This is a genomic window from Pseudomonas matsuisoli, assembly GCF_014647635.1.
GTDB classification, from domain to species: Bacteria; Pseudomonadota; Gammaproteobacteria; order Pseudomonadales; family Pseudomonadaceae; genus Pseudomonas_P; species Pseudomonas_P matsuisoli.
Genome location: NZ_BMPO01000003.1, coordinates 114,477 through 172,147, shown reverse-complemented (window position 1 = coordinate 172,147; position 57,671 = coordinate 114,477). Strand labels below are relative to the sequence as shown.

The window sequence follows — 57,671 nt, the reverse complement described above, 5'->3', positions numbered from 1 at the left end:
CCTCGCAGATCGTTCCATCGCAATGCAAATGTGGGTCGCAGGTTGCCGCTGAGGCGCCTAGATAATGGCCCAGCGTATTGACCGTTTAGCAGGTTAGCGGCAAAACCTCATGTAATGCTCGAACTTTTGGCTAACGTGTTCTTTCATAGGATGAACGATTCACAACGCGAGGATTTCGGCATGACGACTTTGCCGCTGGTCTATCACCGCAACGGGTATGAGCTGACTCGGGATGAGCATGGCTGGCTCGTACGCCAACACGAGCAGGCTGTAGCGGGACCATTCAGTCAATTTCATGAAGCGGAGCGTGAGGCCAAGGCGTTGCCTTTGACGTCTTGGTTGGGTTTCGGGACTTGCCCCTCCCTGATTGAATCGCCTCCTTCGGATGTCTGATGCGGGTCAACGGAACGGGCGGTGACGCAACGTGACGGTCGCCGGGATATTCCCCGGCCAGTGAGTGTCCGATAGGTAGGCATTGACTACCGTTGCAATGATATTAGCGTTCGGATCGTCATGAGCGCGGGCCGAGTGCTTAGCGTGTCGGTCGTCCACGGCTTAAACAGCGTGGTACTGTGGCGGAGTGTCACGGTTACCGGACCAGTTAGACTAAACCCCCCACGTTGTTTGCCAGTACCAGGCTTGAGAATGAGCTCTTTCGAAGAAATAGTCCTCGTTGTTGAAGATGAACCGCAGATTCTCGCGCTGCTTGTCGACTATCTGCAGGCGCAGGGCTACAGAGTGCTCCCCGCGACCTGCGCCGCTGAGGCCTTCGATGTATTGGCCACCAAGCCCCATCTCGATCTGCTGCTAACCGATTATCGTCTGCCCGACGATGTTTCAGGTGTGCGAATCGCGGAAGCCGCCCTGAAGCTGCGGCCTGACTTGAAAGTCATCTTCATCAGCGGGTATCCGAAGGAAATCCTTGATACCGGTAGCGATTTGGCCAAGCAGGCGCCCGTGCTCGCCAAACCTTTCTCGTTCGAAACCCTGCACGAACAGATCGAACGCCTGTTGAGTTGATGCTGTTGCACATGCCAGCTCTAGGCCTGGCATGTTGGAAAGTTATCAATCAATGGCCGAATCAAACGCCCAGTTTGTCTCGAAGGCTGTAATACCAAGCGCCTAATGCAGACAGTGGTGCCTGGAACCGCTGGCCGCCGGGGAACGGATAATGTGGCAGCTTGGCAAACGCGTCGAAGCGGTCTGTTTGACCGTGTAGAGCCTCAGCCAGAATTCTGCCCGCCAGATGGGTGAACGTGACGCCGTGACCGCTGCATCCCTGTGAGTAATAAATGTTGTCGCCGATTCGCCCTACCTGGGGGAGGCGGGAAAGTGTCATCAGAAAATTCCCCGTCCAAGCGAAATCGATCTTGATGTCTTTCAATTGAGGGAACGTCTTGAGCATTTTGGGGCGAATGATCGCTTCGATGTCGGCGGGATCGCGAGCGCCGTATACGACACCGCCGCCATATATAAGCCGGCGGTCACCCGAAAGGCGGTAGTAGTCCAATAGATAGTTACAGTCCTCGACGCAGTAGTCTTGCGGAAGAAGACTGCGGGCCAGCGCCTCGTCCAGTGGCTCGGTAGCGATGACTTGAGTGCCGCAGGGCATGGATTTGGCTGCGAGCTCGGGCACAAGATTGCCCAGATAGGCGTTTCCGGCCACGACCATGAAGCGGGCTTTCACCGAGCCTTTTGCGGTACGTGCAATTGGGCTCGGGCCACGCTGGATGTCGAGCACGGCAGAGTCCTCGAAGATCTGCCCACCGAGACGCTCAACTACTGCCGCTTCGCCAAGCGCCAAATTCAAGGGGTGGATATGGCCGCCGCTCATGTCCAACAGCCCACCTACGTAGGCATCGGTATCGACGACATTGCGGATCGCGGTCCGATCGAGCAGTTCGAGCTGCGTGTTACCGTAGCGTTCCCAAAGCGCTTTCTGAGCTTTCAAGTGTTCCAGCTGGCGATGGGTCAGCGCGGCAAAAACACCGCCGTCCTTCAGGTCGCATTGGATGTCATAACGCTTGACGCGCTCGCGAATGATACGACCGCCTTCGAATGCCATGTGTCCAAGGAGTGCTGCCTGCGCGGGAGGGACCGAACGCTCGATGACGTCGATGTCACGGCTATAACTGTTGACGATCTGCCCGCCATTGCGTCCCGACGCGCCGAATCCGACCTTTGCCGCCTCTAGCACGACTACGCGGAAACCTTTTTCCAGCAGTGAGAGTGCGGTCGATAAACCGGTGTATCCCGCGCCGACGATACAGATGTCAGTTTCAATATCTGCGGTCAGTTCTTCACGTCGAGGCGCGGGGTTCGTTGACGCGGCGTAATAGGACGAAGGATAGCGGTTCGACATTTCATGGCCTGGCGTTGGGTCTTTAATAGCGCTCGATGCTAACCGGTTCATATCACGTGAGCTACAGGCCATGGCGAAGGCCAATTTCAAAAATTCCTTCTTTTCAGTCAGTTACTTGGAAAAAGAGTGTTGACAGTCAATCGATTCTCCGTAAAATGCGCGGCCACGACAGGCACATAGCTCAGTTGGTTAGAGCACCACCTTGACATGGTGGGGGTCGTTGGTTCGAATCCAATTGTGCCTACCAAATAAAGTCTGCTGCTGCAGGCTTGAGAGGCGATCCGAAAGGGTCGCCTTTTTTTGTGCTCGTGTTTCCTGAAACGTTCTGAACGTCGCGTTGGTTAGCGCGTTAGAGATCGCAGTGCAAACGATCCAGTCGGAGGCGGTCATTGCCCAGCTGGATAGCGAAATCCGCTGGCAAGCACTCGAGTCCACCGTTAACGTAGCTGCCGTGGCGGGCTATGGGGAGGTAGCAACGCTGTGTGAGGCGAAAACAACGGATTTGTCAACCGCTCGTCAGCTTCACTTTGCAATCCCTTGCATATTAATGAGTTGCGGCCAGAATCTTATGCAGCATCTTCAAAGCTACTAACCATCCATATCTACAACTGTATTTTTTATAACGGAGCTTGTCTTATGACGCTGTTCAGGACCACAACCGCGCTCTGCTTTTGCGCCTTCGTCACTGGCTGCAGCACGACTGGAGAGGGCGGTTCCTGGTGGCCTTTCAGCAAGAAAGACGAGCCGGTTGCGGAAGTGCCGAAGATTGACGTCAAAGCGACGCAGGCCTGGATGGATACCTATGAGCCGGTCTTGCGCGAAGCGGTCAAGGGCAGCGAGTTGCAACTCGATCGCAAAGAGAACGTTCTGATCGTTACCGCACCCGTCGACAGCTCTTTCAACCCGGATCGTCCTGGCATGCTCATGCCACGGACGCTTGGCCCATTCACTCGTGTCGCCAAGGCCGTGGAAGGCGATACCAAGACCGGCGTTTTGGTCCTGGGCCATGCTGACACCAGCGGCGCCATGGAAACCAATCGTAAGTTGAGCCAGGAGCGCGCTCAGGCCGTTGGTGCGATCTTCCGCCTGAGTGGTCTTCAGCGGGATCGCCTGATGCTCAAGGGGGTCGGTTCGGACAGTCCTCGCGCAGCGAATGACAGTGCGCAAGGCCGCTCGTTGAACCGTCGTGTGGAGATTATCCTGACGCCTCAGGACACGCTTCTTGCCTTGCTGGCGCAATATAGCCAACCGCCAGTGGCCGTAACTCAGGTCGCTGCGGCTGCTCCCGCCGAACAGGTGAAATAACGCCTCACGGCTTACGTCCGACGCCTCGCGGTGGCTCATAGGGCCTCGCGGGGCGTTTTCGTTTTTGGGCATTGGTTTTTGTCGCCGCCGGGTGCGTGGGGTAGCCTATATCGGATTCAGCGTTCCGACAGGTGCTCACGGCTATGCTCGGAACAGCGCTCGCTCATTTCCAGGAGTATCTGCCATGACTACCTCATTGGCCGACATGCGTCGCGACTACACGCGTGAAGGGTTGGACGAATCGCAAGCCCCAGCGGAGCCGCTGGCCCTGTTCCGGCAATGGTTCGCTGATGCGGTGGAGACGGAACAACTTCCCGTCGAGCCGAACGCGGCAACCCTGGCGACCGTGGATGCGGAAGGGCGGCCCCATTGTCGGGTGCTGCTGCTTAAAGCACTGGATGAGCGCGGCTTCACGTTCTTCACCAATTACCAGAGCGCCAAAGGCGATCAACTTTCCGCAAATCCGTTTGCCGCGTTGACGTTTTTCTGGCCGACGCTTGAGCGGCAGGTGCGCATCGAAGGATCGGTGGAAAAAGTCACACCAGCCGAGTCAAACGCCTATTTCCAAGTGCGCCCTTTGGGCAGTCGACTTGGCGCATGGGCGTCACCGCAAAGCCGTGAAATCAACGACCGCCACGTACTCGAGCAGTTGCTTGAGGAAACGCGGCAGCGCTTTGAGGACACGCAGCCCACGTGCCCGCCGCATTGGGGCGGATATCGCCTAGTGCCCGATCTCATCGAGTTTTGGCAGGGTCGTCCGAGCCGGCTGCACGATCGTCTTCAGTATCGCGCTATCCGAGATGCGTGGACGCGTCGTCGTCTAGCGCCTTGATATTCATCTCACAAGACAAACGAGCCAAGACACGGTCACATGTAAAGTGACTCGTTCGACAAGCTCCAAACGTTTCAATGTCTGAACGCAAGGTCACGTTTTTCACTGCCAGAGAGGACATCAGCATGCGTAGTAAATTTTTCGTCGCCGCCTTTGCCGCTTTCGCCGTTACCTTGGGCGGTTGCGTATCGAGCCAATCTGGCGACGTGTACTCACGTGACGAAGCCCGTCAGGTGCAAACCGTTCGGACCGGAACGATTCAGGCACTACGTCCGGTGAAGATCGAAGGAACCAAAACGCCTATCGGTACCGGTGCCGGTGCGGCGATTGGCGGCATCGCCGGTAGCGGTGTAGGGGGCGGTCGTGGCAGCTATGTTGCGGCAATTGTCGGGGCGCTTGCGGGTGGTCTTGCGGGTGCTGCAGCCGAAGAAGGCTACACCCGTTCGGACGGTGTCGAGATCACCGTTCGCGAAGACGACGGCAGCACTCGCGCCTACGTGCAGGAAGTTCAGAAGAACGAGATCTTCCAGGTCGGCGACCGTGTACGTATCTTGACTGTGAACGGTACGAGTCGCGTATCACGCTAAGTCCATAGCAGGGCTCGACAGGCCCGTCCCAAAGGGGCGGGTCGGGTCGCGTAGGTAGCGCGGGAAATGGCCTCCGCTGTCGCTGCAGGATTTGGCAAGGGAATGACTCGACCAGACTGGGCGGCCAGTTTGGTCACTGTTTGCGTCCTGCGCGATTCTCCATGGGTGAAGTAAATGCCATGGCCCGTAGCGAACCGGCGCGGTCCAATCGAAGGCCATTTCTCACAGCAACGCGGCTCGCGACGAAACGCCAACAGGCCTTAGTTCGTCCCCCTCACGACGCGACGCAAGACAAACCGGTTCGGGTGGCATGCTTCCGCCACCGTGCGAGGAATCGGCAACGGTTCGTTTTCGAGCCAGGCGGCGAGCAATTCTCCGCTTAGCGGGGCGGTAATAAGCCCCCGCGAACCATGGGCGGTATTTACATAAAGGCCATCGAGCCACGGGCAAGGCGCATCGGGGACCTGACGCGCATCGCGAGCCAGCGCAGCATATCGTTCCGCGAAGGCATCGTTATCGGCCAGCGGGCCAACGATAGGCAGATAGTCAGGACTGGTGCAGCGATAGGCTACGCGTCCCTCGAGCCTGGGTAGGTCTCCTATCGATCGGCGCAACGGTGGCGAGATTTCTTCCAGCAGATGCAGGTTATGTCGATGCTCGCGCTCGCTCGGCTCAAAGCCTTCGGTATTGAATTCGAAGCTGGCGCCCAGGGTGTGCAGGCCTTCTCTGGCTGGCGCAACGTAGCCCTCTGCGCATACCACTGTTTTCAAACCGTCGGTTTCGGTCGTTCGAGGCACGTAGCTGATCTGCCCCCGAATGCGTTTCAGCGGTAATGCCGCCGTTTGGCAAAATCGGGCGCTGTCGGCAGCGCTGGCAATGATGACGACCGGCGCGCAGATGCTCGTATCCGCCATTGCTACCTGCCAATCGCCACTGTCTTTTCGTGAAAGACTCAGTGCTTCTGTACACGTCCTGACTGTGATGGACGGATGATCGAGCAGTGTTCGGCAAAGCGCGGGGGGATGGACCCAGCCCGCTTCGGGAAAGAAAAGTCCCCCAGCCGCGAGCTCCACGCCCGCGTTGGAGGACGCTGTTTGAGCATCAACCGTCTGCAACAGGCCTGACCTGAAGCGCTCCGCCAGCGCCGCATGGCGGCGCGTCTCCTTGTTGTCGAAAGCAAGTTGCAGCACGCCGCATTCGTCCCACTCTTGGCCTTTGTGCAGTCGCTCCAGCAGTCGGCGGGTGAAGCAGAAGCCGTCTACAACAAGCTTCGTCAGCGACGTGCCATGGGCGGAAAGTTTCAGATAGAGAACGCCTTGCGGATTACCGGACGCTTCCGCGGCGACCGTTGCATGGCGCTCTATCAGCGTGACGCTCCAGCCTCGGTTAGCCAGGCTCCGCGCAGTGGCGCAGCCGGCCAACCCTGCACCGATGACGACCGCTTCGCGCCGCGATGTGAGACGAGTGGGGCGGGCGTACCACGGTTTGTAGGAGTTCTTGGGTGCGCCAGTGAACTGGCCCGCCAACATCTCGCGCTTATGGCCAAAGCCTCGCACCTTGCGCATGGCGAATCCGGCATCCACCAAACCGCGACGTACGAAGCCCGCGCAGGTGAAGGTGGCGAGCGTCGCGCCGGGCGCAGACAGTCGACCTAGTTCGTTGAATAGCTGTGCAGACCACATATCTGGATTCTTCGCGGGCGCGAATCCGTCTAGGAACCAGGCATCGACACGTGCGTCTAGCGCTGGAAAGGCTTCTTGCACATCGTCGACGATCAAAGTCAGCGTCACGCGTCCGTTGTCGAACACGAAGCGCTGAAATCCGGTGTGCACGGCTTGATACTGGCTGAGAAGCTGCCCGCTGAACGCAGCGAGTTCGGGCCATAGGGCCAGCGCCCGCTCCAAATCAGGGCGGGTCAACGGAAAGCATTCCGCGCTGATGAAATGCAGGCGAGCACCGGGCTTCGCGTGCACTTCGAACGCCTGCCATGCGCAAAGAAAGTTTAGTCCCGTGCCGAATCCCGTCTCGCCAATGGTGAATATGTCGTTCGCATGCAATCGCGAAAAGCGTTCGGCCAACGTGTTATGGGAAAGAAATACGTGTCGCGTTTCATCGAGGCCACTTGCTTTGGAGAAATAAATGTCGCCAAAAGCGCGTGACCTCGGTAGGCCGTCACTGTCCCAGTCGATTTCGGCACGTTGGATGTCTGACATTTTTCCTCCTGCTCAGGAGGAGTGATTCTACAGTGCTACGTCGATCATTGCGGACAACGGCTACCTCGCTGTGGTCCAACCCGAAACGTGTACACGAAACGGAGGAAGGGTTTCAATGTTCGAAACCGCTGAAATTGGTCATCGTTTGGACAAAAGTACCTATGAAGCGAAACTGCCAGCCCTACGTTCGGCGCTACTGGAGGCCCAGTACCAACTGAAGCGCGAGGCGCGTTTTCCCGTGATCATCCTGATCAATGGGATCGAAGGCGCGGGGAAGGGCGAGACCGTCAAATTGCTCAACGAATGGATGGATCCACGGCTCATTCTGGTCGAGACGTTCGACATCAAGACGGAAGAGGAGCGGGAGAGGCCACCCGCGTGGCGGTATTGGCGGCGGTTACCTGCCAAAGGCAGGACCGGCGTTTTCTTCGGCAATTGGTATAGCCAAATGCTGCAGAACCGCGTCCATGGCGTCATCAAGAATGCCGAACTGGATCACGCCGTCGACCAGGCGCTCAAGTTCGAACAGATGTTGTGCGACGAGGGCGCACTGATCCTAAAGTTTTGGTTTCATCTCTCCCGCGAGAAGATGTTCGCGCGATTGAAGAGCCTCAAGAACGACCCGCTGCACAGCTGGCGTCTCAGCCCCTTGGATTGGCAACAGTCCAAAACCTACGGGCGTTTCGTCAAACATGGTGAGCGCGTGTTGCGTGCGACGAGCCGCGACCATGCACCATGGCATGTGATCGAGGGCGCGGATGAGCGTTATCGAAGTCTCACGTTCGGCCAATTGCTGCTCGACGGTTTGCAGCATGCATTGGATCGCACCAGCATTCAGCCTGTTCGCCAAGCAGTGCCGCCGATCCCGAGTCTCGATGGACGGAATGTGCTGGACAGCCTCGATCTCACCCAATCCGTCCCGAAGGACGATTACAAACGCCTGCTGACGCATGAACAGGCCCGGCTATCGCGCTTGATGCGCGACAAACGGATGAAGAAACATGCCCTCGTAGCGCTGTTCGAAGGTAACGACGCTGCCGGTAAGGGCAGCGCCATACGTCGTGTATCCGGCGCGCTGGACCCGCGCCAATATCGGATCGTGCCAGTGGCGGCGCCAACCGAGGAAGAGCGTGCGCAGCCCTACCTGTGGCGGTTCTGGCGGCATATTCCCGCCCGCGGGAAGTTCACGGTGTTCGATCGGTCTTGGTACGGACGTGTGCTGGTCGAGCGGGTAGAGGGGTTTTGTTCAACGGCTGAGTGGTTACGGGCGTATAGCGAAATCAACGACTTCGAGGAGCAGCTCCGGGAAGCCGGGGTCGTTGTCGTCAAATTCTGGATGGCGATTGACAAGGACACCCAGCTAGAGCGCTTTAAAGCGCGCGAAGCGACGCGGTTCAAACAGTTCAAGATTACCGAGGAGGACTGGCGCAATCGCGAAAAGTGGGACGACTACGCAACTGCTGTGAATGACATGGTCGATCGTACGAGTACTGCCATCGCGCCGTGGACATTGATTGAGGCGAACGACAAGCGCTTCGCGCGCCTTAAAGTGCTGCGTACGATCAACGATGCTTTGGAGAGGGCGTTGAAAAAGGGATGAACGCAGAAGAGCAGGGCGTGCCCGCCTGCATTGCGTCCAATGAGCGTAATTTATGGTTACCCGCTCAGCCCTGGTGGGAGCGGGACATGCCCGCGATGGATCGGTGCATTCTGCTTGGGCTAGTGCTCGGCCCATTACCAATCGCGAGCATGGCTGGTCGCAGCCCGGCTCGCTCCCACAAGAGTTACCGATAACGATCAGATGTTCCTTATGAATCAACAGGATATCGATTCGTGAATGGCCATTACTGCAGGATCACTCACCCTTGCCCGGTGCGAGCATATCCTCGGCGCGCACCCACGTATCGAACTGCTCGTTCGTCAGGTGGCCTAGCTCCACTGCAGTCTCCCGCAGTGTCTTGCCTTCGGCGTAGGCTTTCTTCGCAATTTCCGCTGCCTTGTCGTAGCCGATATGCGGGTTCAATGCGGTCACCAGCATCAGCCCCCGCTCAAGGTGCGCAGCCATTTGCGCCTCGTCCGCCTCGAGCCCCGCGATGCAGTGCTCATTGAAGTTGCGGCAGCCATCGGCGAGCAGGCGAATCGATTGCAGAACGTTGTGAATGATGACGGGCTTGAAGACGTTCAGCTGCAGGTGCCCCTGACTGGCCGCAAAGCCAACCGTCGCATCGTTCCCCATGACCTGGCACGCCAGCATCGAAAGCGCTTCGCACTGCGTCGGGTTGACCTTGCCCGGCATGATCGAGCTGCCAGGCTCGTTCGCAGGCAGCCGGACTTCCGCAAAACCGGCGCGCGGGCCTGAGCCCAGCAAACGTAGGTCGTTGGCGATTTTCATTAGCGCGACCGCGAGCGTCTTGAGCGCGCCCGAGAAGTGCGTCAGCGGTTCGTGCCCGGACAATGCCGCAAATTTGTTCGGCGCTGAGACCAGCGGCAAACCAGAGAGGGCGGCCAGTTCCGCAGCGATGGCTTCGCTGAAACCCTGTGGTGAATTCAGGCCGGTGCCCACTGCGGTGCCGCCCTGTGCAAGCTCGCAGACCATTGGCAATGAGCCCCTGATTGCACGCTCTGCATAATCGAGCTGGGCAACGAATGCGGACAGCTCCTGGCCAAACGTGACAGGCGTTGCATCCATCATGTGAGTGCGGCCGGTCTTGACCAATTCACTGTACTGCGCGGACTTTGCGGCCAACCCACCGGACAGTTCGGAGATCGCGGGCAACAGCTGCTCATGCACCGCCTTGACGGTCGCGATATGCATGGCGGTTGGGAAACAGTCGTTAGAGCTCTGTCCACGGTTCACGTGATCGTTCGGGTGGACGGGGCTCTTGCCGCCCCGATTATTGCCGGCCAATTCATTGGCCCTGCCAGCGATCACCTCGTTCACGTTCATATTGCTCTGGGTGCCGCTGCCGGTTTGCCAAACCACCAGCGGGAACTGGTCGTTATGCTTGCCGGCCAATATCTCGTCGGCGGCCTGTTCAATGAGTCGTGCGATGTCCGGGGGCAGTGCTCCGGTACGCGCATTGACGCGTGCCGCTGCCTTCTTGATCAACGCAAGTGCATGGGCGACCTGCAGCGGCATCGGCTGTTCGCCAATGGCGAAATTGATCATCGATCGCTGAGTCTGGGCGCCCCAATAGGCGTCTTCCGGTACTTCGATCGGGCCCAGGCTATCGCTTTCTGTACGGCTCATTCGGTGGCTCCCTGACGATTGAAAAATGGAGGTCGAGTCTAACTCGATGATTCGCGAATGAGAAATAGTTGCATCTAAATACTGCCATCTCTCCCGTTAGCTGACCTGCCCGAGGCTTGCGCAGTTGCATGAAAATTCGAACGGCTGACGCGTGGGATGCTTGAGCGTGTGCACGTCGCGGCGCAGAATGGCCGGCCTGTATGTCACTCGGTAAGGAGTTCTCGATGAACCATCGCCCCTTTCTTCTCGCGCTATGCCTACTCGGTGGCAGCACCGGTGCATGGGCCGACGCAAGAAGCCATCAGGCCGAGGCAGAGCGCTTCCTTCAGTTGGCCCAAGCGGACAAGCTGACCGTGCCGGTCTATGCGCAAGTCCAGCAGATGTTCGCGCAGCGCTTCGAGGAAGCCAAAGCGCCAGAATCCAAGAAAGCCACTCTGGAGCGCTATCAGGCGAAAGCCAATACCGCCCTGGACAAGGCGGTTGGTTGGAATCAGATCAAACCCGACATGGTGAAGCTGTACACGACCAATTTTTCCGAGGCCGAGCTTCAGCAATTGATCACCTTCTATCAATCGCCACTTGGCAAGAAGGTCATGCAGCAACTGCCCGCCTTGAACGCCCAGTCCGCGCAGATTGCCCAGGCTCGACTCGAAAAAGCAGTACCTGAAGTTAATGGCTTGATGGAACAGATGAGCAAGGAGCTGGGCGTGCCGGCCCAGAAGCAACCATGAGCATGCGCGAGCGTTTGTTGAATGCGCTGGCAGCGCTGGAGCCCCTGCATCTGGAAGTGCTGGATGAGAGCCATATGCACAGCCGGGGCCAGGAAACGCATTACAAAGCCGTAATCGTAAGCCCTGCATTCGATGGGCTGAACCGGGTGAAGCGCCATCAGAAGGTCTACGCCACACTTGGCGATTTGATGACCCAATTTCATGCGCTGGCGTTACACACCTATACCGCTGCTGAATGGGCCGACCAAGGCGTAGCGCCGGATTCGCCGACCTGCCGTGGCGGCAGCAAGCATGATTTGGCGGGCTGAACGGCGGCAACCCGACCGTCCAATCTGGTTTGCCGGTGTGCATTCGTAGGGTGGAATCCCGAAGGGCTTCCACCGTTCACCGCGTGACGATGTGACCCTAGCGCTCGCTGTCGTGCCAAGTGTGCCCATTACGCTGTAGCAACAGGTTCGCCTGCTCGGGTCCATTGGTGCCGGCGGAGTAGGGCCGGGGTCGCTTGTAGTGTTGCCCCCACCCTTCGATGATCGTATCGACCCAACGCCAGGCCGCTTCCACTTCGTCGCGGCGCATGAAGAGCTTCGAGTCGCCCTCTATTACGTCCAGTAGTAACCGCTCGTAGGCATCCCAGCGGCGTTTGCTTTGCTTGAACGCATTTGCCAGGTTCAGATCGAACTCGACCGGCTCCAGCGACATGCCTTTGCCGGGTCGTTTGGCCATCATCTGAGCGGTGATCCGCTCTTCGGGTTGGATACTGATGAGTAAGCGATTAGCGTGGCCTTCGGTGCCGAACAGGTGGTGAGGCACCGGCTTGAATTGGATAACGATCTCGGACGTTTTCTTCGCCATTCGCTTGCCGGTGCGCAAATAGAACGGAACGCCGGCCCAGCGCCAGTTCTGCACTTCGGCTTGGATCGCCACGAACGTCTCAGTGTCGCTGTCGTTGTCCACGTTTTCTTCGAAGTAATAGGCCGGAACATCGCGCCCGCCGACAGAGCCTTCGGCGTACTGACCGCGCACCGTTTTATCGTAGGTGTCCTGGCCGGTGATAGGTCGTAGCGCCTCCAGCACCTTGAGTTTCTCGTTGCGTACGGCGTCGGCGTTGTAGCTCACCGGTGGCTCCATGGCGACCAGGCAGAGCAGTTGCAGCAGGTGATTTTGCACCATGTCCCGCATGGCGCCTGAACCATCGTAATAACCGCCGCGGGTCTCGACGCCCAGTGTTTCGTTCACCGTGATCTGCACATGGTCAATGAACGCAGCGCGCCAGGTCGGCTCGTACAGCAGATTGGCGAAGCGCAGCGCCATGAGGTTTTGCACGGTTTCCTTACCTAGGTAATGATCGATACGGAAGATACGGGATTCGTCGAATACCTCGCCGATGGCGGCGTTGATGTCGAGCGCCGATTCCAGCGAGTGGCCGAGCGGCTTTTCGAGCACGATGCGCGACTCCGGCCCGGCCAGCCCCGCCTGCGCAAGGTTGCGTGCGATAGGAACGAATAGATTGGGCGCCGTAGCGAGGTAATGGACCATGACCCGGCCCTCGCTGTGCGCGAGCCGTTTGGCGAGGCGGTCGATATCGCTGCTGCGCGACGCATCGATGGACAAGTAGTTAAGGCGTGAAACGAAGCTGCGCCACGCCTGGGTGTCGAGATCAGCGGCCGCGATGTGCGCATGACAATGGCGCTCCACCAGCGCTTCGAACGCCGCATCATCGAGTTCTCGGCGTGCCAGGCAGAAGATCCGCGTGTCTGCCGGCAGGCGCTCGTCGTTGTGCAAGTGATAGAGCGCAGGCAGCAGTTTATGCAGGGACAAATCGCCCGTACCGCCGAAGACGAGAATGTCGCAGGTGGTTGCTATCGTAAGACGCGTCACGAAACCTCCGAGGGCTATTTCCAGTCATTTCTGGTGTCGATGAGTCGCTCCAGAGCGCGGCCTCGCTCCTGGCAGCTTCTACGAAAATGGCACTTTATCGATAGGCGTCCGAGCTGATATTCACGGCTCGTGTACCCGATCAATCGACCGCAAGTACGCCCTGCAGTGCCACGGATAGCGCTGTAACGCGTTAAGGGCGGTCTTTTTTAGGTATGAACGTCGGCATGTAGTATAACTACACGATCGCTACAGGCCCTTGGCCCCACAGGTAGCATCGCCGAGTCAGACACCGTGAATCTGCTACAGCACATCGCCCAATCCCGCCACCTACTCCGCAAGTCCGAACTCAAGGTTGCTGACCACGTGCTGGCGGATGCGCCTTCAGTCATGCACAGCTCGATGGCTGATCTGGCGCATGTCGTAGGGGTCAGCGAACCTACCATCGTCCGCTTCTGTCGTGCGATTGGTTGCGTTGGATTCCAGGATCTCAAGCTCAAATTGGCGCAGAGCCTGGCTGCCGGGGCAAGCTTTGGGCAGTTCGCCATTCACGAAGACGATGCGGTCGTGGACTTCAGCATGAAGATCATCGACACCACGCTTCACACACTGATGGCGATTCGCGAAAAGCTCGATACGACAGCGCTTGAGCGCGCTATCGATGTGTGCCGCCAGGCCGAGCGCATCGAGTTCTACGGTTTCGGCGCGTCTGGAGCGGTGGCAGCTGACGCCCAGCACAAGTTCTTCCGCCTATTGCTCAACGCCGCGGCGTATTCCGATCCGCATATGCAGGCGATGTCTGCGGTAACCCTCAAGCCTACCGATGTCGCTGTGTGTATTTCTCAATCCGGGCGCTCCAAGGACCTGCTGACAACGGCGCACTTGGTGCGGGAAGTCGGTGCAAATTTGATCACGTTATGCCCAGGACAAACGCCGTTGGCGGATTTGGCGACAGTCAACTTGGCCATCGACGTGCAGGAGGACACGGAGATCTATACGCCGTTGACCTCGCGCATTGCGCATCTCGTCGTAATCGATGTGCTGGCCATGGGCGTCGCGATGGCGCGCGGGCCAAATCTCGTCAATCACCTGAAGAGCGTCAAGCGCAGCCTCCGTGGCTTGAGGCTCTCGCCAAAGTCGATCAGGACGATCGACGAATAGCGTCCTGGTACTGCGGCCGGTTCACGTCTTCTTCACAGTCCTGGCATCGATCTGTCATACGTCTCACCGATGCTGAAGGTCCTGCTTATGTGGAGAGACGTCATGTCAGACCTATTCGCATCCAAACCCGTTGCTCGCCTGGATGATGAGCGCAAAGCGCGCCGCAAGATGGAAGACCAGCGCCGCATGGCATTCCGTCGAGCCATCGAGAGCTACGCCGAGCAGCGCCAGCTGCAACACGAGCTGGCCGATTACCCTGATCTGGTCGTTGCCAATTACCAAGCAGTATCGAACCATGGCCGTTATGCCGGTGCAGCGCAACGCTGATCTGGGCCCGCACAGGGCTTTTCCAGCGTAAGCGGGCCGCCTGCGGCACCGGAAGCGCCTCGATAGCCTGCAAGCGATGATCGCTGTAAATGCGCCCGCGGCTAAGCATCGCCGCTTTCTTGATACGCTCGCTGCGCCATGACGCAAAGTTCGTAACATTCTAAAAAGGCCGCACGTTTACATGCGGCCTTTTCCGTTCACGCAGCTGTGATACAACCTTCCTTTTTCCTTCGTCCGCTGCGACGCCACCGGACGTGGGCTACCCGTAAAGAGTGTCAGGTCAGGGGGCTGTGTCGAACTCGCCCGACAGCGCTGTGTCGATGACTTTTCCAAGGGAAATCCGGATCGCGCGGCCATTCATGGGTCGGGCGCCGTGCCGCAGCGGGATCAAACCCGCTTGATCGGGACCGGTCCTGCTGATCGTTAAAGGAATGATGAATGCCGCGTGTTCGTATGATTTTGTTTATCGTCGTGCTGACAGCTGTCATCGCCGGCGTTTATTTCTGGATAACGCGTGAGCCTCAGCCCACGAGCGCGGCGGATACGTCAGTGCCCGTAGAGGTTGCACGCGTCGAGCGACGCGACGTGCCCATGCTGATCCGCTCGCTCGGATTTGTCCGCGCATTGCGCAGTATCGACATACGTCCCCAAGTCGGCGGCATGTTAGTGGAACTGCCGGCTACCGAGGGGAAAGTGGTCAAGCGCGGTGATCTACTCGCGCGCATCGACGACCGCGCAATCCTGGCAAGTCTGCGCCAGGCGGAAGCCGAACGAAACGTTACGCGGGCAGAGCTGAACATTGCGCGTTTGGACCTGAAACGATACGAGAACCTCGTGCGCGATCGTGCTGCGCCGGCCCAGACGCTCGACCAGCAAAAAGCGTTGGTCGCACAGTTGGAGGCGACCTTGGCAACCCGCGAGGCCACAGTGGCGGCAGCGCAGGTTCAGATGAGCTATACCCGGATCGTTTCCCCTACCGATGGCCGGGTTGGTATCCGTAACGCCTATGAAGGCAGTGTGGTCAGCACCAACGACACCACCGGACTGTTCTCGGTTGTGCAGACACAGCCCATCAGCGTCGAGGCCAGCCTGCCGCAGTCGCGACTGCCCGAATTGCAACGCATGCTGGCACGGCCTGAAGGTGCACGGGTGCAGGCATTCGCACAGGATGGCGGTCAGCCCATAGCCGAAGGGCGGCTGACATTGATCGACAACCGGGTTGCGGTGGATTCCGGCACCATCCGCGTGCGCGCCCATTTCGATAACGACGACGAACGCCTGTGGCCCGACCAATCGGTCCTCGTCACCCTTGAGGCCGAGGTGCTAGAAGGCGCACTCGTGGTGCCTTCACGGGCCTTGCGACAGGGTAGCAACGGCCCATTCGTCTGGCTGGTCACGGATGGAAGGGCGGTCACTAAGGCCGTTCACGTTCGTCATCAAACGGACGATATTGCCGTGATCGATAACGTCGAAGTGGGCGATGAAGTCGTCGTCGATGGGCAGGCGCGCCTGCGTCCGGGCGTAGCCGTCTCGCGTGTCGGCGATGAGTCCGTGGCGGAGCCCGGCGCATGAGAACGCGCGGTTTCTATGCGACCTGCATCGAGCATCCGATCGGCACGATACTGTTGTGCATCGCCTTGATCTTGTGCGGTGTGATCGCGTTCACCCGACTTCCGCTCGCACCCTTGCCTGAGGTGGACGCGCCCACGATCCGTGTGTCCGCGGATCTGCCGGGCGCCAGCGCTGAAACCATGGCGTCGTCGGTCGCCACGCCATTGGAAGTTCAGTTCAGTTCCATTCCAGGATTGGCCGACATCTCCTCGACCAGCTCGCTTGGCGAAGTGGAGATCACCCTGGAATTTCAGCTCGACAAGAATATCGATGCCGCAGCGCAAGAGGTTCAGGCTGCGATCAATTCCGCGTCGTCGCGTTTGCCCTCGGATCTTCCCGAGCTGCCGACATGGCGCAAGATCAATCCAGCGGATTCGCCGATCCTGATCTTGGCCGTCAGCTCCGAGACCCTTTCGCCTCAAGAAGTGAGCGATTACGCCGAGGCTTCGTTGGCGCGGCAATTGAGCCAGATCGAAGGCGTCGGCGAGATCCGTACGAACGGTTTGCGCCGTCCGGCTATTCGGGTGCAGGCGCGACCGGAGCTGCTGGTGGCCGCTGGCGTTACGCTCGCGGATATTCGCGCGGCGGTGCAGAGCGCCAGTGGCAATCAACCGGTTGGCGCTATTGTCGGTCAGCATCGACTCGCGACATTGGAGAGCAATGGGCAGTTGTTCACCGAGGAGGATTACGCCGACCTCGTCATCGCTTACCGCAATGGTGCGGCCGTGCGATTGGGCGATGTTGCACGTGTAAGCGAGGGTGTTGAAAACGAATACAGCGAGGCCACACCGAACGGTAAACCAGGGGTAGCCCTTGTGGTGCGGCGTCAGCCAGGCGCCAATATCGTGAGCACCGCGGAAGCGGTCGTGGCGGCGCTACCGCAGCTGACGGCGGGCTTGCCAGCCGACCTCCAGGTGGAGGTGCTCAACGACCGCACCCGAACGATTCGTGCCTCGCTCCATGAAGCCGAGGTCACGCTGATCATCGCGGTCGTGCTCGTGATCGGTGTGATGGCCCTGTTCCTGCGGCAATGGTCGGCGACGGTCGTCGTCTTCTCGGTGCTGCTCACTTCCGTGGTCGGAACCTGTGCGTTGATGTACCTGCTGGGGCTATCGCTGAACAACTTGACGCTGGTGGCGATCATCATTTCCGTGGGATTCATCGTCGACGATGCGATCGTCGTGGTGGAGAACATTCACCGTCATCTCGAAGCGGGGAAAGGGCGGGTGGAAGCGGCACTGACGGGTATTCGCGAAATCGGATTCACGGTCGTGTCCATTAGCCTGTCGCTGGTTGCGGTGTTCATTCCGCTCTTCTTCATGAGCGGCTATGTCGGCTTGCTGTTTCAAGAGTTCGCATTGAGCGCGGCGTCAGCAATCTTCATTTCGGTCGTGGTCTGCCTGACCCTCGCACCGGCCCTGTGTGCGTTGATCATGGATCGCCCGGCGCATCACGCCGGTCCAGGGCCAGTCATGCGGCGAGTCCTAGGTGGCTACGAGCGCGCACTTGTCTGGGCGCTCGACCACCAGCGGACGACATTCGCCGTATTCCTTGGCTGCGTCGCGTTGAGCGTCGCCGGCTTCATCTTCATTCCCAAAGGGTTCTTCCCGCTGCAGGACACCGGTTTCGTGCTGGGCACCACGCAGGCGTCGGCAGATGTGTCCTATGCCGCCATGAAGGAGAAACACCGGCAGCTCAACGCGATACTCACGAGTGATCCGGATGTGATCGCCTTTAATAGCGATGTCGGTAACGACGGCACCTACAGTACGGGGGGCTTGGCTATCGTGTTGAGCGATCCCGATACGCGCAGCGCGACGGTCGAAGACATCATCGATCGTCTGCGCCCTCAATTCGCGAAGATCCCCGACCTTCAAGTCAGCCTTCGGGCATCGCAGGACATCAACATCGGCTCGCGTGCATCGCGTGCGCAATACCAGTACGTCCTCCGGGCGAACTCGCTGGACGATCTGGCGACATGGACGGATCGACTGACGGACGCGCTACGTGAGCATTCGCTGTTTACCGACGTGAGTAACGATCTGCTGTTCGATGCGACCACGCTGCCGCTGCATATCGACCGGGCCGCGGCGTCGCGCTACGGCTTCAACGCCTCTGACATCGACAACGCGCTCTATGACGCCTTCGGTCAGCGGCAGATCAATGAGATTCAGACCGAGTCGAATCAGTACCAAGTCATCCTCGAGCTCAGCAGGGACCAACGCCAGCAAGCGCAAAGTCTCGATTTGTTCCAGTTGCGCTCACCCACCACCGGGCAGTTGGTTCCACTCGGCAGCTTCGTGACCGTCCAGCCCGGCAAGGCAGCACCGGTCTCGATCAATCACAGCAGCATGCTGCCGTCGGCGAATCTGTCATTCAATCTCACCGGTGGTGCCGCGTTGGGCGACGCCGTGGACGCCTTGCACCAGATCCAACGTGACATCGGCATGCCGGGTGAGATTGGCGGGACGTTCCAGGGGTCGGCTCAGGCGTTCCAGCAGACGCTGGCCTCACAGCCATGGCTGATTCTGGCGGCGCTCGTGGCCGTCTACATCATTCTGGGCGTGTTGTACGAAAGCCTCGTCCATCCACTCACGATCCTGTCCACCATCCCTTCGGCGGGCATTGGCGCGCTGCTGCTGCTTTGGCTTTGGGGGCTTACGTTCTCGGTCATGGCGCTGGTCGGATTGATTCTGTTGATTGGGATCGTCAAAAAGAACGGCATCCTGCTGATCGATTTTGCGCTGGCTGCGCAACGGGAGCAGGGCCTGACGCCGCGTGAGGCGATCCACCAGGCGTGCATGACGCGTTTCCGTCCCATCTTGATGACAACGCTGGCAGCGGCGCTGGGGGCTTTCCCTCTCATGCTCGCCTTCGGTACCGGTTCCGAGTTACGTGAACCGCTCGGGGTCGCGGTGGTGGGTGGCTTGATGTTCAGCCAATTGCTAACGCTGCTTACGACGCCGGTGATTTACCTGATGATGGACCGTCATTTCGCGAAAACCCGGCCACACGCCGCAGAGCCGGCAGGGGCGGGCGCATGATCAAACGGATGCTCTCATTGATCTGCGTCGTGCTGGTGGTGACCGGTTGCGCGGGCCGCTCCGAGCCGTTACCGCCCGCGCTACCGGATGAAGCGGTCGCGCAATTGCCACAGCGGTGGTGGGAAGACTTCGAGGATGACGCGCTCGACCGGCTCGTTTCCCTGGCGCTGGCCGACAATCTCGATCTTGCCGCCGCGACCGAGCGAATCCGCGAACTGCGCGCTAACCGACGACAAGCCTCGAGTCAGCTAATGCCCTCGGTGGCGATCAGCGGCAGCCACGAAAATGGGCGGAGCGCGAGCGACGGTCACGATGAAGATTATTTCTACGGGCTCGATCTTGCCTGGGAACTGGACCTGTTCGGGCGTCTGCGCGCCCTGAGCCGTGCGGCGGAAGCCGAGGGGCAAGCTGCGGTAGCGGATTACCGGGCCTTGCGCGTCAGCCTCATCGCAGACGTTGCCGGCGCCTACTTGGACTATCGCCTGGCCCAGCGGGAGGAACGCATCGCGCGGCGTTCTGCGGACTCTCAAGCCGAGACGGCGCGCATCACGCGTATACGGTTCGAACAGGGCACTGCCAGCGGCTTCGATGTCGAGCGCTTCACTGCGCAGGTGGATATCACGCGCGCCGCCATACCTGTCGCGCGGGAGCGCGCGGCCAATGCGCGTTACACCCTCGCGTACCTGCTCAACCGCGAGCAAACCGAGATCGATGCAATTCTCGCAGGGCCCGTCGTCACGTCTGACCTACCTGGAGACGAACGACTCCTGGCGCTGCTCGACCTGCCTGCTGCAAGCCTACGTAGCCGACCGGATGTACGCGCCGCGGAATGGCGCATGTTGCTCGCCGATGAGGAATTGAATGCAGCGCGCGCCTTGCGCTTTCCGCAGCTCACGCTGGGCGGGCTGGTCGGCTTCGAACAGGGGACGAGCCCCGCCGCGTGGTCATTGACGGGGCAGATCCTGCAACCGTTGGTGGACTTCGGACAGATTCGCGCGACCATCGAAGCCAGCGACGCACGTCAGCGGCAGGCGATGCTGGCGTATCAGTCGTCATTGATCGGCGCGCTACGAGAGACCCGCAGCGCCATTGCTTCCTACGCGCAAGGTCTGGAGCGCCAAAGGCTCTTGGGCAGAGCGGTGAGTGCTTCGATGAATGCGACCGAACTCGCGCGTCGTCAATACGATTCGGGCACTGTTTCGCTGATCGAAGTGCTCGATGCCGAACGCACCCTTTTCGACGCGCAACTCAGCGAAGTACAGGCTTCGACGGATGTCATGCTGCGCTGGGTGCAGATCTATCGCACGCTCGGGCTGGCACCCACGCCAGGGCACCTCTAAAAACTACCTGCGTCGCCATCGCTGCGTTAAAAACAGGCTCGGAATGCTCGTTTACACGAGTAAACTCCGCTCCCTCGCCTGTTTTTTCGGGGGCGCCGAGCCCTTGCGCTGACTGCCTCGCCTACGTTTTTAGAGATGCCCGCCCGAGAATGATAAGGCCGACGCGCCGAATTGATCGGCGCGGTCTACCAAGCGGCGCTGGACGCTTGTTGTAATGCCTCGTCTCGCTGTCGCCGCGCATATTTGAGGCGCTGGGGAGGCTTCCGCGATAAGGAACAATGATAATGATCACCGCCTTCGCCTTATGTGTCTTTCTGTTAGCTGGCGTAGTGAAAGGCGTGGTAGGCATGGGGCTTCCCACCATTGCCATCGGCTTGCTGGTCCTGGCGATGACCCCGGTCGAGGCGTCGGCGCTCCTGCTCATCCCATCGATGGTGACCAATCTCTGGCAACTGTTCGCTGGGCCCTCGCCATGGGCCCTATGCCAACGCCTGTGGTCGATGATGGTGGCCCTGTTCATCGGCGTATTGCTGACGAGCCAATGGCTCGTAGGGTCCGGCAGCGGTTGGATACCGGCAGTGCTGGGTACCATCCTGATTCTCTACGGACTTCTGGGGCTCTCGGCGGTGCGCTTTTCCGTTGCGCCGGGCAAAGAGACCGTTCTCTCACCGGTGATGGGGTTCGTGACTGGGCTGGTCACTGGCCTAACGGGGGTTTTCGCCATCCCGGCGGTGCCGTATCTACAGGCACTCGGGTTACGCAAGGAAGACCTCATCCAAGCGCTCGGCCTTTCTTTTACGGTAGCGACGGTCGCCCTCGGCGTCGGCATCTGGCTGCACGGTGGGTTGCAGCAGCTTGACCCGCTATGGTCATGCCTGATGCTTGTTCCAGCGCTCTTGGGAATGTGGCTAGGGCAATGGGTGCGTAGTCGGCTCAGTGAAACCCTGTTCCGCCGCGTGTTCTTCTTAGGGCTGATCGCATTGGGCGCGCACTCGCTCTTTCGCGCTATCGGGTGAAATTACGTTTGCAGGCAGCAAGAGCGATCGCCAGCAAGCTGGTCGCAGCCCGGCTGGCATCCTACAGATGCGTAGAACCGAGTATTGGCTTATGTAGGAGCCAGCTTGCTGGCGATCGCTTTTATTACCCGCGTTTCCCAAAATCCGTAAGGGTGACTACCCCCTTCAGCCGCCCGCATACGGGGGGACTCGTTGCCTACCTACGCGCCGAACGATCGCGGAGATACTCGACCACCTCATCCTGCGTGCCTGCAAACTCGATGCGGTCCGCTTTGCTCTCCCGTTGATAGGCGTACATCGGATCGTAGTACTCCTCCAACAAGCCAGCGATCCAGGTGCGGTGTAGATCGGTATTCCCTGAGCGGTTCTGTTCATCCAGAGCCGTCTGCATGGCGACGTGCAGGCGGTGATGGCGTTCGCCGCCCAGGCGTTTCTGAATGTTCTTCAGGCTTTGCAGCATGCGTTCGGCAAAACGCTCGAAACCCTGTTCACCATGCAGCGCCTGGAACTCCGCATGGAGATCGACGACATAGTCCCGCAGGATGCGCTCAACGCGACCGTCCAACGAATCTTCCAGCCATACCATCGGGAATTGCTGCATACCTTGATGCAGCGACAGCGGCAATGAACAGGCACCGATCAGGCGGCTTTCATCTTCCAAGACGAAATGACCGAGCCCAGCATCCCGCCTTTTCAGCAAGTCGATCGCCAGGCGATTCTCAAAGTCGATTTGCGCAGGTTGGGGCAGGGCACGCTTGCCGAAGCTAGAGCCCCGGTGATTAGCGTGCTCTTCCAGATCCACAGCATTGGGCAATCGCGCCAGCACATCGGTCTTGCCGGTGCCGGTCATCCCACCCACGACGACGAAATCACACTCGGCGACGGCTGCGTCCAGCGTATCCACCAGGAAGGTGCGCATGGCCTTGTAGCCACCAACGACGCGGGGGTATTCGATACCCGCTTCGGTTTTCAGCCATTGCTGGGCAATCTGCGAACGCAGCCCGCCACGGAAGCAATACATGTAGCCATCCGGGTTGGCCTTTGCGAACGCCGCCCAGGCTTCGATACGGGCGGCCTTGAGCTTGCCAGCGACAAGCGAGTGCCCCAGTTCGATGGCCGCCTGCTGCCCATGAAGCTTGTAGCAGGTGCCCACCTTTTGCCGCTCCACGTCGGTCATGAGTGGCAGGTTGGTAGCTTCGGGGAATGCGCCTTTGGCGAATTCGACCGGTGCTCGGGTATCCAGCAACGGCACATCGCCCAAAAAGAGCTCACGGTAATGATCGATATCAGCGCGCATCAACGGACCTCGACGGCGTGCTGCTGTCGGTCGACGATCCGGCCAATGGGCGATAGGTCCAGACCCAGTTCACGGGCACACGCCAGAAACGCATCACGTCCCTCTGGCGCGACCGCGACGAGCAAACCGCCACTGGTTTGCGGGTCGCACAGCAACTGCCGCTGCGCCTCGTTCAGCGGGGCGATACGCTCGCCGTAGCTTTCGAAATTACGTCCGGTGCCGCCCGGCGCGCAGCCTTCGGCCAGGTAGTGATCGATACCTGGCAAGCGCGGCACGCAGGCGTAGTCAAGCTCCGCCGTGACGCCGGCGCCGTCGGCCATCTCCACCAGGTGACCAAGCAGTCCGAAACCGGTGACGTCGGTCATGGCTTTGACGCCTTCGAGCTTGCCGAAGCGGCTTCCGGGCTTGTTCAACGTGCACATCCAATCTCGAGCGACGCCAACGTCTTCCGGGCGCAATTTGGCTTTCTTCTCAGCGGTGGTCAGGATGCCGATGCCCAGCGGCTTGGTGAGGTACAGCTCGCAACCCACGGTAGCGGTGTCGTTGCGCTTGAGTGCTTGCTTGTCCACCACGCCCGTCACGGCCAAGCCGAAGATGGGTTCCGGTGCATCGATGGAATGCCCGCCAGCGAGGGGGATTCCAGCCTCATCGCAGACCGCGCGCCCGCCACGAATGACCTCGCGCGCCACTTCCGGAGGCAGTACGTTGACTGGCCAGCCGAGAATTGCGATCGCCATCAATGGGTCGCCGCCCATGGCGTAGATATCACTGATGGCATTCGTGGCAGCGATGCGGCCGAAGTCGTAGGGATCATCGACGATCGGCATGAAGAAATCGGTGGTGGACACCACCCCACGCGTCTCGTCCAGCGCATAGACAGCCGCATCGTCGCGTGACGCGTTGCCGACCCAGAGGCGCGGGTCGAGGTTCTGCGCACCGCTGCCCGCCAGGATCGTATCCAGCACCTTCGGCGATATCTTGCAGCCGCATCCCGCACCGTGGCTGTACTGGGTCAAGCGGATCGGTTCACTCATGGCAGGCACCTCGCGATTTGCAGATGGGAGCGGATTCTAGGGGTATTGGTGCTGGCGAGCGAGTCGGGCCCGATGTGTAACGAGTATGGGGTGGTGCAGTGCCTACGCCGATACAGGACGCCCGTCGTCCCGGTCGTGCACTTTTTCGCCCAGGGCATACGTGGCCTTGATGACGCGGTCGTCGCCCAGTGTGATCAGTGCAAACAGCCGTTCGGCGATGCTTCGGGCGTGTTGCAGCCGGAAGCCGAGCAAAGGCGTGGCCTGGTAGTCGAGCACGATAAAATCCGCTTCCTTGCCCGCCTCGAAGTTACCGATGCGGTCATCCAGATACAGCGCGCGGGCGCTGCCCAACGTCGCGAGGTAGAGCGCTTTGAACGGGTCCAGATTCTGACCTTTAAGCTGCATCACTTTGTAGGCTTCGCTCAGCGAACGGAGTTGTGAAAAGCTGGTGCCGCCGCCTACATCAGTGCCCAGGCCGACTCGAATGCCATGCGTTTCGGCCTGTTCAAGGTCGAAAAGTCCGCTGCCAAGGAAGAGGTTGGACGTCGGGCAGAAGGCGACCGCCGATCCTGTTTCGCCAAGACGCGCGCATTCGGCGTCGCACAAGTGAACGCCGTGCGCGAAGACGGCGCGAGGGCCGATCAGGTTGTGGTGGTCATACACGTCGAGATAGCCACTGCGTTCGGGAAAAAGCGCTTTCACCCAATCGATTTCCTGCACATTTTCCGAAAGGTGCGTGTGCATGTATAAGCCGGGGTAGTCATGGAACAAGGTGCCGGCCAAGGCAAGCTGCTCAGGCGAGCTGGTTGGCGCAAAACGTGGCGTCACGGCATAGGCCAGTCGGCCTTTACCGTGCCAGCGCTCGATCAGCGCCCGGCTTTCGGCATCACCTGATTCGGCGGTGTCGGTAAGGTAGTCCGGCGCGTTGCGATCCATCAGCACCTTACCCGCGATCATGCGCAGGCGGCGTTCCAAGGCCGCTTCGAAGAAGGCATCGACCGATTGCGGATGAACCGTGCCGAACACGAGCGCTGTGGTGGTGCCGTTACGCAGTAGCTCATCGAGAAAGACCTTCGCTGTCTTGGCTGCGTGATCTCGGTCATGAAAGGCGCCTTCGGCAGGGAAGGTGTACGTGTTGAGCCAGTCGAGCAACTGTGCGCCGTAAGAGGCAATCATGCCGGTCTGCGGGTAGTGGATGTGAGTATCGATGAAGCCAGGCGTGATCAGCGCGTTCGGAAATTCGGTAATGTCGACGCCGTTTAGATCTTGCAGCAGTGCTTGCGCATCTCCCACGCGGACGACATGCCCATCTTCAACCAGCAAAAGCCCATCTTCGAAGTAGCGATAGGACGCATCGCTGCCGACGTCTCTCGGGTTAGCGATACTGTGGATCAGGGCTGAGCGGTAGGCTTTGACAGGCATGGTGAACTCTATGGGTGAAGCGGTGGAAAGGCGGGGCGCACGGATAACGCTTTTTTTGTAGGAGCCCACCGGGCTGCGATCAGCTTGTGGGCGATCATCGATCAATCAGACGCGTAGGCGTCTATTCGGGCGCAAATCGCCCACAAGTGGGCTCCTACATGCGAGTGCCGCGCCCTTGTGGAATGCGCTGGATATGGCCGGGCATCACGAATATCGGCGAATGTAGGATTCGGTCTCCTGAGCGTCAATGAAACCTGCCTTTGATGGTTGATTCTTTCACTGTGCGTTGCGCAGCGCTGCCTCGTGCATTGGAGGAAAGCGGTCGCGTTGTTAAACTCCCGCGCGTTGCGCACTTTGCCCGCTGACGCCCCGTCCGCGCGGGCTTCCATTCAAGGACCCCGATGACATTCGCCGTGCTGGTGTTTTGGCCGTATTCGTTGATACCTGCTCCAGGTGAACGCTCCGCATGCGTCTGAAAAGCATCAAGCTCGCCGGCTTCAAGTCCTTCGTCGATCCGACCACGGTCAATTTCCCCAGCAATATGGCCGCCGTGGTAGGCCCAAACGGGTGTGGGAAGTCGAACATCATCGATGCCGTGCGTTGGGTCATGGGCGAAAGCTCGGCGAAGAACCTGCGCGGCGAGTCCATGACGGACGTTATCTTCAACGGCTCGAATACGCGCAAGCCCGTGACGCAGGCCAGCATTGAGCTGATCTTCGATAATTCTGACAACACGTTGACTGGCGAGTACGCCGCCTATGCGGAGATATCTATCCGCCGCCGCGTGACGCGTGATGCGCAGAACACTTATTTCCTGAACGGCGTGAAATGCCGCCGCCGCGATATCACCGACATCTTTCTCGGCACCGGGCTTGGACCGCGCAGCTACTCGATCATCGAGCAGGGCATGATCTCCAAGCTCATCGAAGCCAAGCCGGAAGACCTGCGTAATTTCATCGAGGAAGCAGCCGGTATCTCCAAGTACAAGGAGCGCCGCCGTGAGACTGAAAACCGTATCCGCCGGACCCAGGAAAACCTCGCCCGCCTGGAAGACCTGCGCGAGGAACTGGAACGCCAAATCGAGCGGCTACACCGGCAGGCTCAGGCCGCTGAAAAGTATCAGGAATACAAAGCCGAAGAACGCCAGCTCAAAGCGCAGCTTTCGGCACTGCGCTGGCGTGCGCTGGATGAAGTCGCCACTCAGCGCGAGAAGGTGATTGGCGATCAGGAAGTCGCGATGGAGGCGCTGGTGGCGGAGCAGCGCAACGCCGACGCGGGGATCGAGCGACTACGCGATGGGCACCATACGTTGTCCGAACGATTCAATCTCGTGCAGGGGCGCTTCTACTCGGTCGGCGGCGATATCGCGCGGGTCGAACAAAGTATTCAGCACGGTCAGCAGCGGCTGCGGCAGTTGCAGGACGACCTGCGCGAAGCGGAAAAGGCCCGTCTGGAAACCGAATCACATTTGGGCCATGACCGCACCCTGCTTGCGACGCTTGCCGAAGAGCTGGACATGCTCGCCCCGGAAAGCGAATTGGCCCAGGCCGCCGCCGAAGAATCGGCCATCGGGCTGGAAGACGCCGAAGCCTCGATGCACGACTGGCAAGAGCGCTGGGATGCATTCACGCAGCAAAGCGCGGAGCCGCGTCGTATTGCCGAAGTGCAGCAAGCGCGGATCCTGCAATTGGAGCAAACGCTTGAACGCGCGACCGAACGTGAGCGGCGTTTGCAGGATGAGCTGGCGCTGCTTGCGGCGGACCCGGAAGACGCCGCTATCCAGGAATTGAACGAAGCGCTTGCGGAAATCGAGATAACGCTCGAAGACGGCCAGGCGGCTGAAGCAGAGGTTGCCGACGCACTCGAGCAGGCCCGCGACGCACTGCAGGGGGCGAGCACCGTCCAGCAGCACGCTCAGGGCGAGTTGCAACGATTAAACGGACGGATCGCCTCGCTGGAAGCCTTGCAGCAAGCGGCACTCGACCCGGGTGCCGGGGTGTCGGCCTGGTTGTCCGAGCATGAATTGGCAGATCAACCGCGCCTGGCGGAAGGGTTGCGTGTCGAATCGGGCTGGGAGCTCGCCGTGGAAACGGTACTGGCCGCCGATCTGCAAGCCGTCATCGTGGAGTCGTTCGATGAAGTCGCGGTGCGTGGCTTCGATCAGGGCGATCTGCGTCTGGTGCGGCGGGGCCAACCCGCTGTCTCGACGGCAGGCTCGCTGCTAGAGAAGGTCGAAAGTGAGATCGATCTATCGCCTTGGCTGAGCCACGTGAGCGTCGTCGAGTCACTGGATGATGCGCTTGCGCGTCGGGCGAGCCTGCGCGCGGGGGAAACAGTTGTCAGTCGCGACGGTTACTGGGTCGGCCCCAACTTCTTGCGCGTGAAGCGCGCGAGTGCGGCGGAGTCGGGATTGTTGGCGCGTGCTCAGGAGCTTGAGCAGCTGGCAGACGAACGCGCGGCTTGCGAGGTGCGCCTTCGAACAGCCGGGGAACAGGTCGAGAACGGTAGCCAGCGTATTCGCGAGCTGGAAGGGGCACGGGAAGCGCTTCGCCGGCAGGCGCAGGCCGATGCCCGTCAACAGGCCGAATTGAACGCGCAGCTGTCCGCGCAACAGGCGAAGGTCGAACAACTGACCTTACGGCGGCGACGTTTGGACGAGGAAGTCGTCGAGCTTGCCGAACAGCGGGAATTGGAAACCGAACAACTCGGCGAGGCGCGTTTGCAGCTGCAGGACGCATTGGATGCGATGTCCTCCGACACCGAAAAGCGCGAGCAGCTGATGAGCGAGCGCGATCGGTTGCGTGAGTGTCTGGATTCGGTTCGACAAGAAGCGCGACAACAGAAGGACCAGCTCAACGCGCTGGCGGTCAGGCAGAGTTCGCTGCGCGCCCAGCATGACTCGACGCGACAGGCGCTGGAGCGCCTTGAATCGCAATTCGAGCGTGCGGTCGAGCGCCGTGAACAGCTCACGCTGAACCTGGAAGAAGGTGAGGCACCGCTCGAAGAACTGCGCATGAAGCTCGAAGCGCTCCTGGAGAGTCGGCTGGCGGTCGAAGAGGAACTACGCGAAGCCCGCACGGCCATGGAAGACGCCGACCGCGAGCTGCGCGACGTGGAAAAACGCCGCACGAGCGCGGAACAGCAAGCGCACCTGCTGCGCAGCCAGCTGGAACAGCAGCGGCTGGACTGGCAAGGCGTGAGCGTTCGCCGCGCCGGCCTTCGCGAGCAATTGCAAACCGACGGTTTCGATCTGCAAGGGGTGATCGACACCCTGCCCGACGGGGCGACCGAGGCGGGTTGGGAAGAGGCGTTGGAGCGTGTCGCGGCGCGTATCGCAAGGCTTGGCCCGATCAACCTGGCCGCGATTGACGAGTACCAGCAGCAATCCGAGCGCAAACGTTACCTCGACACGCAAAACGCAGACTTAGTCGACGCCCTCGAAACGCTGGAAAACGTGATCCGCAAGATCGACCGTGAAACACGTAATCGCTTCAAGGAAACCTTCGAGCAGATCAACGCTGGCCTACAAGCTTTGTTTCCAAAGGTATTTGGCGGCGGCAGCGCCTATCTGGAACTAACCGGCGAAGATCTACTCGATACCGGGGTGGCAATCATGGCGCGCCCGCCGGGCAAGAAGAACAGCACCATTCATCTGCTTTCGGGCGGGGAAAAGGCGCTCACCGCGCTGGCGTTGGTTTTTGCCATCTTTCAGCTCAATCCCGCACCGTTCTGCATGCTCGATGAGGTCGACGCACCGCTGGACGATGCGAACGTGGGTCGCTATGCGCGACTGGTTAAAGAGATGTCGGAGAAGGTGCAATTCATCTATATCACTCACAACAAAATCGCGATGGAAATGGCCGATCAACTAATGGGCGTGACCATGCATGAGCCGGGTTGCTCGAGGCTGGTTGCGGTCGATGTCGAGGAGGCCGTTGCGTTAGCGGAAGCCTGATGCAACAGAGCGGTGCAAAATTGCCGTTCGTCGTGATAGCTTAGGGCGCTAATTTTTACGTGCGGCATGTCACAACCGACGGGAGGTCGGGGCAACGCACTTTTTCAAAGGGCAGGATGCTCTTCGTCACCTTCATTATTTTCAGGTCAAGGGTAGAGAGACTTCATGGAAATCGGTCTGCGCGAATGGCTGATCGTCATCGGGATCATCGTTATTGCTGGCATTCTCTTCGATGGCTGGCGCCGCATGCGGGGCAGCAGAGGAAAACTCAAATTCAAGCTCGACCGTAATCTTTCGAACTTGCCCGACGACGACTCGGACCCCGAGGTCTTGGGGCCAGCGCGGACCATTCCGGACGCGCAGCAGGAGCCGAGCGTCGGTGATGAGGACGATCTCGCCATCAGCGCGCCTGCCAAGGAAACGTCAAGCAAAAAGCGCAAGGCCGAACCTCGGCAGCGCGATCTTGACCTGGATGTTCATGACGACATCCCGATGACCGAGATGGACGAACCTCACGACGCCAACGAAGACGCCGCATTCGAAGAAGTGCTGGTGATCAACGTCGTCTCGCGTGATCCCGATGGTTTCAAGGGACCGGCGTTGCTGCAGAACATCCTCGAGAGCGGCTTGCGCTTCGGCAAGATGGACATTTTCCATCGCCACGAAAGCATGGCCGGCAACGGTGAAGTTCTGTTCTCCATGGCCAACGGTGTGAAGCCAGGCACGTTCGATCTGGATGACATCGACCTGTTCAGCACTCGCGCAGTGAGCTTCTTCCTCGGGCTGCCAGGCCCACGCCATCCCAAGCAGGCGTTCGATGTCATGGTGGCGGCGGCACGCAAGCTGTCTAGCGAACTCAACGGTGAACTGAAGGACGACCAACGCAGCGTACTGACCGCGCAGACGATCGAGCACTACCGCCAGCGAATCGTCGAGTTCGAGCGCCGCAACCTGACGCTCAAACGCTGATCGATCATCGAAGTACCGTTCCGCGACCTCTAGCGTGCGGAACCTGTCATAGAGAGAGCAGCCCATTTGGCTGCTCTCTTTGTTTGTGAGAGTGGAAAACATGACTGACGCACAGACCGCCGCCGAGCGTATCGCCGAATTACGCAGCGAAATCGAACACCACAACTATCGCTATTACGTACTGGACGAGCCAAATGTTCCAGACGCGGAATACGATCGGCTGTTTCGTGAGTTACGTGCGTTGGAAGAAGAGCATCCCCAGCTGGTGACGCCGGAATCGCCGACGCAGCGGGTCGGTGGTGAGGCGCTGACGGTGTTCGGCACGGTAAAGCATGAAGTGCCGATGCTGAGTCTGGGTAACGCGTTCGAGGAGCAGGACCTCGTCGATTTTGCGCGACGGGTACGTGAAGGCCTGGATCTACCCGCTGGCGATCTGTTCGGAGATGGCGGCAAGGTCGAATACAGCTGCGAACCCAAGCTCGACGGGCTTGCCGTTAGTCTGCTGTACGAGAATGGGCAACTGGTGCGCGGCGCGACGCGTGGCGATGGCACCACGGGTGAGGACATCACCGCCAACGTCCGTACCATTCGTAATATCCCACTCAAGCTCCATGGCACGGGATGGCCGCCAGTGCTGGAAGTGCGCGGTGAGATATTCATGTCCAAGGCCGGTTTTGAGAAGCTTAATGCACGCCAAGCGGAGTTGGGCGGCAAGACCTTCGCCAACCCGCGCAACGCAGCGGCTGGCAGCCTTCGCCAGTTGGATTCGAAGATCACGGCGAGCCGCCCCTTGGAGCTTTGTTCATACGGTGTTGGTCGCAGCGACGGCGAGCTGCCGAAGACGCATTACGATCTGTTGCAGGCGCTGAAGAAATGGGGACTCCCCATTAGCCGCGAGTTGAAAAAGGCTAACGATATCCAGGCATGCCTCGACTATTACCGGGATATCGGCGCGCGCCGGGATGAACTCCCCTACGAAATCGATGGTGTGGTGTTCAAGGTCAATGACATCGGCCAGCAACGCGAGCTCGGATTTCGGGCGCGTGAGCCACGCTGGGCGATTGCACATAAGTTTCCCGCGCGCGAGGAGGTCACCGAGCTGCTGGATGTCGAGTTCCAGGTTGGGCGCACGGGGGCGATCACGCCGGTTGCACGTCTTCAACCTGTCCAGGTCGCCGGTGTCACGGTCTCCAATGCAACGCTGCACAATATGGACGAGGTCGCGCGGTTGGGTGTGATGATCGGCGATACGGTGATCGTCCGGCGTGCCGGCGATGTTATCCCGCAGATCCTCGGTGTTATCGCGGATCGGCGACCCAGCGATGCGCGCGAGGTCCATGTGCCCGAACGATGCCCAGTCTGCGGTTCTGACGTCGAGCGCACGCAGCTGATCAAACGCAGCAAAGGACGTGAGACCGTCAGCGAAGGGTCGATCTATCGCTGTGTCGGCCGTCTTGCCTGCCAGGCGCAGCTCAAGCAGGCGATCATTCACTTCGTGTCGCGCCGCGCCATGGATATCGATGGGTTGGGTGACAAGATCGTCGAGCAGTTGGTGGACCGAGAGTTGGTGAGATCGCCCGCGGACCTCTACACCCTGACCTACGAGCAGGTGTTCGACCTCGAGGGGTTTGCCGACCTGTCGACGAAAAATCTGCTTGCGTCCATCGACAACAGTCGTAAGCCCACGCTGGCGCGTTTCGTCTACGCGTTGGGCATCCCCGAAGTGGGGGAGGAGACAGCCAAGCTGCTCGCACGGTCGCTGGGTAATCTCGAGCGTATATCGCGAGCCCTGCCGGAGGTGCTGACGTATCTGCCGGACGTCGGCAATGAGGTTGCCTATGAGATACACCGCTTCTTTTCCGACGAGCACAACCAGACCGTTATCCGCCAATTACTGGAGCGCGGCGTCGCGTTGCAGGACGAAGGCGGCGTCCACCCGGAATATGCCGCCAGTACCACCCTGGCTGGCTTTCTCGGCAAGCTCGACATCCCCTATGTGGCGGTGACCGGCGCAAAGAATCTGGCAGAACGCTTCAAATCGCTCGACGCCCTTATCGAGGCCGACTGGCTCGACCTCAGCGCCATGAAAGGCGTTAACGAGCGCGCCAAGCGTGCGGTAAGGGAATTCTTCGAAGACCCGGACCGCAGCGCCAAGTCCAGAGCGATCGAAGCGCAGCTCCGTGAATTCGGCATGCATTGGGAAAGCGAGCGCAAGAAGGTCGAGGGATTGCCCCTGACAGGGCAGACCTGGGTGCTTACTGGCACTTTGGAAGCGATGAGCCGCGACGTCGCCAAGGAGCGCCTTGAAGCGCTGGGCGCGAAGGTTGCCGGATCGGTCTCAGCGAAAACAAACTGCGTCGTGGCCGGCCCTGGCGCGGGGTCCAAGCTGGCTAAAGCGAGTGAGCTCGGGGTGAAAGTGCTGGATGAAAATGCCTTCATCGCAGCGCTGGATGCGATGTCGTAGTTCTGCACTTGCTATTTGTAGGAGCCCGCCGGGCTGCGACCAGCTTGCGGGCGATCGCTTTTGTGTTCTGGCTTCGGCACGCTGTCACATGCTGACAACGGGGCGAGCGATACTCGCCTTCGCGACTAAAGTCGCCCCCAACAGGGATAGGATGCACTCGTTGTGACTGATATGAGCAGCGAGATTCATTCCGGCTTTTGTAGGAGCTAGCTTGCTGGCGATCGCTTTTGTGTTCTGGCTTCGGCACGCTGTCACAGGCTGACAACGGGGCGAGCGATGCTCGCCTTCGCGACTAAAGCGGATGGCCGCCCCGCCGTCCCTACAAAAGCGGCACAGCAGGCCGCCATTCGGGCGAGCGCGTAGGGTGGATTAGCTGCCCGGCGCCGTAATCCACCGTCCACCTCGATAGAGCGGCTGACCGCCTGTGTCGCGTCGTCGTTGAAAAGCCATCCAACACCCTGGCGTCCTATTTGCTTGCCATGAACCCTTTGTTAATGGCAAGAGGGCGTGGCATGCAGACGCTCAATCTGCGTCAAATCGAAGTCTTCCGTGCCGTGATGATCGCGGGGTCGATCAGTGGGGCGTCGAAGTTATTGCTGATCTCCCAGCCTGCTGTCAGCCGCATGCTGTCGCATGCTGAAGCGCGCATTGGTTTCCAGCTGTTCGAGCGCCACAAGGGGCGACTCTTCCCTTCGCCCGAAGCCCGCCGGTTGTTTCACGATGTCGAGTCCGTCTACCGGGATGTTCAGCGGGTCAATACGACGCTCTACGACATCGTGCAGCAGCGGCAGGGCATGCTGCGCATCGTGAGCAGCCCCAGTTTGGGGCACTGGCTGGTGCCTGAAGCGATCGGTGCCTTTCATCGAAGCCACCCCGAAGTGCGTATCCACCTCGAATGTTTGCCCCACACGGTGTTACGCGATCGGCTGCTCGATCGACAAGCTGACGTGGGTATCTCGCTTTTCCCGATCGATCATCCCAACCTTGTCGTGGACCCCCTCAGCGAAATCGGTCTGCGCGTCATCTGTCCCGCCGAGGATCCGTTGACCAGTATCGAACGTGATCGATTGCCGGCGATGTTGGCGACGTCACCCATGGTTGGCTACCCACCGGGCACGCCGTTTTACGGTCTGATGCGTCCGGCGTTCGAAAGGATCGGCGTACCGTTTCGCCCTCTGCTGGAGGTCGACTCGCCTTACCACGCGTGCACGTTCGTACGGAACGGCACCGGCTTTTCGATGGTGGATGAGATATCGCTGCGCGCGTCGGACACGTCGGCCGTAGCGGTGCTGCCCCTTCTGCAAACCGAGCGCTTGCGCATGAGCCTCGTCCATTTGGGTTTGGAACCCTTGGCTCAATTGACCCGTGCGTTCGTGGCGGCGCTCGAAGCCACACTCGTCCGTAATGCACTCGTACCGGTGCCATAACCGCGTGTTAAGGAAGGCCCACGAATTGGCATACGACAGACACCGGCAGCCTTTTCCAGAATGTCCCCACGTACACGACGATAGCGGTGGAAAGGCATGAGAGAGATCATGATTGGCGGCGCGCAGCTTGGCGCCATCCAGAAACACGACTCACGAGAGTCGGTGGTCGCACGCATGCTTGCCTTGTTGGAACAGGCGAAAGACCGCGGTTGCGAGCTCGTAGTGTTTCCCGAGCTGGCGCTGACAACGTTCTTCCCGCGGTGGTACATGGAAGACCAAGCCGAAGTCGATGTTTGGTTCGAGCAGGAAATGCCCAATGCCGCGACCCAGCCGTTGTTCGATTTCGCCCGTACCCACCGCATCGCGATCTCGTTCGGCTACGCCGAGCGCACCCCTGAAGGCCGTTATTTCAATACCTCGATCCTGACCGATCGCACCGGAACGATCGTCGGTAAATACCGCAAGGTTCACCTGCCCGGTCATGCCGAGTTCGATCCAGAGCGTGACTTCCAGCACCTCGAGAAGCGCTATTTCGAGCCGGGCGATCTGGGTTTTCCCACTTGGGAGAACGAGGGGGCGGTCATGGGGATGTGCATCTGCAACGATCGACGTTGGCCGGAGACCTACCGGGTAATGGGCTTGCAAGGCGTGGAATTGGTGACACTCGGCTACAACACCCCCTCGGTCAATGCCCAGAACCGTGGCGAGGGTGAAGCGCATCGACTCTTCCATTCGCAGCTGGTGATGCAGGCCGGTGCCTATCAAAACGCCACCTGGGTGGTCGGCGTGGCCAAGGCAGGGGTCGAGGACGGCTTTCCACTGATGGGCGGCTCCGTGATTATCGACCCCAATGGCTTCGTGGTTGCGCAAGCGGACACCCAAGGCGACGAACTCATCAGCCATCGTTGCGACATGGACCTTTGTACCTTCGGCAAGACCACCATCTTCGACTTCAAACGCCATCGCCGGATCGAGCACTACGGCATCATCACTCGCCAGACCGGCGCCGAGCGACCGGCTTGAGCCACTGCAAGGAATGCTGAGCATGCGCACTGTCTATCTCAATGGCGACTATGTCGCCGAGCAGGATGCGAAGGTATCGATCTTCGATCGGGGCTTCATGTTCGGTGACGGCATCTATGAAGTGACTGCGGTCATCGACGGACAACTGATCGATTTCCCCGGGCACATGCAACGCTTGCGTCGCTCCCTTGGTGAGATTGGCATGACGATGCCGCTCGACGAGGACGGCCTGGCGCGCATCCACCATCATCTGATCGAAGACAACGCCTTGCGCGAAGGGCTGGTGTACCTGCAGGTCACACGCGGTACCCAGGATCGAAATTTCCTTTACCCGTCGACCGATACGCCGCAGACGCTGGTGCTCTACACGCAGGCGAAAGCGGTGATCGATAGCCCCTTGGCGAAACGGGGCCTAACGCTCATCAGCGTGCCCGACCTGCGCTGGCAGCGCAGCGACATCAAGACGACCCAATTGCTGTATGCCTGTATGGCCAAGGAAATGGCCAAGGCCGAGGGCGCCGATGATGCCTGGTTGGTGCGAGATGGCGCCGTCACTGAAGGCAGTTCCAATAACGCATTCATCGTTACCCGGGACGGCGCGGTGGTCACCCGCGAGTTGTCTCGGGCCCTTTTGCCAGGAATCACCCGCGGGGTATTGCTGGATCTGATCGAGCGCGACGGGCTACGCCTGGAAGAAAGACCGTTCACCCTGGAAGAGGCGTACGCCGCCGCAGAGGCCTTTGTCACGTCTTCGACTTCCTTCGTGTACCCGGTGGTGAACCTCGATGGCCGCGCCATAGGCAATGGCTCTCCCGGACCTATCACCCAGCGGCTTCGCCAACGCTATATCGATCGTGTGCATGACTTGATCCATTAGGGTCTGTTCCCGCCACGAACTCGGAAACACCGCCTCCAGAAGCGGTAGGCCGATGCGTTTTTCTCGAACCCTGCCGAACACTTACCGACAAGGATCGATACGCCATGATTGCATTCCCGCTCCGTCACGATACTCGCCGTGCGCTCGCGCGCCTGGCATTACCGCTTGGCTTTATCGCTGGACTGGCATTACCTTGCGCTGCCACTGCACAAACGACCCTGCATGCCGTCATGTCGTCGTCTCTGCGCGCCCTGGACCCGATTGCCACCACCGCGCAGATCACCCGTAACCATGGCTACATGATCTACGACACGTTGATCGGCATGGACGAGCACTTCGAGCCGAAGCCGCAGATGGCGGATTGGACTGTGTCCGACGACAAGCTCACGTATACCTTCACATTGCGTGAGGGCCTGAAGTGGCACGATGGTGCTCCGGTCACCGCCAAGGATTGCTTGGCATCGCTGAAACGCTGGGCGGATTACGACGTCGGCGGCCAGATGATGATGGATTACGTGCAGCGCCTGGAGGCGACCGACGACCGAACCCTCGTGCTGACGCTCGCCAAGCCTTACGGGTATGTTCTGCAACTGCTGGCGAAGCCGTCTTCGGTCGCCGCCTTCATGATGCCGGAGCGTGTCGCGACCCTGCCCAAAGGTAAACCCATCACCGACTACACGGGCTCGGGCCCGTTCGTTTTCAACGCGGGCGAGTTCGATCCTGGCAACCGCGTCGTCTATGAGCGCTTCGCCGACTACGTGCCTCGGCAGGAGCCCGCGAGTGGTACTTCGGGCGGCAAGGTGGCGAAGGTGGATCGCGTCGAGTGGATCAACATGCCCGACCGCATGACCGCCATCAACGCGCTGTCTTCCGGTGACATCGATTTCATCGAGCAACTGCCTATCGACCTCTTGCCAGTCGTGGAAGCCAACCCCGAACTGAAGACCGGTATTCTCAGCTCCTTGGGCTACATGACCGGGGGGCGGATGAATTTCCTGTATCCGCCGTTCGACAATCCAGAGATCCGTCGCGCTGCGATGCTGGCGATGAATCAGGAAGACGTGCTGAACGCTTTGGTCGGCAACCCCGAGTACTTCCGCAAATGCGCCTCGGTGTTTGGTTGCGGTACGCAGCTGGAAACCCAGGAGGGTGGCGACGCCTTGCTCGAAGGCGGGCACGGGGACGAGGCTCGCGCGCTGTTGAAGAAGGCGGGATACGACGGTACGCCCGTCGTAATAATGCAGCCGACCGACGTTCCGAGCCAGGCGCCACAACCTGTGGTCGTGGCCGATGCGTTACGCAAGGTCGGGTTCAACGTCGACCTGCAGCCAATGGACTGGCAAACGCTGGTCTCCAAGCGTGCCAGTACGGCGGAGCCCTCAAAGGGCGGTTGGAATCTGTTCTTCACCTACTGGAACGCGGAGACGATCTGGAACCCCGTCGTGAATCCCATGTTGGGTGGTGGCGGCAAGGAGAAAGCGTGGTTTGGCTGGCCCACCGACCCGGAAATGGATGCGCTGCGCACGAAGTTCGCCACCTCGATCGGTGAGGCGGAGCAGAAGGCGGTCGCAGTGGATATCCAGAAGCGTGCTATGTCTCAGGTCAGCTACGTCCCGCTGGGCATGTATTCGGACGTCTCGGCGTGGAGCGGGCAGCTGTCCGGCCTGATGAAAGGCCCGTCCACGGTGTTCTGGAATGTCGAGAAGAGCGAGTGACGTCATGACTGCCGATCTTCTATTCAAGGGCGTCCAGGTCATCGATGGCACGGGCGGGCCGAGTTATGTCGCGGATGTCGCCGTCGTAGACGACCGCATCGTCGCGATCGGTGCCCTTGGCGGCAGCACCGCCCGGCGGATCATAGAGGGCGAAGGGCGGTGCCTGATGCCGGGGTTCATCGACGTTCATACCCACGACGACACCCATGTCATTCGGCATCCGGACATGTTGCCGAAGATCTCCCAGGGAGTGACTACCGTCATCGTCGGCAATTGCGGTATCAGCGCGTCACCGGTGTCACTGCCCGGCGCGCCGCCGGATCCGATGAACCTGCTCGGCGATCGACTGGCGTTCGTCTATCCCGCCTTCAGTGACTATGTCGCTGCGGTGGAAGCCGCGCAGCCCTGTGTCAACGTCGCGGCCTTGATTGGGCATACGGCGTTGCGCGCCAATGTCATGGACCGCTTCGATCGGGAGGCCAGCCCAGGCGAGTTGGCCGATATGAGCGAAAAGCTCAAGCGGGCACTGGATGAAGGGGCGCTCGGGCTCAGCAGTGGATTGGCCTATACCAACGCGCGCCAAGCACCGACTGCAGAGGTCCAGCAACTCGTCGATATCGTCGGGTGTGAGGGCGCGACCTACACCACGCATATGCGCAACGAGCATGCTGGCCTGCTGGATTCCCTGACGGAGTCATTCGATACGGCGCGCAAGGCACGTGCGAATCTGGTCATCTCTCATCTCAAGTGTGCCGGGCTCGGGAATTGGGGCAGGGCGCCGCTCGCGTTGGCGTCCCTGGAGGCCGCCGCGCGCCAGCAACCCTGCAATTGCGATTGCTATCCCTATGCTGCCAGCTCGACAACCCTCGATGGCTGGCGGGTCGAGCCCGGTATGACGATCTATATCACCTGGTCCGAGCCGCACCCGGAGATGGCGCGCAAGACCCTCGACGCTATCGCCGAGGAATGGAATGTCACCGCCCTGGAAGCCTGCGAGCGTTTACGGCCGGCCGGGGCGATCTATCACATGATGAGTGAAGACGATGTGCGCCTGATCCTGGGCCACCCCTTGTCGATGGTGGGCTCGGATGGGCTGCCGGGCGACCCGAATCCTCATCCCCGGCTATGGGGCACTTTTCCTCGGGTGCTGGCCCACTATTGCCGCGATCTCGGGTTATTCGATTTGCCAGAAGCGGTACGCAAAATGACCGGCCTTTCCGCATCGCGCTTTCGTCTGCAAGATCGCGGCGAAATTCGCGCGGGCGCGTTTGCCGACCTTGTATTGGTGGATATGGCGCGGATCGAGGATGTCGCCACCTACGCCGACCCCCAGCGCACGGCGCCAGGAATCGATCTGGTCGTGGTCAACGGTGAAGTGGCCTACGAACACGGACGTTCGGTGGGCCGCAGCGGTCGCCTGCTGAAACGCCAAAGCAGGAGAGCAGCCTGATGCACGTGGTTGTCATCGGCGCGGGTGTCATTGGGTTGACCAGTGCCTGGTATCTCGCGCGTGAAGGCGTGCAGGTCACGCTGGTCGATCGGCACGCCGACGTGGCTCAGGAAACGAGTTTCGCCAACGGCGGGCAACTCAGTTACAGCTACGTCGCGCCGCTGGCCGACCCCGCCGTACTGCCGAAATTGCCACAGTGGCTGCTCAAGGCCGATTCGCCGCTACGGTTTCGCCCGCGGCTCGACCCTTTGCAGTGGCGCTGGTGTCTGGCGTTTCTGCGTGCCTGCACGTCGCTAAAGGTTCGCCAGACGATAGGCGAAATGATGAGCCTATCCTTGCGCAGTCGGGCGCTGATGGACACACTTTTAGATGAGCATCCATTCCCGTTCGATCTACGCCGTACCGGGAAGCTGGTGGCCTATCGCAACGCAAGTGCGTTGTCTGCCGCGCGACCGTTGGTAGAGATGCAGCGCACGTTGGGAGCCGACCAGCACGTTCTCGACCAGCAGCAATGCCTCGAGCTGGAGCCTGCGTTGGCGGATATCAGCGATCAACTCGCGGGTGGAATCTATACGCCATCCGAAGCCACCGGTGATTGCCGTGCATTCTGCGAAGGCCTGCTGGCAAGACTGCGTGCGCGGGACAATGTTCATTGTCGTCTGGGCGTTGACGTACTCGCGATGGATGCATCCGGTACGCGGGTGAATGGGATACGCACCGACCAAGGTCTGTTGGAGGCGGATGCGTACGTCATCGCAACAGGAATGGACAGCGTGCGACTCGCGCGCCCGCTCGGGCTCCACCTGCCGCTGTACGCATTGCGCGGATACAGCCTGACCGCGACGCCTGCGGACGATATGCGATCGCCGGCGCTGAGCGTGACCGATGCTGCACGCAAGATCGTGTTCGCCCCATTGGGAAATCGACTGCGGATCGCGGCCATGGTGGATATGGGCGTAGGCGACGCTTCGATCGATGCGACGCGGATTGCGCTGCTCAAGCGCCAGGTCGCGGAAACCTTCCCGCGATTGGACCTGACCGCGGCGGTGCCATGGGCAGGGTTGCGGCCAAGCACTGCGAGCAGCAAGCCGATCATCGATCGTGCCGGTCGATTTCAGAATCTCTGGCTCAATGTCGGTCATGGCGCACTCGGGTTTACCCTGGCCTGTGCCAGCGCGGAGCATCTGACGTCGCGGATGCTCGGGCAGTCCCCCGCCGTTGAGGGGCATCCATTCGCACTGGCAGGTGCGTGAACCCTGTAGTTATAAGCAAGTTCGTTATCGATATAAAAACGGCGGTTGAAAGTCGTTATGCTCGCGCCCCGTTTCGATTGGTGTTCAGGGGTAGTGATGGAAGTCGGTGCAGTAGCGTTTATCGTCGCGGGTTTGCTGGTAGGGTTCATCGTCGGCATGACCGGTGTAGGCGGTGGATCGTTAATGACGCCTATCCTGCTTTGGTTCGGCGTGAACCCCGCAGCGGCGGTTGGCACTGACTTGCTGTACGCCGCGATCACCAAAGCCGGTGGCGTGTGGGTCCATCAGAAGAACCGCAACATCGATTGGGCGATTACCGGCTGGCTTGCACTGGGAAGCGTGCCTGCGGCGGGGCTTACCCTGTTGTTCCTCAAAAGTCTGGACTCCAGCCCGGACGCGACTAACGCAGTCATCAAGCATGCGTTGGGCGTCGTGCTCGTCCTCACGGCGCTGGCGATCTTCTTCAAGAAACGCCTATTGGCGTTTGCGGGAAAGCAGGCGGGCGAGGGCTACACGGTAAAACCAACGACGCTCAATGCGCTGACAGTGGTAACCGGCGTCGTACTGGGTGTGATGGTGACGCTGACCTCGATCGGCGCCGGTGCACTGGGAACGGTCGCGCTGTTCGTGCTGTACCCGTTGCTATTGACGCGCCGTCTAGTGGGGACCGAGATCGCCCATGCCGTGCCATTGACCCTCGTCGCGGGTCTTGGACATGCCAGCATGGGCAATATGGATTGGTCGATCCTCGCCTATCTGCTCATGGGCTCGCTGCCCGGCATCTATTTTGGCAGTCACCTGTCGGGACGCGTCTCTGACGACCTACTGCGTCCATGCCTTGCCTTGATGCTCCTGGTGATCGGCTACAAGCTGGTGCTGTGAACCGCCGTCGAGCCTTCCCGCTTCAACAGCTGCTTGCAGCGGTTGGACAGATGCACCACGCGCAGATGCTTGCCTGCCTTGTCGTAGCGATCGCGTAGCGTCTTCAACGCGGCAATCGCCGAGTAGTCGACGAAGCTCAAGTGGCTGCAATCCAGCGTCACCACCTCAGGATCGGTCGCCGGCTCGAAGGTTTCCAGAAAGCGCGTCGTCGATGCGAAGAACAAGGTGCCGCGTGGGCGGTACACCTTGCCCAGGTCTTCTTCGCGTACTTCGACATACAGGTCACGCGCGTGCTGCCAGGCGAAATTCAGAGCAGCGATGACGATGCCGCACATGACGGCCGTCGCAAGGTCCGTGAAGACGGTGATGATCGTGACCGCGACGATCACGAACACGTCGTTCTTCGGCACTTTGGTAATGACCCGCAGCGAGGCCCAGGCGAACGTTTGCTGGGCGACCACGAACATCACGCCTACCAACGCCGCCAACGGGATACGTTCGATCAGCGGCGAGAGAAACAGCACGAACAGAAGAATCATCACGCCGCTGACCACGCCGGACACCCGCGTGCGCCCGCCCGAACTCAGGTTGATCATGGTTTGGCCGATCATCGCGCAACCGCCCATGCCGCCAAACAGGCCCGACGCGATGTTCGCTGCGCCTAGCGCGATGCATTCCCGGTTCGCGTGACCGCGGGTCTCGGTGATTTCGTCGGTCAGGTTCAAGGTCAACAGCGTTTCCAGCAGCCCAACCATGGCCATGAGCACGGCGTACGGCAGGATGATGCGCAGCGTTTCGAGGTTCCACGGAATGTCCGGCCATATCAGGCTGGGCAGCCCACCGGCGATGTTCGCCATATCGCCGAGGGTGTGGGTCGGTAGATCGAAGAGCCCGGTGAGCAGCCCGACGCCGACGATCGCAACCAGTGCCGGTGGAACGCTGCGCGTCAGTTTAGGCAGCAGGTACACGATGGCCATCGTCAGCAACACCAGCGCCACCATGACGTTGAGCGGCGTGCCGCTGAGCCAGGCCTCACCGTCTTTGAAATGCTCCAGCTGAGCCATGGCGATGACGATGGCCAGACCGTTGACGAAACCGAGCATCACCGGGTGCGGCACCATGCGCACGAGTTTGCCCAGCCGCAGCACGCCGAACAGCGTCATCAGTACGCCGCCGAGCAATACGGTTGCGAGGAAATACTGCACGCCGTGCTGAACGACCAGTGCCACGATCACGACGGCCATCGAGCCCGCCGCGCCTGAAATCATGCCTGGGCGCCCGCCGAAGAGGGCGGTGATGAGGCAAATGAAGAACGCGCCGTATAGGCCCATCAGCGGGTTCAGTTGGGCGACGAGCGCAAAGGCGATGCATTCCGGGACGAGAGCGAACGACGAGGTAAGGCCGGCAAGAACGTCGGCACGCAGACGGGCGGTTTTCATTAGGGTCCTGTGGCGGATACGGCGGCGAGCTCGATACGGCGCGCGGCCGACGAGCGATCACGAATGAACGGGAAGGGCGAAATATTAAGTAATACCCCGCACGCGCGCCACCTCGATTGATCCGCCGTAGGCGGCTCGTCGTCGCACGTGCAGGTGTGGCGTTCCTCAGTCGCTTGCTTGATCTTGCTCTGGTGCAGGGCGCGTTTCGATCCAGAGTGCGCCCTTGCCAGCGGGGGCTTCGCTGACGCGCTCGATGGAGCCATCGGCTGCGATGCGGTAGCTGCCGATGACGGCGCTTTTCTCCCCACTCACCAGCAGCCACTGGCCGCTGGGTGCGATCGCAATGTTGCGTGGTTGGGTTTCGTTTACCGGATAGGTTTCGAGATAGCGCAGGGCGCCATTTTCAGGATCGATACGAAAAGCCGAAACGGCGCTGGTGGTGCGTTCGCTGATGTACAGCAAAGTGCCGTCCGGTGTGACGCGAATATCGGCGACCCAGATCAGCTTCGGTGCGAGGTCGTCGGGTATCGGTTCCGCGCCCCGTATGACCCCGGGTTGCAAACCAAGACGCGCGGGAATGCCTTCGGCGCGCGTAATTTCGGTCAATTCGCCTGTGTCGGGATCGACGGTATAGCCAACCACCGTTCCGGTGAGCTCACCGGCCACGTAGAGAAAGCGGCCATCTGGCGAGAAGGCCAAGTGCCGCGGGCCGATCCCCGGTGGCGTCTCGATGTATCCCTTATCGATGGCAGAGAAGTCGCCGGTGTGCGGGTCCTGACGGAATTGGGCGATACGGTCGGCACCCAGCACGGCGGCGTAGGTGAAACGGCCGCTCGGGTCGTTGAGCACGGAGTGCGTGTTCGGCCCGGTGTCATACGTGGTCGCCGTGTCCAGTGGTTGTCCATCGGGTTGAACGGGTTGCACGCTGACCAGTCCGCCGCCATAGGAGGCGCCCATCAGGTGACGGCCGGAACGATCGAGGGAAAGGTAGGACATGCGATCGGCCAGCCGCGCGGTGCGCATCGCTGCCAGCGCGCCACTTTCTGCATCGATGCGGAAGGGGGCGACCGCGTTGCCCGCATCGCCTCGCGTTGCCGCGAACAGCGTCGATCCGTCCGGCGATAGCGCCATCGCCCCGGCGCTGTCGCCGGCATGGAAGCGCTCGATCCGTGTCAGCGCGCCGGTACGTTCGTCCAACCGATATTGCGTGATATCGCCATCGCCGGGGCTCGATACATAGACATGGGCCGCATGGGCCTGAAGCGTGAACAGCGCTGCGGCAGCGGCGCTCGGGACGTGGACGTTGGGCATTGGGCTTAATCCTTGGCGAGCGGGGTGGGGGCAGCGGATCGCGGGCGAAGTCGGTTCTGGTGGACCTGCAACTGGGTGTACGCCGCTTGCAGCAGCGGGACGGCGACGCCCTTGTCATGCGCACGTGCCACCAGGTCACCCACGATCTGCTCAGCTTCGACCGCACTCCCGGCTTGAAGGTCGCGGTACATCGAACTGGTCTGCTTTGAGTTGGGATTGGTCAACATCCGCTGGATGCTCTGGACATAGGCGTCGTCCAGTTCGCCGCCGTTGGCGCGAACGCTCGAAACCACTTCGGACAGGATGTGCTCGATCAATTCGAGCCCGCCTGTCGTATTCACCACTTCACCGATCGTGCCTCGGCCCAGGCAATTGATACTCCCGAGGCTGGCGAGCAGGGTCCATTTTTCCCAGAGTGTCCGGCGGATGTCTTTGGACAGTCGAGCATCGAAACCGGCTCCTTGCATCACGGCATCCAAGCGCCGAATACGCTCGGAATCCTGCCCATCGAGCTCGCCGTAGATCATGTCGTTTATCTTGCTGAACTGCACGATGCGCCCTTGGTCATCGACGGTCGATTCGATCTTGCAGACGCAACCACCGACGTGTGCCGGTGAGAACCGTTCGGCCATGCGATCCAGGTGCTTCATGCCGTTCAGTGTCGATAGCAGCAAGGTATTGGGGCCAACCGCAGGCGCCATGTCGTCCAACGCCTGGTCGAGCGCGTAGGCCTTGACGGTCACGAGTACGGCATTGAACGGCGCTGTCAGTTGGTCCCGCGTTAGCACCGTTGCTGCCTGGGTAAAGTCGCCATGGGGGCTCAGGATCCGCAAACCGTCCTTGCGTATCTGCTCCGCGCGTGCGGGGCGAACGAGAAACGAAACGTCGCGACCCGCCTGCGCCAAACGTGCGCCGAAGAACGCGCCGGTCGCGCCTGCACCTACTATCAACAGTCTCATTCGTCTGCCTCGTCGCTGGTTGAAAAGGCAGGTATAGGGGCGACGTTGCGTGCAGGTCAATAGCCTTATCCACCCACCCCCGAGCGAGACGCCCTGGCCAATGGGCCACGCAATGCTTGGCTACGAACGCCCGAGTCAGCGTTCGAGCATGCCCATTACCGCGGACGGATAACGTTGGCCGGCGACGCTATTGCGTTGGAACAACTCATCGAGCCGAGCCAGCTCCGCGGGCGACAAGGTCAGCGTTAGTGCCTCGAGGTTTTCGTCAAGATAGCGACGGCGCTTGGTCCCGGGGATCGGCACGATATTGTCGCCTTGCGCCAACACCCAGGCGAGCGCGAGCTGTGCGGGCGTCACCTCGCGTGCGCGGGCCAGTTCACGAACGCCTTCGACGAGCCGCAGGTTGCGCTCGAAATTTCCTTGCTGGAAGCGCGGCGTGGACAATCGATAGTCTCCTTCGGCAAGGTCGTCGCGCGAGGCGAACGTTCCGGTCAGGAACCCGCGGCCTAACGGGCTGTATGGCACGAAAGTCACGCCCAGCTCGCGGCAGATTGCCAACGTCCCATTGGTTTCCGGATCTCGCGTCCACAGCGAATACTCGCTTTGCAATGCGCTGATGGGATGCACGGCGTGGGCGCGGGCGAGGGTTTCGGCAGAGGCCTCGCTCAGGCCCAATAGCCGTACCTTGCCTTGTCGTACCAGGTCTGCCATGGCCCCGACGGTGTCTTCGATGGGCACGTCGGGGTCCACGCGGTGCAGGTAATAGAGATCGAGATAATCGACACCAAGGCGTTGCAGGCTGCCTTCGACACTGGCGCGAACGTGCTCGGGCCGACCATCGGTTCCGCGCTGGGTTGGATCGGCGCCCCGCAGGATGCCGAACTTGGTGGCAATGAATGCATCCGCACGCCGCCCGCGGATGGCCCGGCCGATTAGGGTCTCGTTCGTGTAGGGACCGTACATGTCGGCGGTGTCGAGCAGGTTTAGCCCGCAATCGAGCGCGTGGTGCAAGGTAGCGATGGCTTCGTTTTCGTCGCGTCCTTCATAGAAATCCGACATGCCCATGCAGCCCAAGCCGATCGCTGAGACCTGTGGGCCAGCGTGGCCCATTCGACGTGTGATCATGGTGTGGCTCCTGCTTAGTGAAAGAAGAGCCATTGTCATTGCTAAGCCAGAATGGATAAATGTGCCGATACTAAAAGCTTAATTAGGCATGGATGAATAATGGATCGTCTGAACGCTATGGCACTGTTCGTACGGATTGTCGAGCAGCGCAGCTTCTCGAGAGCGGCCAATGACTTGAACATGTCCGGCGCCATGGCCAGCACGCTGTTGCGACAACTGGAGTCGCATCTGGGGGCTCAACTTTTGCGTCGGACCACGCGACATGTGAGCCCAACCGCGGATGGCGAGCTGTTTTACGAGCGCTGTCTCGCGCTGCTGGCCGACCTCGAGGATGCGGAATCGCTTTTTTGCAACGAGCGGCGCCGACCAAGCGGGAAGTTGAAGGTAGACATGCCGAGTTCGCTGGGCGCACTCGCAATCCTGCCGCGGTTACCCGATTTTCAGCAGCGTTACCCTGAGATCGAACTGGTGATCAGCAGCAGCGACAAAACGACCGATTTGCTGCGAGACGGTGTGGATTGCGTCATTCGGGGAGGCGATGTCGTCGACGAAGGCTTGGTGGTGCGGCCCCTGGCCCCTCTGCCGCAAGTGACCTGCGCCAGCCCGGATTACTTGCGCCGCTATGGCCGCCCGGAAAACCTTGATGATCTCGCCCGGCACCGGATGGTGGCGTATCTGTCCTCGGTGGATGGCCGAGCCTTTCCGTTGGAATTCACTTGCGAAGGAACGGTGACGCTGAAAACGTTATCCGTCGCCATCAGCGCCAATGGCTCTGCGGCTTACGTCGCCTTGTGCGCTGCCGGGTTCGGCCTGGCCCAACCGCCGCGTTACCACGTGGCGCAGCAATTGGCGGAAGGCAAACTGTGTGAGGTACTCACTGACTGGCCGCCGCCCGCGTTGCCCTTGTCCGTGGCCTATTCGCCGCATAGACGGTTGTCGGAGCGGGTGAGGGTCTTCGTGGAGTGGGTGAGCGAAACCTTCGGTACCGTCAACGACGAATGAAGCCCAAAAAAAGAAGGCCGCCTAAGCGACCTTCAGATGTTGTTATTTGCCTTACTTCGTTGCAGCGGTGAACAGGGTGACTTTCTTCGGATGACCTACAGCCGCACCGTCCAGGATCGGACCGTTGAGGTAAACCGACATGTTATTGCCGACGCTGTAGACCGAACCAATCTTGTAGACCTGACCGTTAGCCATCTTCACAGATGCGCCCACCTTGAATGCTGCTGCACTCGCAGAGGTTTTGGGGATCGTGAAGCCGGACATCTTCTTCGCGATTCCTTTGTTCCAGTTGCTGTCGGTGAAGTTGTTGATGGACGACTCGACCGCTTTGCTGGTGCCGGTGTTGCCCGTATTGCTACCTGAGCCGGTGTTAGAGCCAGTCGACGGTGTCGTCGGTGCTGGAGTGGTCGGCGTGGTGGGCGCTGGCGTTGCCGGTTTTGCTGGCGTGGTCGTAGGCGTCGTAGGGGTCGGCGTGGTCGGCGTGGTCGGCTTCGTTGTCGTGTTTGCCGCAGGCGGTGTGGTGGTCGCCGGCTTCGTTGACTTCGGACCGATCGCAGAGCAGCTCGAGTTGGTCAGGTACTTCTTCAGAATCGGCCACTGCGGGCGATCCACTCCACCCTTTGGCTCGATGGAGAGCCGGTAGTTACCCCACGCACGTCCCGCCGCCCAGTAGGTTGCCGGGATGCAATGGTCTTTGAGGTAGGCAAGCATGCCTTCCATAATCGGGAACCAGCGCGGATCATCACCCGGTACGCCGAACTCGCCGATGAAGCCTTTCTTGCCGTTGTCCTGTAGCCATTTCACGAATGGCTTCACACGCTCGACGCCGTAGTCTGCCTTAACGGTCGTTACGTCGAATTTCTTGTAGCTACCACCGTCGCTGCCATCGAAGTAAAGGTGGGCCTGGAAGATCAGGTTGTCAGCAGGGTCCTTCAGGTTCAGCAGCGCCTTGTTGTACGAGGGCCACTGAGTAGCGCCCGCCCATGAGTTACCTTCGATCATGATCGGCTTCACCCGATCGATTTCGCGGATGGCATCGATCCCGTGCTGAGCAGCGATAGGCCATTGTGCGTCCGCATCGTGAGGTTCGTTCATGATGTCGTAGGCGTAGAGCGAACGCTCGGGGCTCCAGCGCAATGCGATTCGGCGAATCAGGTCACGGTAATTGGCATAACTAACGTTGCCAGTACCAATAACTACATCGCGGTAGCGCTGATAGTTGTGTACATCGAGAATAAGTTTGGCGTTATATTTTTCAGCATAATCGAATGTTTTATCGATAAAGGCTGCATAGGTCGGATCGAAATCACCGCCTAACTTCGGTTGAAGGCGTTCCCAAAGAATAGGGAAGCGAATTAACTTAACGCCTTTCGAAGTCCATGTTTTAAAGTTTGCTTCAGTCGGGAAGAAGAAGTTTGTACCTTCTTTCCCAGGCAATGCGCCTGAGGTGAATTCCGCACCGGCGAGGTTGACGCCGACCATGTCAAGACCTGCAGCGCTCGCTTGGCTGAAGGGTGCACCTGCCAGGCCGCAGAGCAGTGCTGCAGAGGCAACCAAAGAGCTGAAACGTTTGTAACCGCGTCCATTGCGTATAGAAGAGTTTCCTAATGAAAGAGTGTTAGCAAAGGACATACTGGCCTCATCATCTGTATATTCAAGTTCATCCCCCTAAACTTCTATTGTTTGGGGAGGAGAACTTTGCTCGCGTGTATTTATGGGCTAGGCCCAACTAATGCCAGCGCAATGTTTGCGCTTGCGGGATACTTTGCAAGTGACAGGCCAGAGGAGAACAAGCGCGATGAACGGTATAATTTGATAGCAAAATACTGGCAAATTCACCGTGCATGGGAGGCGGTTATGGCAAATTCGAAGGTTTTAACTGCTAAATAGCAGCAAAATAATAATTTGAGTTATAAGGAAAAACGCCAAGAACATGGCGTTTTTCTGGATCTCGAGCAGGATCATCAATATGCAGGGAATTCAAGCCCGCTTCGTTGCCGCTAATTTGGCACGTCTTACGGGCGATGCTTGGCTAGCCATTGGCGCAGTTGCGTAATTTCCTTTTCTTGCGCCGCGATGACTGCTTTGGCCAGCGCGCGCATCTCTTCGTCCTTTCCATGCTCGAGTTGAATCCTGGCCATTTCCACGGCGCCTTCGTGGTGGGCAAGCATGCCGGCGGCGAAGGCCACGTCTGGGTCTTTTGCCATGATGCCTTCGTGCATATCGTCGTGCATGGTCTGCATCGAATCCATGTAGGCCTTGTTCGCGGGCGCTGGCGCTGCGGCTGCTTCACCTCCGTGTCCTGTGTGAGCGTCGTTGGCAAAAGCGGATGTGCCAATGACCAGAAGGGCTGCGCCAAGCATGGATATCTTGTTCATCACGGAATCTCCGGCGTGGTTAACGATGTTCGACTTATTCCCGACCGCGCTGCCTTTCCCGGGCCGAACAGCGCGCGCAGCGTGCAGGCGCGGAGGAGGTCAGGACGAAGGCGGCTGAGGCGTTTACGGCAGGTAAGCGCCGTACGCTGCGCCTTCCCATCGAGGGAAGGTCAACCCAGTCACGCGCGCACACCGTAACAATGGTTTTCAAAGCTCGATGCGCTGTTGCTGGACAATGAAGAGATTGGCGGCGGTGTCGGGGCAATCGTGAATGGCGTACATGGTGATCAGCCCGTCGCTCGCCGTGGCAGCGACGTAGTCACCCGGCAACGCCGAGAAATGTCCGCGGCTTCCCGGTGCTGACGTGGGTTCCAGCCAGGCATTATAAAAATCCGCCTCGTCGCCGTCGCCTAGGTACGCTTCAAGATCATTCGCGTCCCATTCAACGGGTATCGCGAAGGGCTCGCCGAGTACGATCAATGCGTCGCCTAGGTCGATTTCGTCGTCGGCGTCGTTCGGGTCGGGGCGGTAGACCGTGCATTCCAGTGCGTCGGGGTGGGCGAGGAGGGTGGCGCGATCGAGAGGAGCGGGCATGGGTGGTACCTGAAAGGGGATGTGACGCGAAGCATCCCATATAAACGCGGTAAGCCGGGAGCACCCGGCTTACCGCGCCCGTCAGGCGTTGGGTTCTTCGGTATTGATGTAGGGCGGTACTTCCGCCAGTGGCAGCCGGCGCGCCTGCTCGGAATTGATGCCTGGGCGCTTTGGTAGCGGCGGAAGCTTTTGCGGCGTGTTGGTTTTCAGACAGCGTTCGACCGCTGCGATTACGCGCACGTCGCGCCAGCCCTCGTCACCGTCAGGCTCAGGATCGCGGTCTTGCAGAATACAGTCGGAGAAGTACTGCGTTTGCCCGCCGAACTGATCGACGACGGGATGCTCATGCTCAGTAGTTTCGCCGTCGATGGTGGCGCTATAGCGGATGGCGACGCCTTCGCCAAAACCGAAGCAGGGCGACGCCGCGAACGCGCCTTTGGTACCGACGATCTGCAGATGCTGGGTGCCAGGCAATGCATAGCTGACGATGAAGGTCGCCATGCGCTCGCCAGGAAAGCGCAAGGTGACGTTGACGGTGTCAGGCGTATCGATGTGCTCGCCCGGCGTCTGCGTGGCCACGGCATAGACCTCGATGGGCTCCTCGCCGAACAGGCTGCGCGCGGCGTTGATGGGATAGGGCCCCATGTCCGCCACTGGGCCGGCCCAAAAGCCGTTTTTCATTCGGTGATTGGATGCCTTGGTCATCTGCGTGAAGGTGGCATTGAAGACACGTGGATCACCGATATGGCCTTCGCCGATGCGGCTGACCATCTCTACTGTTCCCGGCTCGAAATGCAGTCGGTAGGCGATCATCAATTTCGCACCGGAGCGGTTGGCGGCTTCGGTAATGGCGATGCAGTCCTCTTCGCTGGTCGCCATCGGTTTTTCCAGCAGTACGTGAATGCCGGCTTCCAACGCTGGCTCAGCGAATTCACGATGGCGAAAGTTCGGTGTGGCAAGGTAGATCGCATCGATCTCGCCCGAGGCGAGCAGTTGCGGAAACTCTTCGTAGGTGTAGCTTTTGAGCCCATAGCGGCTAGCAAGCTCATCACCTTTCTTCGGATCGCCTGTGACCAAAGCGGTCATGACCGAGTTGTCGGTCTGCCCGATACCCGGCATGAATGCGCCTTGGGAAATCCATCCGCCCGCGACGACGGCGTACCGAATCTTACGTTTTTCTTCTGCCATTTCTGCCTCCCGGTCATGCGAAGCCTATGCAACGCGTGAATGTTGATCCGTGCCAGATTTTCTCCGGCCTTTATTTACGGGCCAGAAACTGTGGGCGTTAGTTCATCTTGAGAGGTGAGCGGGAGGAAGGCGCTTTCACGTGCGCACCGCTTCAAGTGCCATTTACGTAAGTCTCGATCAGCCCCATACCAAAGGCGGGCGCCGTTGCCTGGCAGATGGCAATCGAGTTTCGCGCGGGTTACCGGTAGGCTATGCAGCCTGTAATCCGCCGTTCTCCTAGAGGTTTCCACGTGTTCGCCGATTTCGCCCTGCATGACCGTTTGCTCAAAGCCGTAGACGAGCTGAAATTCAGCGAGCCCACGCCTGTGCAAGCCGCCGCCATCCCGCCTGCATTGGAGGGGCGCGACTTGCGGGTGACGGCCCGGACCGGGAGCGGCAAAACAGCGGCTTTCGTGCTTCCTCTGCTGCACCGCTTGCTGCAGAACGCAGGGAAGCGCGTGGCGATTCGTTCGCTCATTCTTCTACCCACGCGCGAGTTGGCGCAGCAGACCTTGAAGGAAGTCGAACGCTTCTCGACCTACACCTTCCTCAAGGCGGGGCTCGTGACCGGTGGCGAGAATTTCAAGGAACAAGCGGCATTGCTCCGCAAGGTGCCGGATGTCCTCATCGCGACCCCTGGCCGCATGATCGAGCATCTGGATGCCGGGCATCTGGACCTGAAAGACGTGGAAGTGCTCATCCTCGATGAAGCTGACCGGATGCTGGACATGGGGTTTGCCGATGACGTCCAGCGCTTGGCGAACGAGGCGTCCAACCGGGCTCAGACCTTGTTGTTCTCCGCCACCACCGGTGGTGCCGCGCTACGCGATGTGGTCGCCAAGGTGCTACGGGATCCGGTACGGCTGCACCTGAATGGCGTTGCCGACCTCAACGAAGGCACGCGGCAGCAGATCATCACGGCCGACGATCCCGGTCACAAGGAGCGTTTGACGCAGTGGCTGCTGAGCAATGAAACCTTCGGCAAAGCCATTGTGTTCTGCAATACGCGCGCAGCGGTGGATCGGCTGTACGGCCATCTGATCGCGGCGGATTTCAAAGCCTTCGTACTCCACGGAGACAAGGACCAGAAGGACCGCAAGCACGCCATCGACCGGTTTCGCCAGGGCACTAACCGTATCTTGGTGGCGACCGACGTTGCGGCCCGCGGCTTGGATATCGAAGGGCTCGACCTGGTCATCAACTTCGACATGCCTCACTCCGGCGACGAGTACGTTCACCGCATCGGCCGTACCGGCCGCGCCGGCGCGGAAGGATTGGCGATTTCGTTGATCTGCCATACCGACTGGAACCTGATGTCGAGCATCGAGCGTTATCTCAAGCAACGATTCGAGCGCCGCACGATCAAAGAACTCAAGGGCAGCTATCAGGGGCCGAAAAAACTCAAGGCATCCGGCAAAGCTGCTGGCGTCAAGAAAAAGAAAGGCGACAAGCCCGCGACAGCTACCAAGACGACTACGAAGCCACGGCGAAAGCCTGCAGCGAAACCTGCTTCCTCGCTCGTGAGCGACGATGGTTTGGCGCCCCTGAAGCGTCGCAAGCCCGAGGCCTGATTCACGCTTTTAGTAACGTGCAAGGAAGGTGAACACGTTCTTTTCGGAGTAACGCAACGTGATTCGCTGTTCAATGGGCGCGACCGTGATGTCGCGCCTGCGCTGTATCGTCTGTGTAGCGCCTCTGCTCGTGGCACCTGTGGCCGTGGCGGAAACGATCGAATTCGGCTTCGGTACCGATAAGCCTCCCTACGTTTACGAAAACGAAGGTCGCGGGCTGGAGTACGACATCGTTCAGGCGGCCATGCGCGAGGCCGGGATTTCTCTGAATGTGCGCCATCTACCAATCGACCGGTTACACCTGACGCTCGAGCATGGGGAACTGGATGCAATTGCCAGTACCAACATCCAAAGTGGTCTTAGCAACGTCGCCTACTCGGATGTAGTGCTGTACTACCAAAATGTGGCCATCGCGCTTGCGTCCCGAGGGCTTGTGGTCGAATGCATCGAGGACTTGTCGAACCTGTCGGTGAGTTCGTTCCAAAGTGCTCGGCGCCTGTTAGGGGGGGCATATGCAAAGATGGCCGCCGCCAACCCCCGTTATCGCGAGGAACCCCGGCAAATCACCAGATCGCGGCTGTTGTACTCCGGGCGAGTCGATGTGGTAGTCGCGGACATTCGTATCCACGAGCAATTGAGCAAGCAAGCGAGTGCCGAAGTCGATGTGTCGCAACCGATCACGGTCTATCCGATTTTTCCCCGAACACCCTATCGGATCGGATTTCGCGACGCCGAGTTGCGTGACCGCTTCAACCGGGGGCTCGCGGCGGTGCGCGCCAGCGGCGAATACGCGGCTATCGAAGAGCGTTACGCGGCGGACGAGCCCGAGAAGGCGCTGTCCGGCGTTACGCACGTGGTGAACGGTGCGGTCAGATCCGCTGCAGGTAGTGAACGCTGAACAGGTGCGCTGGATCCGTCCACATGGCGATGGCTTTGAATCCTGCCTTGCCTGCGAGTGATCGGAAACCTTCGGGTGTGTATTTGTACGAGTTTTCGGTATGCAGGCTTTCACCACGATCGAAGTGAAAGCGTTCGCCCTCGATGTCCACGTCCTGCGCGTCGGTGCTGATCAGGTGCATTTCGATGCGGGAGGCCTGTTCATTGAAAAAGGCATGATGAACGAAGCGTTGCGGGTCGATATTGCTGTCCAGCTCGGCGCGTATCCGCTCCAGGACATTGAGGTTGAACGCGGCGGTGACCCCTGCCTCATCGTTGTAAGCCGCTTCCAGTACTTGCTTGTCTTTTACCAGGTCCACACCGACCAAAAGGCCGCCACCTGCAGGTAGCAGCGCATTCAGGTTGTGCAGAAAGGCCAGCGCTTCGTCGGGGGTGAAGTTGCCAATGCTCGACCCCGGAAAGAAGGCGACTGAGCGCTCGCTTTCGAATTCCCCCGGCAGACTCATGGGTTGCGAAAAATCCGCGCAGGCGGCCTGGACGTCCAGCCACGGATAGTCCGCCGCCAGCCGGCGTGTGCTGCTGAGCAGAAAATCCTCGCTGATATCGATGCCGAGGTAGCTCGCTGGCCTCATCGCTTCGAGCAACAGACGTACTTTCTTGCTTGCGCCGCTACCCAGTTCGATGAGATTTGCATGGGCACCTGCAATATCGGAAATGTCGTTGGCGGCTTGGCTGAGGATCATTTCTTCGGTGCGCGTCGGGTAGTACTCGGGCTGCTTGCAGATTTGTTCGAAAAGCTCCGATCCGCGCCGGTCGTAGAAAAACTTGGGCGATATCGATTTGGGGGAGTGTGCAAAGCCAGATAGCGCCTCTTCCCGAAGCGAATCATTGGCTTCGAGCGGGCGCTGGTCGTGGAAACGGATCGCGAGGGCCATGTCAGACGTCCTTGGCAAGGCGCAGGCCAGCGAACTGCCAGCGCATGTGCGGATAAAAGAAGTTGCGATAGGTCAGTCGCATGTGGCTCTCCGGGGTCGCACAGCAACCGCCCCGTAGCACCATCTGGCCCGACATGAATTTGCCGTTGTATTCGCCTAGCGTGCCGTCGAGCGGCTTAAAGCCGGGATAGGCGCCATATGCATCCGATGTCCACTCCCACACGTCTCCAAACAGCTGCAACGGCTCGTCTTCATCGAAGAATTGATCAACTACCGGTTGCAGATAGTCGGCTTCCAGAAAATTACCTCGAACCTGTCTGCCCTCGGCGGCAACTTCCCATTCGGCTTCGGTAGGCAGCCGTGCGCCGGCCCAGCGCGCATAGGCATCTGCTTCGTAGTAGCTGACATGGCAGACCGGTGCGTTAGGGTCCAGGCGACGCATGCCGCCCAACGTCATCTCGTACCAGCCGTCGTCCTGACGCCGCCAGTAAAGCGGAGCGTTCCAGCCTTCGGCGTTGATGCGTGACCAGCCGTCCGCCAACCAAAGTTCCGAACGGGCATAGCCACCATCGGTGATGAACGTGAGGTATTCACCGTTGGTGACCGGACGATTGGCAAGCGCGAAGGCCTCGAGAAAACGTCGATGGCGAGGCCGTTCGTTATCGAAACCAAACGCGGAAGGGTCGCTTAAGCCAATTTCATGGATACCACCGGGGAAGGACTGCCAGCGCAAGTCTTCGGCCCGCATTTCGGTGGGTGTCCGCAGGTCGGTGCGGTAGACCGGATTGAGCGGGTTGTGCGCAAGGATGTGCTTGATGTCCATCACCAGCAGTTCTTGATGCTGTTGTTCGTGGTGAAGACCGAGCCTCATCCGCCGGCAGATTTCTTCTGCATGTTCCGCAGGCGCATTGCTGAGTAGGTCCGCTATTGCGATATCGACGTGCTGACGAAACTGATAGACGTTTTCCACGCCGGGCCGGGAAAGCAAGCCGCGTTGCGCCCGAGGGTAGGGCACGCCATGGGTCTGGTAGTAAGAGTTGAAAAGATAGTCGTAGGCGTCGTCGATCGGCCGGTATCCCTTGAGATAGGGTTTGAGCACGAATGCTTCGAAGAACCAGGTGACGTGGGCGATATGCCATTTAGGCGGGCTGACATCCGGCATCGTCTGGATGCCATAGTCTTCGGTCTCGAGCGGAGCGCAGATGGCCTCGCTTGCCGTACGCACTTGTTGGTAGAGGTCGAAGAGCGTCTGTTCGCTGTCTTCGGACGAATAGGAATCCAGTGGCTGCATGGCCAAGTTCGACATGCGGCTGCCTCCTGTTGGCAGGTCGGTAGGTCAGTGCGGACGGTGACCTGCAGACGCACATCTGACCAGCGTTGCCGCTCGAAACGTGGCAGAGGAGTAGTCCCTGCCATGCGTTGGAGAAGCGCGTACCAGGCGCGTTCAGTGCGATTCTGCAGCCAGCGACAACCTTTCAGCCACGCCGACACCGATAGCGTTACGGTGCAGCGCGCTCTAAACGAACCGACTCACCGAATTTTTGGAAGTTTCACGTTTTCGACCAAGGGCGGTTTTTCGAGGTAGTGGCTTTGAGGCATGACGAAAGGCAAAGCGCCATTACGCGAGTGAACTTATGGATTGGCTTGGTTATCTGATCCGCGGGTGTCACGAGGAAATCTGGGGCAATCGGCCACCGTCGTCTGTCGTTCAGCGGCGAATGCGCGGTCTGCCCCCTGTCGAGGGAACGTCATATGAAATTCAGTGATCCATTTGCCCGCAATTACGTGGGAGACGAGCGGAATCCTGCGCCGCCATCGAACGTCTCGCGCCTGTCATTGCTGCCTTTCTTCGGACTGCTGTTGATTGCCTGCATCCTTTCAATCTTCAGCTGATCCCAGCCAGCGGCCAGGGTTACCGCTATACGGCGGCGCTGTGCATAGACATTGTCTTCGTTGACAGCAGCTCGTTACGCTGCACGGCGTCGAGTGCGCGAAACTATCGGCGAATCCTTCCGGTCGACTTCTTAGAGCCTATAGAAAACGCCGCATGCGACGGTTGCAGATGCAGCCTTGCTCTGCGCCGCAAGGCTTACGTACGTTACACGCTGGATACTTGATCGGGCTTGCGGCTCCGGGGTAGAACCGGATAGCCGATTAAAGTATTTGGCGTCAGCGGTCGATACATTTAGGCGTGACGAGCGTAATCTCTGCTGACGGTCTTCTGGCCGTTTGCCTGTAGTCGAGTAGGAGGCTACCCATGAAAGCACGTGTCGAACGTTTCATCTGGCAAGTCGGTGTTGCCCTAGGGCTGATCGAAATACCCAAGTTGCAGCCCATCCCCGTACGTAGCAACGAACAGCAGCGCCTGGCTCAACAGCGCCGCCGTTAATGCCCTGGCGGCAGCGCCGCTTTTCGAGCGTGGCCATGCGGTCATTCTGCCGCCACGCTTGAAGCCGACGGAGGATGTTCCATCGCACCTTCATTACCCAATGACGTCGAGGTCAGTTCAGTGCTCGCGCCGGTGGCCGAATGGCTTACTGATGCGAGGGTAGCGGTATTGAGCGGTGCAGGTATCAGTACGGCTTCAGGCATACCTGACTATAGGGACAGCAACGGTGTCCGGCGTGGACGCGCGCCGATGATGTTTCAGGAATTTGTATCCGCGATCTCTGCGCGAAAGCGTTACTGGGCGCGCAGTATGCGGGGTTGGCCGACCGTAGCAGCGGCGAATCCTAATGCCGCGCATCGTTCCCTGGCGGATTTGCAGGCACACGGCAAATTAGCAGGTGTGATCACCCAGAATGTTGACGG

At 59.9% G+C, this 57,671-nt stretch carries 46 protein-coding genes, 1 tRNA gene and 1 pseudogene (1 of these 48 only partly in view); 30 read left to right on the top strand and 18 right to left on the bottom strand.

Translation table 11 applies throughout. The features are described from left to right. Positions 1-159 precede the first annotated feature (159 nt). Positions 160-297, bottom strand: a complete 138-nt coding sequence (locus IEY47_RS07060; RefSeq protein WP_188982466.1) for a hypothetical protein — start codon at positions 295-297, stop codon at positions 160-162. A gap of 348 nt (positions 298-645) precedes the next feature. Between IEY47_RS07060 and IEY47_RS07055 the strand changes: the two genes are divergently transcribed. Next, entirely contained in the window at positions 646-1,020 is a 375-nt protein-coding gene (locus IEY47_RS07055) for a response regulator (RefSeq protein WP_188982465.1), read from the top strand. 61 nt (positions 1,021-1,081) lie between these two features. On the opposite strand, the gene IEY47_RS07050 is transcribed toward IEY47_RS07055, so the two are convergent. Continuing rightward, on the bottom strand, positions 1,082-2,362 hold the full coding sequence (locus tag IEY47_RS07050; RefSeq protein ID WP_188982464.1) for an NAD(P)/FAD-dependent oxidoreductase: 1,281 nt from the start codon (positions 2,360-2,362) through the stop codon (positions 1,082-1,084). Between the two features lie 170 nt (positions 2,363-2,532). Between IEY47_RS07050 and IEY47_RS07045 the strand changes: the two genes are divergently transcribed. From IEY47_RS07045 to IEY47_RS07030, 4 genes and pseudogenes are all read left to right on the top strand, one after another. After that, positions 2,533-2,609: transfer RNA gene (locus IEY47_RS07045), tRNA-Val, on the top strand. 389 nt (positions 2,610-2,998) lie between these two features. Next, positions 2,999-3,640 (top strand): annotated as a pseudogene (locus IEY47_RS07040) (OmpA family protein); the annotation flags it as partial. Between the two features lie 211 nt (positions 3,641-3,851). After that, positions 3,852-4,499 (top strand): pyridoxamine 5'-phosphate oxidase, encoded by a 648-nt coding sequence (pdxH, locus tag IEY47_RS07035; protein WP_188982462.1) that lies wholly within the window; start codon positions 3,852-3,854, stop codon positions 4,497-4,499. Positions 4,500-4,624: 125 nt separating this feature from the next. Then, on the top strand, positions 4,625-5,086 hold the full coding sequence (locus IEY47_RS07030; protein WP_188982461.1) for an outer membrane lipoprotein: 462 nt from the start codon (positions 4,625-4,627) through the stop codon (positions 5,084-5,086). A gap of 260 nt (positions 5,087-5,346) precedes the next feature. Here the strand turns inward: IEY47_RS07030 and mnmC are convergent, their stop codons facing one another. Then, complete coding sequence (gene mnmC / locus IEY47_RS07025) at positions 5,347-7,299, bottom strand: bifunctional tRNA (5-methylaminomethyl-2-thiouridine)(34)-methyltransferase MnmC2/FAD-dependent 5-carboxymethylaminomethyl-2-thiouridine(34) oxidoreductase MnmC1 (RefSeq protein ID WP_188982460.1); 1,953 nt, start codon at positions 7,297-7,299, stop codon at positions 5,347-5,349. Positions 7,300-7,414: 115 nt separating this feature from the next. On the opposite strand from mnmC, the gene pap reads away from it, so the two are divergent. Then, positions 7,415-8,899, top strand: a complete 1,485-nt coding sequence (pap, locus tag IEY47_RS07020) for a polyphosphate:AMP phosphotransferase (protein ID WP_188982459.1) — start codon at positions 7,415-7,417, stop codon at positions 8,897-8,899. A 255-nt stretch (positions 8,900-9,154) separates the two neighbouring features. Here the strand turns inward: pap and IEY47_RS07015 are convergent, their stop codons facing one another. Further along, positions 9,155-10,549 carry a class II fumarate hydratase gene (locus IEY47_RS07015; RefSeq protein WP_188982458.1) on the bottom strand — a complete coding sequence of 465 codons (1,395 nt, stop codon included), beginning with the start codon at positions 10,547-10,549 and terminating at the stop codon, positions 9,155-9,157. 224 nt (positions 10,550-10,773) lie between these two features. On the opposite strand from IEY47_RS07015, the gene IEY47_RS07010 reads away from it, so the two are divergent. Both IEY47_RS07010 and IEY47_RS07005 read left to right on the top strand, forming a co-directional pair. Next, positions 10,774-11,280 carry a DUF2059 domain-containing protein gene (locus tag IEY47_RS07010; RefSeq protein ID WP_229779293.1) on the top strand — a complete coding sequence of 169 codons (507 nt, stop codon included), beginning with the start codon at positions 10,774-10,776 and terminating at the stop codon, positions 11,278-11,280. Next, entirely contained in the window at positions 11,277-11,588 is a 312-nt protein-coding gene (locus IEY47_RS07005) for a BolA family protein (protein WP_188982456.1), read from the top strand. Before IEY47_RS07010 ends, IEY47_RS07005 begins: the two co-directional genes overlap by 4 nt. 97 nt (positions 11,589-11,685) lie before the next feature. Here the strand turns inward: IEY47_RS07005 and zwf are convergent, their stop codons facing one another. Beyond that, a complete protein-coding gene (gene zwf, locus IEY47_RS07000; RefSeq protein WP_229779291.1) occupies positions 11,686-13,158 on the bottom strand; it encodes a glucose-6-phosphate dehydrogenase in 1,473 nt (490 codons plus the stop codon). A gap of 291 nt (positions 13,159-13,449) precedes the next feature. Between zwf and hexR the strand changes: the two genes are divergently transcribed. The 6 genes from hexR (at position 13,450) to IEY47_RS06970 (ending at position 21,654) form a co-directional block, all read left to right on the top strand. Then, on the top strand, positions 13,450-14,316 hold the full coding sequence (gene hexR, locus IEY47_RS06995; protein ID WP_188982455.1) for a transcriptional regulator HexR: 867 nt from the start codon (positions 13,450-13,452) through the stop codon (positions 14,314-14,316). Positions 14,317-14,418: 102 nt separating this feature from the next. Beyond that, entirely contained in the window at positions 14,419-14,643 is a 225-nt protein-coding gene (locus tag IEY47_RS06990) for a PA3496 family putative envelope integrity protein (protein WP_188982454.1), read from the top strand. 438 nt (positions 14,644-15,081) lie between these two features. Next, positions 15,082-16,215, top strand: coding sequence for an efflux RND transporter periplasmic adaptor subunit (locus IEY47_RS06985; protein WP_188982453.1), 1,134 nt, complete (start codon positions 15,082-15,084; stop codon positions 16,213-16,215). Beyond that, the gene (locus IEY47_RS06980) at positions 16,212-19,298 is read left to right on the top strand and encodes an efflux RND transporter permease subunit (protein ID WP_188982452.1); all 3,087 of its coding nucleotides are present in this window, start codon (positions 16,212-16,214) and stop codon (positions 19,296-19,298) included. Before IEY47_RS06985 ends, IEY47_RS06980 begins: the two co-directional genes overlap by 4 nt. Next, on the top strand, positions 19,295-20,638 hold the full coding sequence (locus IEY47_RS06975; protein WP_188982451.1) for a TolC family protein: 1,344 nt from the start codon (positions 19,295-19,297) through the stop codon (positions 20,636-20,638). Before IEY47_RS06980 ends, IEY47_RS06975 begins: the two co-directional genes overlap by 4 nt. A 284-nt stretch (positions 20,639-20,922) precedes the next feature. Continuing rightward, entirely contained in the window at positions 20,923-21,654 is a 732-nt protein-coding gene (locus IEY47_RS06970) for a sulfite exporter TauE/SafE family protein (RefSeq protein ID WP_188982450.1), read from the top strand. Between the two features lie 196 nt (positions 21,655-21,850). Here IEY47_RS06970 and mnmH read toward each other — a convergent pair whose 3' ends face one another. The 3 genes from mnmH to guaD all read right to left on the bottom strand — a co-directional run bounded on the left by mnmH (position 21,851) and on the right by guaD (position 25,407). Further along, complete coding sequence (mnmH, locus tag IEY47_RS06965; RefSeq protein ID WP_188982449.1) at positions 21,851-22,951, bottom strand: tRNA 2-selenouridine(34) synthase MnmH; 1,101 nt, start codon at positions 22,949-22,951, stop codon at positions 21,851-21,853. Further along, the gene (gene selD / locus IEY47_RS06960) at positions 22,951-23,985 is read right to left on the bottom strand and encodes a selenide, water dikinase SelD (protein ID WP_188982448.1); all 1,035 of its coding nucleotides are present in this window, start codon (positions 23,983-23,985) and stop codon (positions 22,951-22,953) included. The genes mnmH and selD overlap by 1 nt, the downstream gene beginning before the upstream one ends. 102 nt (positions 23,986-24,087) lie before the next feature. After that, positions 24,088-25,407, bottom strand: a complete 1,320-nt coding sequence (gene guaD, locus IEY47_RS06955) for a guanine deaminase (protein WP_188982447.1) — start codon at positions 25,405-25,407, stop codon at positions 24,088-24,090. 466 nt (positions 25,408-25,873) lie between these two features. Between guaD and smc the strand changes: the two genes are divergently transcribed. The 10 genes from smc (at position 25,874) to IEY47_RS06905 (ending at position 41,422) form a co-directional block, all read left to right on the top strand. Then, on the top strand, positions 25,874-29,362 hold the full coding sequence (gene smc, locus IEY47_RS06950) for a chromosome segregation protein SMC (RefSeq protein ID WP_188982446.1): 3,489 nt from the start codon (positions 25,874-25,876) through the stop codon (positions 29,360-29,362). A 165-nt stretch (positions 29,363-29,527) separates the two neighbouring features. Further along, positions 29,528-30,331 (top strand): cell division protein ZipA, encoded by an 804-nt coding sequence (zipA, locus tag IEY47_RS06945; RefSeq protein ID WP_188982445.1) that lies wholly within the window; start codon positions 29,528-29,530, stop codon positions 30,329-30,331. 100 nt (positions 30,332-30,431) lie between these two features. Further along, positions 30,432-32,795, top strand: a complete 2,364-nt coding sequence (gene ligA / locus IEY47_RS06940; RefSeq protein WP_188982444.1) for an NAD-dependent DNA ligase LigA — start codon at positions 30,432-30,434, stop codon at positions 32,793-32,795. Positions 32,796-33,307: 512 nt separating this feature from the next. Further along, positions 33,308-34,222, top strand: a complete 915-nt coding sequence (locus IEY47_RS06935; protein ID WP_188982443.1) for a LysR family transcriptional regulator — start codon at positions 33,308-33,310, stop codon at positions 34,220-34,222. A 96-nt stretch (positions 34,223-34,318) separates the two neighbouring features. Continuing rightward, complete coding sequence (locus tag IEY47_RS06930) at positions 34,319-35,245, top strand: N-carbamoyl-D-amino-acid hydrolase (protein ID WP_188982442.1); 927 nt, start codon at positions 34,319-34,321, stop codon at positions 35,243-35,245. 22 nt (positions 35,246-35,267) lie between these two features. After that, positions 35,268-36,122, top strand: coding sequence for a D-amino-acid transaminase (locus tag IEY47_RS06925; protein ID WP_188982441.1), 855 nt, complete (start codon positions 35,268-35,270; stop codon positions 36,120-36,122). Between the two features lie 104 nt (positions 36,123-36,226). After that, positions 36,227-37,837: an ABC transporter substrate-binding protein gene (locus IEY47_RS06920; RefSeq protein ID WP_188982440.1), complete on the top strand. Its 1,611-nt coding sequence runs from the start codon at positions 36,227-36,229 to the stop codon at positions 37,835-37,837. Between the two features lie 4 nt (positions 37,838-37,841). Continuing rightward, complete coding sequence (locus IEY47_RS06915) at positions 37,842-39,287, top strand: N-acyl-D-amino-acid deacylase family protein (RefSeq protein ID WP_188982439.1); 1,446 nt, start codon at positions 37,842-37,844, stop codon at positions 39,285-39,287. Continuing rightward, positions 39,287-40,540 carry a D-amino acid dehydrogenase gene (locus IEY47_RS06910; RefSeq protein ID WP_188982438.1) on the top strand — a complete coding sequence of 418 codons (1,254 nt, stop codon included), beginning with the start codon at positions 39,287-39,289 and terminating at the stop codon, positions 40,538-40,540. Before IEY47_RS06915 ends, IEY47_RS06910 begins: the two co-directional genes overlap by 1 nt. Positions 40,541-40,636: 96 nt before the next feature. Continuing rightward, positions 40,637-41,422: a sulfite exporter TauE/SafE family protein gene (locus tag IEY47_RS06905; protein ID WP_188982932.1), complete on the top strand. Its 786-nt coding sequence runs from the start codon at positions 40,637-40,639 to the stop codon at positions 41,420-41,422. On the opposite strand, the gene IEY47_RS06900 is transcribed toward IEY47_RS06905, so the two are convergent. The 4 genes from IEY47_RS06900 to IEY47_RS06885 form a co-directional block, all read right to left on the bottom strand. Next, positions 41,404-42,861: a SulP family inorganic anion transporter gene (locus IEY47_RS06900; protein ID WP_188982437.1), complete on the bottom strand. Its 1,458-nt coding sequence runs from the start codon at positions 42,859-42,861 to the stop codon at positions 41,404-41,406. The two genes, IEY47_RS06905 and IEY47_RS06900, sit on opposite strands and share 19 nt — an antisense overlap. Positions 42,862-43,026: 165 nt before the next feature. Further along, positions 43,027-44,172 (bottom strand): lactonase family protein, encoded by a 1,146-nt coding sequence (locus tag IEY47_RS06895; RefSeq protein ID WP_188982436.1) that lies wholly within the window; start codon positions 44,170-44,172, stop codon positions 43,027-43,029. Positions 44,173-44,177: 5 nt separating this feature from the next. Then, on the bottom strand, positions 44,178-45,131 hold the full coding sequence (locus IEY47_RS06890) for a ketopantoate reductase family protein (protein ID WP_188982435.1): 954 nt from the start codon (positions 45,129-45,131) through the stop codon (positions 44,178-44,180). 135 nt (positions 45,132-45,266) lie between these two features. Further along, positions 45,267-46,256 (bottom strand): aldo/keto reductase, encoded by a 990-nt coding sequence (locus IEY47_RS06885; RefSeq protein WP_188982434.1) that lies wholly within the window; start codon positions 46,254-46,256, stop codon positions 45,267-45,269. A gap of 99 nt (positions 46,257-46,355) precedes the next feature. Here IEY47_RS06885 and IEY47_RS06880 point away from each other — a divergent pair, with 99 nt between their 5' ends. Further along, the gene (locus IEY47_RS06880; protein ID WP_188982433.1) at positions 46,356-47,258 is read left to right on the top strand and encodes a LysR family transcriptional regulator; all 903 of its coding nucleotides are present in this window, start codon (positions 46,356-46,358) and stop codon (positions 47,256-47,258) included. 51 nt (positions 47,259-47,309) lie between these two features. Here IEY47_RS06880 and IEY47_RS06875 read toward each other — a convergent pair whose 3' ends face one another. The 4 genes from IEY47_RS06875 to IEY47_RS06860 all read right to left on the bottom strand — a co-directional run bounded on the left by IEY47_RS06875 (position 47,310) and on the right by IEY47_RS06860 (position 51,418). After that, entirely contained in the window at positions 47,310-48,890 is a 1,581-nt protein-coding gene (locus tag IEY47_RS06875) for a glycoside hydrolase family 5 protein (RefSeq protein ID WP_188982432.1), read from the bottom strand. 383 nt (positions 48,891-49,273) lie between these two features. Further along, complete coding sequence (gene copM, locus IEY47_RS06870; RefSeq protein WP_188982431.1) at positions 49,274-49,636, bottom strand: CopM family metallochaperone; 363 nt, start codon at positions 49,634-49,636, stop codon at positions 49,274-49,276. Between the two features lie 207 nt (positions 49,637-49,843). Beyond that, the gene (locus IEY47_RS06865; RefSeq protein WP_188982430.1) at positions 49,844-50,230 is read right to left on the bottom strand and encodes a hypothetical protein; all 387 of its coding nucleotides are present in this window, start codon (positions 50,228-50,230) and stop codon (positions 49,844-49,846) included. An 81-nt stretch (positions 50,231-50,311) separates the two neighbouring features. Next, positions 50,312-51,418: a Gfo/Idh/MocA family protein gene (locus IEY47_RS06860; RefSeq protein WP_188982429.1), complete on the bottom strand. Its 1,107-nt coding sequence runs from the start codon at positions 51,416-51,418 to the stop codon at positions 50,312-50,314. A gap of 251 nt (positions 51,419-51,669) precedes the next feature. Between IEY47_RS06860 and IEY47_RS06855 the strand changes: the two genes are divergently transcribed. Beyond that, positions 51,670-53,028, top strand: a complete 1,359-nt coding sequence (locus IEY47_RS06855; protein ID WP_188982428.1) for a DEAD/DEAH box helicase — start codon at positions 51,670-51,672, stop codon at positions 53,026-53,028. A 58-nt stretch (positions 53,029-53,086) separates the two neighbouring features. Further along, positions 53,087-53,926 carry a substrate-binding periplasmic protein gene (locus IEY47_RS06850; protein WP_229779289.1) on the top strand — a complete coding sequence of 280 codons (840 nt, stop codon included), beginning with the start codon at positions 53,087-53,089 and terminating at the stop codon, positions 53,924-53,926. Here the strand turns inward: IEY47_RS06850 and egtD are convergent. Continuing rightward, entirely contained in the window at positions 53,898-54,860 is a 963-nt protein-coding gene (egtD, locus tag IEY47_RS06845) for an L-histidine N(alpha)-methyltransferase (protein ID WP_188982427.1), read from the bottom strand. The two genes, IEY47_RS06850 and egtD, sit on opposite strands and share 29 nt — an antisense overlap. Position 54,861: 1 nt before the next feature. Further along, positions 54,862-56,166, bottom strand: coding sequence for an ergothioneine biosynthesis protein EgtB (gene egtB, locus IEY47_RS06840; RefSeq protein WP_188982426.1), 1,305 nt, complete (start codon positions 56,164-56,166; stop codon positions 54,862-54,864). 446 nt (positions 56,167-56,612) lie between these two features. Between egtB and IEY47_RS06835 the strand changes: the two genes are divergently transcribed. From IEY47_RS06835 to IEY47_RS06830, 3 genes are all read left to right on the top strand, one after another. Beyond that, on the top strand, positions 56,613-56,753 hold the full coding sequence (locus IEY47_RS06835) for a hypothetical protein (RefSeq protein ID WP_188982425.1): 141 nt from the start codon (positions 56,613-56,615) through the stop codon (positions 56,751-56,753). 364 nt (positions 56,754-57,117) lie between these two features. Then, entirely contained in the window at positions 57,118-57,249 is a 132-nt protein-coding gene (locus IEY47_RS20590) for a PA1414 family protein (protein WP_268240438.1), read from the top strand. 120 nt (positions 57,250-57,369) lie between these two features. Further along, a protein-coding gene (locus IEY47_RS06830) for an NAD-dependent protein deacetylase (RefSeq protein ID WP_188982424.1) crosses the window boundary here: on the top strand, positions 57,370-57,671 show its 5' portion. The gene runs 514 nt beyond the window's last position; 302 of the gene's 816 nt are visible here — the first part of the coding sequence; its start codon is at positions 57,370-57,372; the stop codon falls past the right edge of the window.

Bases quoted from the DNA above. Each gene is read 5' to 3' on its own strand.
- IEY47_RS07060 (WP_188982466.1), bottom strand. From the start codon at position 297: ATGAAATTGACTGAATGGTCCCGCTACAGCCTGCTCGTGTTGGCGTAC.
- IEY47_RS06875 (WP_188982432.1), bottom strand. From the start codon at position 48,890: ATGTCCTTTGCTAACACTCTTTCATTAGGAAACTCTTCTATACGCAAT.
- selD (WP_188982448.1), bottom strand. From the start codon at position 23,985: ATGAGTGAACCGATCCGCTTGACCCAGTACAGCCACGGTGCGGGATGC.
- IEY47_RS06985 (WP_188982453.1), top strand. From the start codon at position 15,082: ATGCCGCGTGTTCGTATGATTTTGTTTATCGTCGTGCTGACAGCTGTC.
- IEY47_RS06835 (WP_188982425.1), top strand. From the start codon at position 56,613: ATGAAATTCAGTGATCCATTTGCCCGCAATTACGTGGGAGACGAGCGG.
- pdxH (WP_188982462.1), top strand. From the start codon at position 3,852: ATGACTACCTCATTGGCCGACATGCGTCGCGACTACACGCGTGAAGGG.
- ligA (WP_188982444.1), top strand. From the start codon at position 30,432: ATGACTGACGCACAGACCGCCGCCGAGCGTATCGCCGAATTACGCAGC.
- IEY47_RS07050 (WP_188982464.1), bottom strand. From the start codon at position 2,362: ATGTCGAACCGCTATCCTTCGTCCTATTACGCCGCGTCAACGAACCCC.
- IEY47_RS06855 (WP_188982428.1), top strand. From the start codon at position 51,670: ATGCAGCCTGTAATCCGCCGTTCTCCTAGAGGTTTCCACGTGTTCGCC.
- IEY47_RS07030 (WP_188982461.1), top strand. From the start codon at position 4,625: ATGCGTAGTAAATTTTTCGTCGCCGCCTTTGCCGCTTTCGCCGTTACC.
- IEY47_RS07055 (WP_188982465.1), top strand. From the start codon at position 646: ATGAGCTCTTTCGAAGAAATAGTCCTCGTTGTTGAAGATGAACCGCAG.
- mnmH (WP_188982449.1), bottom strand. From the start codon at position 22,951: ATGCGCGCTGATATCGATCATTACCGTGAGCTCTTTTTGGGCGATGTG.
- IEY47_RS06930 (WP_188982442.1), top strand. From the start codon at position 34,319: ATGAGAGAGATCATGATTGGCGGCGCGCAGCTTGGCGCCATCCAGAAA.
- IEY47_RS06980 (WP_188982452.1), top strand. From the start codon at position 16,212: ATGAGAACGCGCGGTTTCTATGCGACCTGCATCGAGCATCCGATCGGC.
- IEY47_RS20590 (WP_268240438.1), top strand. From the start codon at position 57,118: ATGAAAGCACGTGTCGAACGTTTCATCTGGCAAGTCGGTGTTGCCCTA.
- IEY47_RS06910 (WP_188982438.1), top strand. From the start codon at position 39,287: ATGCACGTGGTTGTCATCGGCGCGGGTGTCATTGGGTTGACCAGTGCC.
- IEY47_RS06890 (WP_188982435.1), bottom strand. From the start codon at position 45,131: ATGAGACTGTTGATAGTAGGTGCAGGCGCGACCGGCGCGTTCTTCGGC.
- IEY47_RS07010 (WP_229779293.1), top strand. From the start codon at position 10,774: ATGAACCATCGCCCCTTTCTTCTCGCGCTATGCCTACTCGGTGGCAGC.
- IEY47_RS06975 (WP_188982451.1), top strand. From the start codon at position 19,295: ATGATCAAACGGATGCTCTCATTGATCTGCGTCGTGCTGGTGGTGACC.
- IEY47_RS07005 (WP_188982456.1), top strand. From the start codon at position 11,277: ATGAGCATGCGCGAGCGTTTGTTGAATGCGCTGGCAGCGCTGGAGCCC.
- zipA (WP_188982445.1), top strand. From the start codon at position 29,528: ATGGAAATCGGTCTGCGCGAATGGCTGATCGTCATCGGGATCATCGTT.
- IEY47_RS06935 (WP_188982443.1), top strand. From the start codon at position 33,308: ATGCAGACGCTCAATCTGCGTCAAATCGAAGTCTTCCGTGCCGTGATG.
- IEY47_RS06900 (WP_188982437.1), bottom strand. From the start codon at position 42,861: ATGAAAACCGCCCGTCTGCGTGCCGACGTTCTTGCCGGCCTTACCTCG.
- mnmC (WP_188982460.1), bottom strand. From the start codon at position 7,299: ATGTCAGACATCCAACGTGCCGAAATCGACTGGGACAGTGACGGCCTA.
- IEY47_RS06915 (WP_188982439.1), top strand. From the start codon at position 37,842: ATGACTGCCGATCTTCTATTCAAGGGCGTCCAGGTCATCGATGGCACG.
- IEY47_RS06970 (WP_188982450.1), top strand. From the start codon at position 20,923: ATGATCACCGCCTTCGCCTTATGTGTCTTTCTGTTAGCTGGCGTAGTG.
- guaD (WP_188982447.1), bottom strand. From the start codon at position 25,407: ATGCCTGTCAAAGCCTACCGCTCAGCCCTGATCCACAGTATCGCTAAC.
- IEY47_RS06925 (WP_188982441.1), top strand. From the start codon at position 35,268: ATGCGCACTGTCTATCTCAATGGCGACTATGTCGCCGAGCAGGATGCG.
- IEY47_RS06860 (WP_188982429.1), bottom strand. From the start codon at position 51,418: ATGGCAGAAGAAAAACGTAAGATTCGGTACGCCGTCGTCGCGGGCGGA.
- IEY47_RS06895 (WP_188982436.1), bottom strand. From the start codon at position 44,172: ATGCCCAACGTCCACGTCCCGAGCGCCGCTGCCGCAGCGCTGTTCACG.
- IEY47_RS06920 (WP_188982440.1), top strand. From the start codon at position 36,227: ATGATTGCATTCCCGCTCCGTCACGATACTCGCCGTGCGCTCGCGCGC.
- IEY47_RS07015 (WP_188982458.1), bottom strand. From the start codon at position 10,549: ATGAGCCGTACAGAAAGCGATAGCCTGGGCCCGATCGAAGTACCGGAA.
- IEY47_RS06905 (WP_188982932.1), top strand. From the start codon at position 40,637: ATGGAAGTCGGTGCAGTAGCGTTTATCGTCGCGGGTTTGCTGGTAGGG.
- IEY47_RS06885 (WP_188982434.1), bottom strand. From the start codon at position 46,256: ATGATCACACGTCGAATGGGCCACGCTGGCCCACAGGTCTCAGCGATC.
- egtB (WP_188982426.1), bottom strand. From the start codon at position 56,166: ATGTCGAACTTGGCCATGCAGCCACTGGATTCCTATTCGTCCGAAGAC.
- IEY47_RS06865 (WP_188982430.1), bottom strand. From the start codon at position 50,230: ATGCCCGCTCCTCTCGATCGCGCCACCCTCCTCGCCCACCCCGACGCA.
- pap (WP_188982459.1), top strand. From the start codon at position 7,415: ATGTTCGAAACCGCTGAAATTGGTCATCGTTTGGACAAAAGTACCTAT.
- egtD (WP_188982427.1), bottom strand. From the start codon at position 54,860: ATGGCCCTCGCGATCCGTTTCCACGACCAGCGCCCGCTCGAAGCCAAT.
- IEY47_RS06880 (WP_188982433.1), top strand. From the start codon at position 46,356: ATGGATCGTCTGAACGCTATGGCACTGTTCGTACGGATTGTCGAGCAG.
- IEY47_RS06990 (WP_188982454.1), top strand. From the start codon at position 14,419: ATGTCAGACCTATTCGCATCCAAACCCGTTGCTCGCCTGGATGATGAG.
- copM (WP_188982431.1), bottom strand. From the start codon at position 49,636: ATGAACAAGATATCCATGCTTGGCGCAGCCCTTCTGGTCATTGGCACA.
- smc (WP_188982446.1), top strand. From the start codon at position 25,874: ATGCGTCTGAAAAGCATCAAGCTCGCCGGCTTCAAGTCCTTCGTCGAT.